This window comes from Streptomyces sichuanensis (assembly GCF_020328095.1).
Classification (GTDB): Bacteria; Actinomycetota; Actinomycetes; order Streptomycetales; family Streptomycetaceae; genus Streptomyces; species Streptomyces cinnamoneus.
Genome location: NZ_JAIXMK010000029.1, coordinates 1 through 55,212, shown reverse-complemented (window position 1 = coordinate 55,212; position 55,212 = coordinate 1). Strand labels below are relative to the sequence as shown.

Sequence of the window (55,212 nt, the reverse complement as noted above, 5' to 3'; positions counted from 1 at the left end):
GAGGCCACGGACAAGGAGATCCGGCAAGCGGCCGAAGCGGCTCAGATCCACGACTACATCGCCTCGTTGCCCGACGGCTACGACACGCTCGTCGGCGAGCGCGGCTACCGCTTCTCCGGCGGTGAGAAGCAGCGTCTGGCGATAGCCCGGACCATCCTGCGGGACCCGCCCGTCCTCATCCTGGACGAGGCGACCAGCGCTCTGGACACCCATACCGAGCACGCGGTCCAGCAGGCCATCGACGCCCTGTCCGCCGGACGGACGACCATCACCATCGCCCACCGGCTCTCCACGGTCCGCCACGCCGACCAGATCATCGTCCTCGACGGCGGTTGCATCGCCGAGCGCGGAACGCATCAGGAACTCCTCGCGGACAACGGGCGCTACGCCTCGCTGGTGCGGCGCGACACGCACCTCACGGCCAACGTCTGAGCGAGGCACCCTCGCCGGGCCGGGCGGTACGACCGCTCGGCCCGTCCCTCCCGGGTCCCGGTCACAGCGAACCGAGGTCGACGGCCTCGGCCATGACGCGGTACCCGGCGTCGTTGGGGTGCTTGTGGTCGCCGCTGTCGAAGGCCGCGGCGAGCACCTCCGGGTCGTCGGCAGAGGCCAGAACCGCGGCGAAGTCGGCCACCGCGTCGTACGCGTCGGAGGTGCGGATCCAGTCGTTGAGCGCGACGCGCTTGGCCTCGGCACGCGGAGTGTGGTACTCCGCTCCCTTGAACGGCAGCAGGGTCGCACCGATGACCTTGACGCCCCGCTCATGGGCACGCGCGATCAGCGCACGGTAGCCGTCCACCAGGTCGGCGACCGGGACGTCGGGAGCGGGCTTGTATGTCGGGAGGTCGACCTCGCTGAAGCCGATGTCGTTGAGACCGGCGAAGAGGATCACCGAACGGACGCCGGGCTTGTCGAGCACGTCACGTTCGAAGCGTGACACCGCCGCGTCGCCGTACCAGAGGGAGTCGTGGAGCATGAGATTCCCGCCGATCCCCGCGTTGACCACTCCCCATGGGAGGCCGTCGGCGGCGATCCGCCCGGCGAGTGCGTCCGGGTAACGCCGGTCGGCTCCCACGGTGGAGCCGAAGCCGTCGGTGATGGAATCGCCGAAGGCGACCACCGACTCATGACGCGCTGCCTCGTCACCTGTCAGCTCGACGTCGGAGAGGTAGTACCAGGAGTGCGTCCGCTCCCTGAAGGCTTCGCCGCCGGTGTCGGCCGTACGGTCGCCGTCGGCGAGGTGGCTGTCCGTGTACGCCTGCGCGTGGAAGGTCGAGGGTCCGGTCGGCTCGGCGAAGTACAGGGTGACGGTGAAGGAGTCGAACCGCTCCACGCGGAGCTCCACGCCGTCACTGGTGGCCTCACCGCCCGCCGGTATGACCACGGAGGGAGCTCCGTCGAACGTCAATTCCCGCAGCGTGCCCGGCCGGAGGGTGGCACCCCCGTCCGTCAGACCCGCACTGGCGGCGCTGACCGTGAGCGGCTTGTCGCCGAAACGATTCGAGAGCCGCACGCGTGCTTGCGTACCACTCGTCGTCACGCGTACGACCTGCCGCACGGACTGCCGGTCGAACCCGGCCTCGGACCAGTTCTCCTCGAAACCGCTGCTCGGCCGCTGCACCGGCGCCGACCATCCCGCCGACCACTGCTGTGCCTCGTTCATGTTGCCACCCGGCCCTTCCTGGTGTGTGGTGCGCTGTCAGGAAGAGCCTGTCGTCGGTCGCACCCGCCACCCAGACCTCCGTGCTGCGTAGGCAACGCCTGCGTACCACTGGCAGGGTCACCCTTGGGGCGGCCAGGGCTTCCGTGGGTTCTGTATGGTCAAGGGCTCGTGCGACGGCCTGCACGGTCAAGACGGCCCGAACTCCGCACGGATCGCCTCGGTGTGCTCGCCGAGCGCGGGTACGGCACCCATGGCAGCCTCACGACCGGCCACCTCCACCGGAGGGAGCAGGCCGCGCAGCGGACCGGCCGGCGAGCCGAAATCACGCCACCGCTCCCGGGCGGCCAACTGCGGGTGGTCGGCGAACTCGGCCACCGTCCGGAGGCGGGCATGCGCGATTCCCGCGCCGTCGAGCAGCGCGAGGACGCCGTCCGCTGTGTGGGAGGCAAAGCACTCCTCCATGACGGCCGTCAGTTCTTCGTCATGGGCGTGGCGCAGCGGATTGTCGGCGAAGCGCGGATCGCGAACCAAACCGGGCTCTCTGAGCACGAGTTCGCACAGATTGATCCACTCGCGATCGTTCTGCACGCTCAGGAACACCCGTGCGCCGTCGCCACAGCGATAGTGCCCGTAAGGCGAGATGGACGGATGGCGGGCGCCGCTGCGGGCAACCGGGGAACCACCGTAGGACTGGGCGAAGTAGGGGTGGCCCATCCACTCCGCCACGGCGTCGAAGAGCGAGACGGACAGGGCCGAGCCCTCCCCGGTGCGTTCCCGCTCGTACAGGGCCGTGAGGATGCCGGTGTAGGCGTACATGCCGCCGGCGATGTCGGCGACGGAAATGCCGGGCCGGGCCGGTGAGTCGGGGCTGCCCGTGATCGACACGAGCCCGGCCTCGCACTGGACCAGCAGGTCGTATGCCTTCTGGTCCCGGTACGGGCCGTCCGGTCCATACCCGGAGATGTCGCAGGTGATCAGGCGTGGATGGCGGGCGCGCAGACCGTCGGCGGCCAGGCCCAGTCGGGCGGCCGCGCCGGGGCCGAGGTTCTGGACGAACACGTCGGCACCGGCGAGGATCCGGTCGAGCAGTGAGCGGTCGGAGCCGTCCTTGAGGTCGAGGACCAGGCTCTCCTTGCCCCGGTTGACCCAGACGAAGTACGCCGACAGCCCCTTCACGCTGCGGTCGTAGTCCCGGGCGAAGTCGCCGCGTCCCGGACGTTCGACCTTGATGACGCGCGCGCCGAGGTCGGCGAGCTGGCGGGTGGCGAAGGGGGCGGCTACGGCCTGTTCGAGGGCGACGACGGTGATGCCGCGCAGTGGCAGTTCCAACTCGGCTCCTCCCGATTCCCCCCAGCAGTCTGATCATATGGCCGGGGTTGTGGACAGTCCGCAGCACGCCGAAATCTCCGCTCGTAGCCTGGCGTTCATGGAAGACGAGGGAGGGGACGTGATGGACACCGACGGCATGTGCGACCGCATCGAGAAGTCCGACGCGAACGTGGAGGCGTTCGTGAGCGAGCCCGGGCGCCGGGAGAGGCTACGGAGGGAAGGCGCTGCCGTCCTGCGGAGATGGCCCGACCCGGCGGACCGGCCGGAGCTCTTCGGCGTCCCCGTGGGCGTCAAGGACATCATTCACGTCGACGGGCTGCCCACACGCGCCGGATCAGCGCTCCCGCCCGAGGCGCTGGCCGGACGGCAGGCACCCTTGGTGGACCGGCTACGACGTGCGGGCGCACTGGTGGCGGGGAAGACGGCCACAGCCGAGTTCGCGGTCAGTGCGCCGGCGCCCACGCGCAACCCGCACCATCCGCAGCACACGCCGGGAGGTTCGAGCAGCGGATCGGCCGCGGCCGTCGCCGCGGGCATGGTCCCGCTGGCGGTCGGTACACAGACGATCGGCTCCGTGCTCCGCCCCGCGGCCTACTGCGGGGTGGTGGGGTTCAAGCCGACGTACGGCCGCGTTCCCACCCGGGGAGTGATCGCCAACGCTCCGACGTTCGACACGGTCGGACTCTTCGCCGCGCACGTGGGTGGGGTGATCCCGGCGGCGCGAGCCCTGTGCGACCACTGGCGGCCGGTGGTGCCCACCGTGGCAGGGCCGGTGCTGGGCGTTCCGGACGGGCCGTATCTCGAACGGGCCGCCCCTGAGGCCCGCAGTGCCTTCGGCGATCACGCGCGGCAGTTGGCGGACCGGGGCTGTACGGTGCGAAGGATCCCGTTCCCCGGCGACTTCGAGGACGTCGTCGCCCAGCAGTTCCTCATCAACCGCTACGAACTCGCCCAGGTACACGGCACCTGGTTCGCGCGCTACGGCGAGCTGTACCGCGACGAGACGGTACGTGCGATCAGAGCGGGCCAGAAGATCGACAAGGAGGCGTACGAGTCTGCGTTGCGGGCCCGGGAGATCTTCCGGGAGCGCGTCCGGGCCGCCATGGCGGACGCGTCCGTCGACGCCTGGCTCACCCCCGCCGCGACCGGCCCGGCCCCGCGCGGGCTGGGCAGCACGGGAAACCCCGTCATGTGCCTGCCGTGGAGCTTCGCCGGCATGCCCGCCGTGAGCGTGCCGGCCGGCTCGGCTGCGAACGGGTTGCCGCTCGGGCTTCAGTTGGTGGCGGCACCGAGCGCCGACGAGGATTTGCTTGCCATGGCGGGCTGGGTCGAGGCGATAGCACGTCCCGGCCAGGGCGGCGGCGTACGCGGCTAGCGGCCGTCCTCGATGAGCAGGACGACTTCCAGGGTGCGCGGGCCGTGCACTCCCTCGACCCGGTCCAGTTCGATGTCGCTGGTGGCCGACGGGCCCGAGATCCAGGTCAGGGGCCGGGCCGGCGACAGCCGCTCCAGGGCCTGCGGTACCGAGTCCACCACCTGGTCCGCGACCCGCACCACGCACACGTGGTGGTCGGGTACGAGCGTGATGCGACGGCGCCCCTGGTCCGGGCCGCCGTCCAGAACGACCGTGCCCGTCTCGGCGATCGCCAGCGCACAACCGGTGACCACACTGTCCACGGCATCCAGGGCACCGGCCGTCAGAGAGGGGGAGTCGACGACCGGCTCGACCGCCGTATCCGTCAGCCAGCCGCTCGGCAGGCCCGGCGGGACGGCGACGCTGCGGGCACCGCGCCGGGCGAGCAGCTCGGCGAGCAGAGCGGGCAGCCCCGCCGCGTCCGTCCGGTGGACGGTGGCCCGGTAGTCGCTGAGGTTGTCGGCGAGCAGGTCGACGGACTCGGCGGGGGTGCGGCTGCCGTGGGTGTGCAGGTAGTCGCGAGGAACGGGGTGGTCGGACGGGCGTTCGTACGACGGCACGTCGGCCAGGGCGCGCCGGATCCGGCCCAGGATCCGCTCCTTGGAGGGATTCGACGCGCGGGTGCCGGGGCCGGGGGCGGCGGTCACGCGTCACCGCCACGGGTTCGCGCCCACCAGTCGCGGAACGACTCGGGTGGGACGTCGGGCAGGTCACGGGTGTCCGACCAGGCGCGGCCGGGGCCCGGTAGCTGCCGGGGCAGCATGCGACGGGCACGGGCGGCCAGGCGCTGTCCGCGGCGCAGGGCGGCGGGATGGTCGAGCACCCAACCGGTGGTGCGCATCATGGCGCGCTCCACGGTGTGGCCCTTCGCCGGCTTGATGACGGTACGGGTGCCGCGGACCGTCGCCTCGCCGCCCTGCACCACCCGCTCGCGCAAGTGGACCAGCACGTCCGGGATGTCGATGGCGACGGGACACACCTCGTAGCAGGCGCCGCACAAGGAGGAGGCGAACGGCAGGGATTCCTCAAGGGGGGAGCTGAGTCCCCGTAGCTGAGGGGTGAGGATGGCGCCGATGGGGCCGGGATAGGGGGAGCCGTAGGCGTGGCCGCCGGCGCGCTCGTAGACGGGGCAGACGTTGAGGCAGGCCGAGCAGCGGATGCAGCGCAGTGCCTGCCGGCCGACCTGGTCGGCGAGCGTGTCGGTGCGGCCGTTGTCCAGCAGCACCAGATGGAAGGCGCGGGGACCGTCGTCGGCGGTGGTGCCGGTCCACGTCGACGTGTACGGGTTCATGCGTTCGGCAGTCGAGGAACGGGGAAGAAGTTGAAGGTAGATCTCCAGATCACGCCAGGTCGGCACGGTCTTCTCGATGCCGACCACGGAAATCAGCGTGTCCGGCAGCGTGAGGCACATCCGGCCGTTGCCCTCGGACTCGACGACCACCAGGGTGCCCGTCTCCGCGACCATGAAGTTGGCACCGGAGACGGCGACCTTGGCCCGCAGGAACTTCTCGCGGAGGTGGAGCCGTGCCGCCTCGGCGAGATCGGCCGGGCGGTCGGTGAGCCCGTCCGGCGCGGGCCGGCCCCAGTCGGCCATGCGCTCGCGGAAGATGTCGCGGATCTCGCTGCGGCCGCGGTGGATGGCCGGGACCAGGATGTGGGACGGGAGATCGTCGCCCAACTGCACGATCAGTTCGGCGAGGTCGGTCTCGTACGCACGGATGCCCGCACGCTCCAGCGCGTCGTTGAGCCCGGTCTCCTGGGTCACCATGGACTTGACCTTGACGACCTCGCTCTCCCCGGTGGCCTGGACGAGCTCGGTGACGATGCGGTTCGCCTCCGCCGCGTCCGCCGCCCAGTGGACCGTGCCGCCGGCGCGGGTGACGTTCTCCTCCAGTTGCAGCAGGTAGTGGTCGAGGTGCCGCAGCGTCCGGTCCTTGACCGCGGCTCCGGCGGCCCGCAGCCGGTCCCAGTCGTCCAGCTCGGTGACGGCCTCGGCCCGCTTGGCACGGATGGTGTGCGTCGCGTTCCGCAGATTGGCGCGCAGTGTGGTGTCGCCGGCCGAGACGGCGGCGGCGCGGGGAAAAGCGGGCATGCCCACGTACGTCCGGCTCACAGGACCCTTCCCTCGGTGCTGGCCAGGATCTCCGCGATGTGCACCGGGCGCACACCGGAGTCTTCGCGGCTGAGGGTGCCGCCGATGTGCATCAGGCAGGAGTTGTCCACCGTGCACACTGCTCGCGCACCGGTGTCCCTGATGGCCCGTGTCTTGTCGGCGCCCATCGCGGCGGAGACGGCCGGGTTCTTGACGGCGAAAGTGCCGCCGAAGCCGCAACATTCCTCCGCTCCCGCCAGTTCCCGCAACTCCAGACCCCTGACGTGCTCCAACAGGCGCCGTGGACGGTCACCCAGCCCCAGCATGCGCAGCCCGTGACAGGTGGGGTGGTACGTCACGGTGTGCGGGAAGTACGCGCCGACGTCGGTGACTCCCAGGACGTCCACCAGGAACTCGGTCAGTTCGTACGTCCGGGGGGCGGCGCTCGCCGCCGCCTCCGACAGGCGCTCCACTTCCGCACGCGACCGGCCTTCGGCGGCCGCGCGGGCAGCGATCCTCGGATAGCCGTCGCGCACCATGGCGGCGCACGACGCCGACGGAGTGACGATGTACTCGTGGCCCCGGAAAGCGGCGGCGTACCGGAGCGCCAGCGCCTCGGCGCGGTGCCGGTAGCCGGTGTTGGACAGGGGCTGGCCGCAGCAGCTCTGTGCCGCCGGGAAGTCGACCTCCACACCCAGCCGTTCCAGCAGCGAGACGACCGCCCGGCCGGTGCGCGGATAGAGCGTGTCGTTGACGCAGGTCACGAACAGCCCTACGCGCATGACGTCCGACATCCCCTCGCGGCCGATGATCATCTGCCGCCTCATCCTGCCGCACCAGGAGACGACTGTGAAGGACACGGTCACCTTCAGCCCCACGATCCTCGTGGAGTTCAGCCGCCGGGGCGGACGACGGCCGGCAGCGTACGCCTCAGCTGTTCCCGGCCTTTTCGAGTTCCCGCGAGATCTCGGCGTTCACGGCAGCCTGCTGGCCGGCGAGGAAGAAGTGACCGCCGGGGAACACCTCCAGCCGGAACGCGCCCCGGGTGTGCCGCTCCCAGGCCGCCGCTTCGTCGAGCGTGGTGCGCGGGTCGTCGGCACCGGTCAGAACGGTGACGGGGCACTGCACGGCCCGGTCCTCCGGCTCGCAGTGATAGGTCTCGATGGCCCGGTAGTCGCCGCGGATGGCGGGCAGCGCCATCCTGAGGATCTCGTCGTCGCCGAGGACGCCCGGGTCCGTGCCGTTGAGCAGCCGAAGCTCGGCGATGATGCCGTCGTCGTCGCGCTGGTGCACCGTCTCGGGGCGGGTCGAGGAGGGCGCCCGGCGGCCCGAGGCGATGACGGCCCGGGGCGCGTCGACGCCCTTCTGCTCCAGCCGCCACGCCGTTTCGAAGGCCAGCACCGCGCCCATGCTGTGGCCGAAGAACACCGTGGGCTTGTCGTCCAGCGTCAGCAGCTGCTCCGTGACGCGGTCGGCCAGCGTGCCGAGGTCGGTGAGGCACGGCTCGCGGCGACGGTCCTGCCGCCCCGGGTACTGCAGGGCGATCACGTCGGCGCGGGCGGAGAACGTGGCCGACACCGGGTGGAAGAAGCTGGCCGATCCACCGGCGTGCGGGAAGCAGACGAGCCGCACGTCCCTGTCGGCGGCCGGGTGGTAGCGCCGCAGCCACAGGGCCGCGGAGTGGTCGGTGGACTGGCCCGTGATGGTCATGAGCTTCGGTCCTTTCAGCACGAGGGAGCACGTTCCGGGGACACCAGTGCATCGCATGGAGAACGCGCAATTCCCTAGAGTTGTGAGGACCACGCGCGAGGGGCCGGTCCGCGCGGACCGTGAGGAGGGCGGCCGGGAATTCCGTGGGCCTCCTTCCGGCCCGTCGCCTTGCCGCCGCCCGCGTACGGCGGGTATGCGGTGGAGCATGGCTGACACCTTCACCACACGCGTCATCGACGTAAGGACCGGTTCCCACGAGACCGTGCACGACCTCACCGACGCCTGCGCGGAATTCCTGCGCGGCGCCGCCCACGGGCGCGACGGCCTGCTCAATGTTTTTACGCCCCACGCAACGGCCGGCCTGGCGGTCATCGAGACCGGCTCGGGGAGCGACGACGACCTTCTCGCCGCCCTGCACGACCTGCTGCCGGCCGACGACCGCTGGCGCCACCGCCACGGCAGCCCCGGCCACGGCCGCGACCACGTGCTTCCCGCGCTGATTCCGCCGCACGCCACTCTGCCGGTCATCGGCGGCCGGCTGGAGCTGGGGACGTGGCAGTCCGTCGTTCTCGTCGACACCAACGTGGACAATCCCGACCGGAAGGTGCGGTTGTCGTTCCTCGGGTGAGAGCCGGAGGGGACGGAGACCGGCATCGGGCGGGGTGGGCTTCGGTGGCCCGCCCCGTCCGCTCCCTCAGGCCCCCCGCTGCGCCGCCCGCCCGACTTCCTCCACCAGCGGCATCATCCGGTACGGCACCCGCTCGCGCAGCACCATCTCCGTGCGGGTGCGCACCACCCCCGGCAGCTGGACGAGCAGCTGGATCACGTCCTCCAGGTGCGCCGCGTCCCGGGCGACGACGCGCGTCATCAGATCGCCGCCCCCAGTGATCGAGAACGCCTCGATGATCTCCGGCACGTCGGCCAGGGCGTTGGCGACCGTGTCCAGCCGGCCCTGCGTGACCTCTATGTGGACGAAGGCCAGCACCGGATGACCCAGCGCGGCGGCGGACAGCCGTGGCCCCGTGCCGGTGATCACGCCGTCCCGCTCCAGCCGGTCGAGACGGGCCTGGAGCGTGCCGCGGGCGATGCCCAGCAGTCGTGCGTACTCCCGCACGCTCGTCCGGGGCTGCTCCAGCAGCAACCGCAGGATCCTGGCGTCCAGTGCGTCCACGGCCATGGGCCATCGGCTCCCTTCTGGTCGGTGTTCCGGGCCTCGCACTGTACCAATGGCTCACTCAAACAGAGAGGTCTTGAGCCATTGAGCTCCAGATGTTTTCCTCTTTGCATCAATGGCGTTGCGCTGGGCTGCGCCGGACGGCAAGGAAGCCGCATCCGGACCCCCGCAGCGCCTTTCCTATGCATGCGCACCCCTGCGCGCCTCCGGCGTGCACGGAGGCGCGCGCGGGCAGAAGGGGGCGGCCGCTCTGAAGAGGATGTTCGTGGCTCCGGATCCGGGCCGGTACCGGCTCCGTACCGGCGCGCGCGCCGTGCTCGGCGTGGGCGCGGCGATCACGGTCGCCGAGCTGGCCGGCCTGCCGCTGCCCGCCGTCATCCTGGGCGGCCTGGCGGCGCTGCTGGCCCTCTTCACCGTCGGTGACCCGACCGTACGGCGTCAGGCGGTCACCACCGCCCTGCTCCCGGTCGTCGGCTTCCCCGTCCTGGCGCTGGCCACGGCCCTGCACGGCATGCCGCTGGTGCGCGACGCGGCCTTCCTGGCCGTGGTCTTCTGCGGCGTGTACGCGCGCCGCTGGGGCGCGCGCGGACAGGCGCTGGGGATCTTCGGCTTCATGCAGTTCTTCGCGGCGCAGTTCCTGCACGCCGTCCCCGCCCAGCTGCCCGGGCTGTACGCGGCCGTCGCCATGGCCCTCGTCGCCTCCGGCCTCGTCCGCTTCGGGCTGTGGTGCATCGAGCGCCGCACCCCGCCGCCCGCCGCGCCGGCCCCGGCGGCCGCGCGCGGCCTGGCCCGCCCGACCACCCGGCAGGCGTTCCAGGCCACCTTCGCCTGTGCCGTCGCCCTCGGCGTCGGCCAGATCGTCTCCGACGAGCGCTGGTACTGGGCCGTCGGCACCGCATGGTGGATCTTCGTCAACACCGCCTCGCGCGGCGAGACCCTGGTCCGTGGCTTCCGGCGCGTCATCGGCACGATGGCCGGCATCGCCGTCGGGCTGCTCGTCGCCGTGCCCCTGCACGGCGCGCCCGCCCCCACCGCCGCCCTCGTCGCCGTCTGCGTCTTCGGCATCTTCTACACGGCCGCGCCCTCGTACAGCTGGATGATGTTCTTCGTGACCGTCATGGCGGGTCTCCTCTACGGCCTCCTCGGCGTGCTCCACCCCGGCCTGCTGGCGCTGCGCTTCGAGCAGACCCTGGTGGGCGCCGCCGGTGCTGCCCTGGCCGTCGCCCTCGTCCTGCCCGTCACCACGCACGCCGCCACCGACGCCTGGATCCAGCGGGCCCTGCTGTGCATGCGGCGCTGCACGGCCGCGTCCGCCCGGCGGCTGGCGGGCGACGACGACGCCGACCCCACCCCGCACGTCGCCGAGCTCGAACTGCTCCTCGGCAGGGTCCGCGTCTCGGTGGCGCCCCTGCTCCACCCGCTCAGCCCGCTGCGGGCCCGCAAGGAGCGGGCCCGGCAGGTCATGGCGCACCTCGACGACTGCGCACGGCAGGCCCGCGGCCTGGCCGAGGTGGCGGCCGACCCCGACGCCTCGCACGACGCGCGGCTGACCGCCGCCTGCCGTCGGGTCGAGGCCGCGCTGCTGGCCCTGGCCGCCTCGGAGGAGCCTCCGGTCGCCGGCGACCTCGCCGCCGGCCCGCACCACCACCCGGGCGCGGAGCGCGCCCTCGCCCACCTGCACGACCTGGAGGCGGCACTCGCCTCGCTGGCCAGGCCGCTGCAGGACGAGCCGCGCGGCGTCTTCGCGAAGGTCTGAGACGGGCCGCGGCCGGGTCACCCCCGGGCCCGGACAGGAGCCCGGGCACGGGCGTGGCTGTCCGGGGCCAGGGCCTCACGCACCGTTGTCAGTGCCTCCGTGTAGCGTCATCCGCACACAGTGTTCCGGTGGGGGAGAGGCGGCGGTCATGGCGCACAAGGGACAGGGCGGGCAGCGGAGGCTGCACGCCTACATCGGTTCGTTCACGGAGGCGGGCGGCCGGGGGCTCACGGTCGCGCGGGTCGACGGCGACACGGGCGCGCTGACGCCGGTGTACGCCACGGATGCCGTTGCGAACCCCTCGTACCTCGCCCTCTCGCCCGGTGGCGACGTGCTCTACGCCGTGAGCGAGAGCGACGAGGGCGCGGCCGCCGCCTTCTCGCTGGCCGACCCCGCGCGTCCGGAGCCGCTCGGCGTGCCGGTCGCCGTGCGCGGCGACGGCCCCACGCACCTGGCCGTCGCCGGATCCTGGCTGCTCACCGCCAACTACGGCTCCGGCAGCGTCAGCGCGCTCCCCGTGCGTACCGGAGGAGGGCTGGGCGCGCCGTCGGCGGTGCTCGCGCACCGCGGCAGCGGGCCGGTGACGGAGCGCCAGGCGGGGCCGCACGCCCACTCCGTCGTGCCCGACCCGTCCGGGCGCTGGGTGCTCTCCGCCGACCTGGGCACCGACTCGGTGTGGAGCTACGTGCTCGACCCGCTCACCGGTGTCCCCAGACCGCACCACGAGACGCCGCTACAGCCTGGCAGTGGCCCCCGGCACCTCGTCTTCCACCCGGGCGGCGAGCGGGTCTACGTCCTCAACGAGCTGGAGCCGACGGTCACCGCGTGCCGGTGGGACGCGGCGAAGGGGCTCCTGGAGCCGGTGGGCACGGTTCGTGTCCTGCCCGTCGGCGTGGAAGCCGTGACGTATCCGTCGGCGCCCGTCGTCTCCGCCGACGGCCGGTTCCTGTGGGCGGCGGTCCGCGGCCACGACAGCATCGCCACGCTCGCCCTCGACGCCACCGGCGACCGCCTCGAACTGCGCGCCACCGTCGACTGCGGCGGCCACTGGCCCCGGGACCTGTCCGCCCACCCGGACGGTCGTCTGCTCTACGCCGCCAACGAGCGGTCGGGGGACGTCACCTGGTTCACCGTCGACCCCGACACGGGCATACCGACGCGCAGTGGCTCCGTCGCCGTGCCGGCGGCGTCCTGCGTGCTCTTCGCCTGAAGCCGGGAAGAACACCCACGTCGCCCCGGAAAGCGCCGGAGGGGCTTCCGGCGGTGGAAGCCCCTCTCGTGCGGTGTGCGGCGGTGCGTCAGCGGACCGGCGCGCCCTGCGGTGCCGGCTGGACGGCGATGCCGAGTGCGGCGGCGTACTTGGCCAGGGCGAGCTTGCCGATCGCGGGGTAGTCGCCCAGGGGCTCGGCGGCCGCGCAGCCGGCCTCCTTCGCGGCCATGGCGGTCAGCGTCTCGTCGACCTCGGGGCCGATGAGGCACGGGGCGAGCGCCAGGCTCTGGGAGCCGGAGCCGCGCAGCTGGTCGGCGGCACGGGCGATGGCGCCCTCCTCGTCCAGCGCGGCGGCCAGCACGGGCACCGCGAGGCGGGCGGAGAGCAGCATGCCGGTGATGCCGGCGGCCTGCACCGCCTCCTCGCCGCCCACCGTCGCCAGGACGATGCCGTCGGCGGCCGTTGCGACCGTGAACAGTCGGGCGCGGTCGGCGCGGGCCAGGCCGGCCTCGGAGAGTCGTACGTGCAGCGCCTCGGCGAGCAGCGGGTGCGGGCCGAGCGTGTCGGTGAGCTCGCTCGCGGAGCCGCTGTTCATGACGGCCTGGCGTATCCGCCGGAGCACGGCGCTGTCGGGACCGGCCAGCAGCGGCACCACGACGGCGTCGGGCGCCTGCGCCCAGGCGTCGGTCGCGGTCTCGCCGCTCTCCGGGTCACGGGCCTCGCTCGCGCGTGCGGCGCGCCGGGAGGCGATGCGGGCGAGGACGGCGTCCAGGGCGGGGAAGTCCTCGGTGTCCCCGTCGGCGTCCACGTAGCCGACGTGGGCGTCCAGGCCCGGAAGCTCGGAGCGGGCGATGCTCAGGGACTCCTCGGCGAGGCGTCGCGTGGCGACGCCGGGCGTCCCGGGTACGGCGAGCACCAGCGGGGGCGCACCCGCCGGAGCGGCCGCCGGCTCCGGCCGCCGGTGCCGTCCGGGCTGGCGGGGACGCGGCATTCGTACAGGCAGGCCGTGTGCGGGCCCAGTGGGGGAGCTCATGGCGCCGCATGTTAGCCGTTCATAGGACTCGTACGTTCGGGTGGGGGTATCTGATCAAGGTCTGTCCGGATTTATTCAGGGGTTCTTCCGGGGGAGGGCGGAAGTGATCAGCAAACGACGCGGAGGAGCGTCCCGTCGGCCGGAAGCGTCAGGCTGTCGGTCGCCAGAGCTGCTGCGACGTGCAGCGCTCCCGCCAGGGGGTCGCCCGCTGCGGGGACGGTCCGCACCTCGGGAAGTTGCTTCTGCAATTCCTTATGCAACGGTCCGAGCAGGGGCTTGCCCACCCGGAGGAGGCCGCCGGTCAGCGCCGCCTCGCGGGCCCGGTGCGGCTGAGGCGGAGGGCATGCCGCCGCGGCGGCCTCGGCGATGTGCCGGGCCGCTGCCTGCAGGATGCCCGCCGCGACGGGGTCGTCGGCGGCGCACCGGCCGACCTCGGGGGCGAAGGAGGCCAGGACGGCGGGCCGGTCGGGGCGTGGGTAGAGCTTGCCCGGCAGCTGCGGCGCCGGGCCGAACACGGCTTCCAGGCGGGCCAGCAGTGCGTGGGAGCCGCCGGAGCGCCCGTCGTACGCGCGCAACGCCGCGTCGAGGCCCGCCCGTCCGATCCAGGCGCCGCTGCCGCAGTCGCCCAGGAGGTGCCCCCAGCCGTCCGCGCGCCGCCAGCCGCCCTCCGGCGTCAGGTCCGCCCCGAGCGCGACCAGACCCGTGCCGGCGGCGATGACCACGCCCGGCCGTTGCCCGAGGGCGCCCGCGTAGGCCGTCACCGCATCGGAGGCCAGTGCGAGCCGGTGCGCCCCGAGCTCCTCGCGGAGCGCGTCGGGCAGGACGGCACGCAGGTCGTCGCCGAGGGTGGCCATGCCGGAGGCGCCCACGCAGACGGCCTCGCACCGCTGCGACCCGCTCTTGCGCAGCAACTCGTGGGCGGCGGGCAGCACGCGGTCGAGGAGACCGTGCGCGTCGATACCCCTGCCGCCGGTGCCGACGGGCACCGGCGAGGACCACGCCAGGGCCTCGCCCGCTCCGTCGGCTCGGCCCAGGGCGATCCTCAGGCCCGAGCCGCCCGAGTCGACCGCCAGTATCCGTCCGGACGGGGAGCCCACGGCGTCCGTCACCCGGCCCCGCGGGCGCCGACCGGGCCGACCCGGCCCGCGCGTCGGCCGGCGGGGACCGCGGCCGTGCTCATGCGAAGCGACATGGCGCGACCTTACCGCCGGGCCGTGCCCCGCGTCAGGGGAGCTGCCAGTCCACCGGCGCCGAACCCTGCCGTGCCAGCAGGTCGTTGGCCCGGCTGAACGGCCGCGAGCCGAAGAAACCGCGGTCCGCCGACATGGGCGAGGGGTGGGCGGACTCCACGCACGGGATGCCGCCCAGCAGCGGGCGCAGGTTCCGGGCGTCCCGCCCCCACAGCACGGCGACCATCGGCTTGCCGCGTTCGACCAGTGCGCGGATCGCCTGCTCGGTGACCTCTTCCCACCCCTTGCCGCGGTGTGCGGCGGGCTTGCGGGGGGCGGTGGTCAGCGCCCTGTTGAGCAGGAGCACGCCCTGCCGGGTCCACGGCGTCAGGTCGCCGTTGGAGGGCCGGGGCAGCCCGAGGTCGGTGTGCAGCTCCCGGTATATGTTCTCCAGGCTCCCCGGCAGCGGGCGCACTTCGGGCGCCACGGAGAAGCTCAGGCCCACCGCGTGCCCGGGGGTGGGGTAGGGGTCCTGACCGACGATCAGCACTCTTACGTCGTCGAACGGTTGCTGGAACGCCCGCAGGACGTTCGCGCCCGAGGGCAGGTACGTACGGCCCGCGGCGATCTCGGCGCGCAGGAAGTCGCCCATCGCGGCGATCCGCCCGGCCACCGGCTCCAGCGCCTTGGCCCAGCCCGGTTCGACGATCTCGTTCAAGGGTCTAGCCACGGAGCGTCACTCTACTGGCTCAGCCCGTGCCCGTACGAACGCGCCGGTGAGGCCCCCGCCGGGCAGCCGGCGCCGGCCGGCCCGCGGCCCCGCCGGACCAGGGCCCACCGCGCCCCGCGCCCCGCCGTGTCAGACCGCCCAGCCGTACTGGTCCGGCGTGCGGGCCTCGGCGTCGAGCGCGAGCGCGGCGCGGCGGGCCCAGTAGGGGTCGCGCAGCAGTTCGCGGCCGAGCAGGACCGCGTCCGCCTCGCCGTTCGCCACGATCTTCTCGGCCTGTCCGGGCTCGGTGATCAGGCCCACCGCCGCCACGGGCAGCCCGGCCTCGTCCTTGACGCGCCGGGCGAACGGGACCTGGTAGCCCGGTGAAACGGGGATGCGGGCACCGGGGGCCATGCCGCCGGTGGAGACGTCGAGGAGGTCGACGCCGTGGGCCTTCAGTTCCCGCGCGAGGCGCACGGTGTCGTCGCCGGTCCAGCCCTCGCGGTCGTCCTCGGGGTTCTCCGTCAGCCAGTCGGTGGCCGAGACGCGGAAGAACACCGGCAGTTCCCCGGGCCACTCCGCGCGGACGGCGTCCACGACCTCCAGCGCGAGGCGGATGCGGTTCTCGAACGAGCCGCCGTACTCGTCGGTGCGGTGGTTGCTGTGGGGCGAGAGGAATTCATGGATGAGGTAGCCGTGGGCGCCGTGCACCTCGACGACCTCGAAGCCGGCCTGTCGTGCGCGCCGCGCGGCGGCACCGAAATGGGCGACTATCTCCTTGATCTGCGCGACCGTCAGCTCACGGGGCACCGGGTGGCCGTCCTTGAACGGCAGCGGGCTCGGGCCGACCGGCTGCCAGCCCTCCTCCGGGCCGACGGGCTCGCCGCCGCGCCAGGGCCGGTCGGTGGCGGCCTTGCGGCCGGCGTGCGCGATCTGGATGCCGGGCACCGTGCCCTGCTTCTTGAGGAACGCGGTGATGCCGCGCAACGCCTCCACCTGTGCGTCGTTCCAGATGCCCAGGTCGGCCGGGCTGATCCGGCCCTCGGGGCTGACCGCGGTCGCCTCGACCAGGATCAGGCCGGTGCCGCCGGCGGCCCGGGCGGTGTAGTGCGAGAAGTGCCAGTCGTTGGCCACTCCCGCCCCAGGTCCGGACACCTCGGCGGAGTACTGGCACATCGGCGCCATCCAGACGCGGTTGGGCAGGGTGAGGGACCGCAGGGTGTACGGCTGGAACAGGTGGCTCACGACAGGCTCCGTTCGAGATCTTTCGAGATCGAGGCGTGCTCGGCTTCGTCCTGCTCGTACGATAACCCTCGTAGTACGACGCCTGTCAAACTACGAGAGGTGTCGAACTACGATGATCTTCGTACAATGGACGTCCCGAAGCACTCCCCGGCCTTCGACGAAGCCCGAGCCGCCGACGGAAGCCGACGAAGGAGCCGTCATGACGACGCGGACGAGCCGCGCCCTCGACCACCCCGCGCGCGAGGAGATCCGCCTCGAAGGCGTGCTGCACGCCCTCTCCGACCCCATGCGGCTGCTGATCGTGCGTGCCCTGGCCGCCGAGGCGGAGGCGGCGCAGTCCTGCTCGGTCTTCGACCTCCCCGTCAGCAAGTCGACCCTCACGCACCACTTCCGGGTGCTCCGCGAGAACGGCGTGATCAACCAGATCTACCGCGGAACGGCCAAGATGAACTCGCTGCGCCGCGACGACCTCGACGCGCTCTTCCCCGGTCTGCTCGACAGCGTCCTCACCGCCTACGCCCGCCAGAGCGCTCGCATCTGCGACGACATGGACCGGCACGGCGACGGCTGAGGGCAGGGCCGGCCTGGCGAAGGACCGGCGGCAGACCGCCCCGGCGCAGGCCGAGGAGCGGTGGCGGCCGTCGGGGCGGGCGTCAGCCGGTGCGGCGGGCCGCCGTGAGCAGACCGTTCCAGTCGGGGATCTTCACCGTCCCCCGCCCCAGCCGTCGCCCGAGCGCGGCCTCCGCCGCCTCGATCCCCAGCCAGCCAGGCCACTGCACCGGATCCTGCCCCGCCCGGCGCAGCGCCTCCAGGGGGTCCCGCGGCAGCCGCCGGGCCCCCAGGGCGCCGGCATCGGCGAGCAAGGAGGCCACCGTCTCCTTGGCGCACGAGCGATTGGTGCCGATCACGCCCGTCGGCCCGCGCTTGATCCAGCCCGCGACGTACTCGCCCGGCGAGGGAACCCCCTCGCGCAGCACCCGCCCCCGGTCGTTGGGGACCGTCCCGCGCTCCGCGTCGAACGGCAGCCCCGCGATCGGCACTCCCCGGTACCCCACCGACCGCAGCACCAACTGCGCCTCGATCTCCTCGAACCGCCCCGTGCCCCGCACGCCGCCGCACCCGTCCGGCACGGTCCGTTCGAAACGCACCGCCCGCACGGCGTCGTCTCCGAGCAGCGCGACGGGCCGCAGGAAGAACCTCAACCGGATCCGCCGCCCGGACGCGCGCGGGGGCCGCGCGGCCCAGTCCTGCAGCACCTCCACATTGCGCCGGACGGCCCCGGGCAGGGCCGAGGGGTCCGCCCACGCCGGGTCCAGGGCCGCCTCCTCCTGCCGTACGAGCGCCTGGGCGCCCGGCAGCGCCCCCAGCTCGCGCAACTCCTTCGTGGTGAACTTCGCCTGCGCGGGACCGCGCCGGCCCACCATGTGGATGTCCGTCACCCGGCTGTCCGCCAGCGCGGCCAGCGCCGCGTCGGGCACGTCGGTGGGCCGCAGCTCCTCCGCGCCGCGCGCTAGGACCCGGGCCACGTCGACCGCCACGTTGCCCACCCCGATGACGACGGCGGACCGTGCCCCGAGGACGAAGCCGCCCGGCGCCGCATCCGGGTGGGCGCTGTACCAGGAGACGAACTCGGTGGCCGAGAAGCTCCCCGGAAGGTCCTCGCCCGGGATGCCCAGCCGCCGGTCGGCCGCCGCGCCCACGCAGTAGACGACGGCGTGGTAGAGGTCCAGCAACCGCTTCGGGTGAAGCCCTTCGCCCACCCGTACGTTGCCGAGGAAGGTCACGTCCGGGTGTTCCAGAGCCTCGCGAAGGTTGTTCTGCAGCGACTTGATCTTCTCGTGGTCCGGCGCCACCCCGTAGCGCACCAGCCCGTACGGGCACGGCAGCCGGTCCAGCACGTCCACCCGCACGCCGGGGACGGCCTGCTGCTGCACCAGGGCCTGTGCGGTGTAGACACCGCTCGGCCCGGATCCGATGACTGCGACTCGAAGCACGGGGGGCTCCTTCCGCGAGGGCGTCCAGGATCCCACCGGGGAGCGGGTTCCGGGAGGTGTGGCGTCCGATTGCGCGCAAACGGCGGACGGCAAACGGCGGACGGCCGGCGGCGGACCGCCTGCAGGCCGGGGCCGGGGGCCGGGCGGCGGCCTACAGTCCGGGCGGCGGAGGTTCGTCGCCGGGCGGGAAGCCGAGCTCCCACGCCAGCCCGTAGCGCTGGAAGAGCTCCGCCCGCAGCCGCTCGGCCGGCATCGGCGCTCCCGGCAGCAGGATCGCCACGACCGCGCCCATCAACTGGGCCCGCAGCAGCCGGTAGTCGCCCTCGGGGTCGGCGGAGCCGTAGGACGCCACCGTCCCGCGCAGCAGGGCCGCCAGGCGCTGCTGCTCAGGGCACTGGATGAAGCCCTCCGCCGTCAGGATCCCGGCCATGTGCGTGCGCATGAGCCGGGGCCGCCGGTGCGCGAGCCCCAGGATCGCGTCGATCCCACGGGCCAGCAGCTCCCGTCCGTCCCGCGTGCGCGGCTCGCGCTCCAGCCGGGACGCCAGCTCCACGTGCATCAGCCGGTGCACCGCGGCCTGCAACAACTGCCGCTTGCCGGGGAAGTAGTACGAGACCAGACCGCGTGCCGCTCCGGCCCGGTTCGCGATGTCCGCCAGCGTCGTCGCCTCGTAGCCGCGCTCGTCCACCAGCTCGACGGTCGCCTGCAACAGCCGCTCGCGGGAACGGCGGCGCAACTCCTCGTTGACCGCCGCGCTGCGCGGTGACATGCGATTAATCTCCTGCGTTGACTGGCTGCGAGCCAATATACTCAGGGGGTGACCGGTTGTCCTGCCCTGTGCAGGGCTTTATTCCGGTATGTCCGCTGATGTCGGGCGGCGCGGGGGACCGCCCGACATCAGCGGATTTTTCGCGCCGGGCCGTTCGCCCGCCCGCTCACGCCTGCTCCTCCGGCGAAAGCCCCGCGGAACCGCTCTGCTCAGCCCGCGAGTTCGCCCGCGTGCGGAGCGAGGACGCCCGCCCCGACGAGGGCGAAGAGCAGCAGCCCCAGCAGGATGCGGTAGATCACGAACGGCATGAAGCTCTTGCTGGAAATGAAGCGCATGAACCATGCGATGACGGCATATCCGACGACGAAGGCGATGACGGTGGCGAAGGCCGTCTGCGGCCACGCCGGGTGGCCCTTCCCCGCGTCCTTGAGCTCGAAGAGGCCGGAGGCGAGGACGGCCGGGACGGCCAGCAGGAAGGAGTAACGGGCCGCCGCCTCACGGGTGTAGCCGATCAGGAGGCCCCCGCTGATGGTCGCGCCCGACCGCGAGACGCCGGGGATCAGCGCCATGGCCTGGCACATGCCGAAGATCAGCCCGTCCCTCGTGTCGAGGCGCGTGAGGTCCTTGCGCTGCGCGGCCGCGCGGTGCCGGCCGCCCGTCTCGTCGCGCGCCGCCAGTCGGTCGGCGATGCCGAGGACGACGCCCATGACCACCAAGGTCGTCGCGATCAGCCGCAGATCGCGGAACGGGCCCTCGATCGCGTCCTTGAGGGCCAGGCCGAGCACGCCGATCGGGATCGACCCGACGATCACCAACCAGCCCATCGTGGCGTCGTGGTCCCCGCGTATCCGCCGGTCCCACAACGACCTGAACCACGCGCCGACGATGCGTGCGATGTCCTTGCGGAAGTAGATGAGGACGGCGGCCTCGGTGCCGATCTGCGTGATCGCGGTGAACGCCGCGCCGGGGTCCTGCCAGTGGGCGAAGGCGGCGGTCAGCCGCAGGTGCGCACTGGAGGAGACCGGGAGGAACTCCGTCAGCCCCTGGACGAGACCCAGCACGAAGGATTCGAACCAGCTCATGAAGTCTGCGCCATCCAAGTCATGGTGTCGGCCGGCCGGCATCCCGTCCGTGCGGTGACATGCGTGTGGTCAGGCAGATCATGACGCGGTGCACGGCCGTGCGGGCCCGGCGTGTCCGTACATGTCCGTACGCGACGCCGAGGCATTGGCCGACAATTCACTCACCGTATGGGTCCCCGTCGGGGACGGTTCACGAGCCGGCGCGGCCGCCCGGCCGTCGCAGCTGCGACCTGCGGCGCCAGGCCACCACCACGGCCGCCAGGCCGGTGAGCGCGATGAAGGCCGTCGCGGCGAGGAAGACGGGCGAGGTGGGTGACGCCGCGTGGCTTCCCGCGACCACGTACGCCGCGGTGTTGGGTATGCTGCCCAGCCCCGTCGCCAGGAGGAAGGGCACCCATCCCATCCGCGACACCGCGGCGCAGTAGTTCGCGGCGGCGAACGGCACTCCGGGGAAGAGCCGCAGCGCCAGCATCGAGCGGAACCCGTGCCGGCTCAGCTGCCGGTCGGCGGCCTTCAGCCACCGCCCCCGCAGCAACGGCCGCAGGGCGTCCTGCCCCAGCAACCGGCCCAGGCCGAAGGCCATGCCCGCGCCCAGCACCGTGCCCGCGACGGCCGACGCCGTCCCGAGCGGGGCGCCGAACAGCGCCCCCGCCGCGACGTTGAGCACCGGCCGCGGCACGAACGCCGCCGTGCACAGGCCGTACGCGACGGCGAACAACACCACCGCCGTACCCCCGGACACATGGGGAGGCCAGCCACCGGCGAGCAACCGCTCCGGACGGCAGAGCGCCACGGCCGCCACCGCCCCGCCGAGCAGCGCGACGAGCAGCCCCAGCCGGGCCCACGGCGAGAGCAACGCGCGCAGGCAGCGCTCGGCGGGACCGGGGGACGGCGCGGCGGTATCGAGCATCGAAGGAGCGTAACCGACACCGCCGTAAGGCCGATGTGATGTCACGGAGACGGTACGGAACCAGAAGCGAACGGTCACTTTTCCGTCGCCCGCCGGCCGTCGTGCGCGTCCGGCGGACGCGGAACGCCTGCTGCGCGAAAACCATTCGACGCACCCGGTGACGTGGGCGAGCATCGAAGCATGTGCCGGGGCAGCCACTCGGAGAGGTCGTAGAGGGAGTCATGCCCCAGCAGGCGTACGTACGCACGAAACCCCACGTCAACATCGGTACGCTCGGCCACCACCGCCACGGCAAGACCACCTTGACCGCCGCCGTCACCGACGTCCTCGCCCGCCGCGGCACCGCCCGCAGCGTCCCCGTCCACCTCCTCGACCGGGCACCGGAGGAAGCGGCCCTGGGCGGCTCCGTCCACGTCGCGCACGTCGTCTACGAGACGGACACCCGTCACTACGCGCACGCCGACCTGCCCGGCCACCCCCGCTTCACCGGGAACGCGCTCACGGGTGCCGCCGGGCTCGACGGCGCGATCCTCGTCGTCTCCGCGCTCGACGGGGTCATGCCGCAGACCGCCGAGCACCTCCTGCTCGCCCGCCACACCGGCATCGCACACGTCGTCGTGGCGCTCACCGGGGCCGATACCGGCCACCCCGACATCACCGGCCTCGTCGAGACCGACGTGCGCCGGCTGCTCACGACCCACGGCTACGACGGACACCGCACCCCCGTCGTGCGCACCTCCGCTCCCGGCGCCCTGCACGGCGATCCCCGCTGGACCGCATCGGTCGAGGCGCTGCTGGACGCCGTGGACACCTACATCCCCACCCCCGTGCGCTACACGGAAGCCCCCTTCCGGCTGTCCGTCGAGCGCGTCCTCACCGTGCCCCGCCGCGGCACGGCCGTCACCGGCGTCGTCGAGCGCGGCACCGTCCGTCCGCACGACTGCCTCGAACTGCCCGCGGGATTCGGACTCACCCACGTCACCGGGCTGGAGACCTTCGGCCACAGCATGGAGGTCGCGGAGGCCGGCGACCGTGTGGCGCTGCTGCTGCGCGGCGTGCAGCATCAGCAGGTGCGCCGTGGGGACGTGCTCGCCGCGCCGGGCAGCGTCACGCCGCACCGGCACTTCACCGCCCGGGCACGCCTGCTGACCGCGGCCGAGGGCGGCCGGCGCACACCCGTCCGTACCGGCTTCCGGGCCCAGTTCCACCTGCGCACCGCCGACGCGACCGGGGACGTCGACCTCGGCCTGCGCGGCATCGCCGGCCCGGGCGGCACCCTCGCCCTCACGGTCGCCCTGGACCGTCCGCTCCCGCTGCGGGCCGGCCTGCCCTTCGCGATCCGTGAAGGCCGTCGCACCGTCGGCGTCGGCACGGTGAGCGATGTCCCGGACGGAGCGGCCCGGGACATCGGCACAATGGAGGGGTGGACGAACCCATACCCGTGACCCGTGACGTCGACTGGGGCACCGCCAAGCTCATGCCCGACGTGGACCGGGCGCGGGCCTGGCTGCTGACCGTCGACGGCGCGCCCCAGTCGTACGTCGACCTCGACGACCCCACCGACCTCGAATTCGAGTACGCGCGCCGCATCGCGCACGTCCTGGACACGATCGCCGAGCCCGGCCGTCCCCTGGACCTGCTGCACCTGGGCGGCGGCGCCCTCACCCTGCCCCGCTACGCGGCGGCCACCCGTCCCGGTTCCCGGCAGCGGGTCGTGGAGGCGGACCGCGGCCTCATCGACCTCGTCGGCGAGTACCTGCCGGTGCCGGACGGCTCCGGCATCGAGGTGCGGGCGGGGGACGCCCGGGCGGCACTGGAGGAGGCGCCCGACGCCAGCGCCGACGTCATCGTCGCGGACGTCTTCGGCGGTTCGCGGGTGCCGGCGCACCTGACCTCCGTCGAGTACGCCCGTACCGCCGCGCGCGTGCTGCGCGCGGACGGCCACTACGCCGCCAACCTCGCCGACGGCGCGCCGTTCGACTTCCTGCGCTCCCAGGTGGCCACGTTCGCAGCCGTCTTCGAGCACCTGTGCCTGATCGCCGAACCCTCGATGCTCCGGGGGCGCCGCTTCGGCAACGCCGTTCTCGTGGCCGCGCACACCGAGCTGCCGCTGGCCGCCCTGGCCCGCCGCGCCGCGGCCGACGCCTTCCCGGCCCGGGTCGAGCACGGGGCGGCGCTGGACCGCTTCGCCGCCGGAGCGGTCCCCGTCGGCGACGTGCGGGCGGTGGCCTCGCCCGAGCCGCCGGGCGGCGCGTTCAGCGTGGGGTGACGGGCCGGCCGGCGGGCGGCGGTCGTCAGGAGGACTCAGGGACTCAGGAGGACTTGAGCGGGCGGAGCGTGCTCATGATCTTCTTGATGGTGTCGTCCGGGACCTCGCTGTCGATGCCCGTGGCGGCGTAGAGCACCCACGTCGCCAGGTCGCCGTTGACGTCCTTGTACGTGACCGTGAAGACCTTGCCGTCCGTCATGCACTTCTCGGTCTTGTTCACGCCGGTGACGGTGGCCGAGGCCGTGTAGCCGGTGATGCCGTGGTCGCTCTTGAAGGGCTGGGCCTTGTTCTCCTTGTACTTGCCGGTGTTCTTCGTGTCGAACGCCGCGTAGGCCCAGTTGACCGCCTCGATCTCGGCGGCGCTCGCCTCGCTCTTGGCTCCCTGGGCGCCCTTGGTCCCGGCCGCGCCCCGCTTGTCGTCCTTGGCGCACTCGCCCTTCTTGTACGTGGCGATGGAGGTCATCGAGACGAGGCCCTTGCCCTTGTCGTCCACGAAGCCGTGGGACATGTTGGGCGGCTCGACCTCCCACTCCGGGGGCACGTCGAAGGCATTGTGCCGCTTGGAGCTGGAGACGGTCTTCCAGCCCTCGATCACCGGCTTGACCTCGCCGCCGGCGCGCGGGTTGTCCTCGGGGGCCTCGGCGGACGGCGACACCGGCGCCGAGGCGGACGGCTTGGCGTCCTTCGCCTTCGCCGCGGGCTCCTGCTCCCCTCCGTCGTCGTCCTTGAGCACCACCACGCCCGTGACCACGGCGGCGGCGACCACCGCCACCGCCGCGGTCACGGCGATCACCGCGGTGCGCTTGCTGCGGCCGCCGCCGGGCGGCTGCGGGCCGGCGGGTGCGGCCTGGGCGGGCCACTGCGGGGCCCCGGGCGGCGGCGTGGGCTGCCCGGGCTGCGGGCCGGCGGGCTGCGCGTAGGGGTTGGGCTGCTGGTAGCCCGGCTGCTGCTGGTACGGGTTGGGTTGCTGCGGGTACCCCGGCTGCCCGTACGGGTTGTGCTGCGGGTCCTGCGGTGTCTGCTCGCCCCCGGGAGGCTGCTGTCCTGGCCACATGGCCGATAACCATAGAGGGCGATGGTGACACTTGTGGTCCGTGGGCCTTCCCGGCCGTGCTACTGGCTGGTAACTTTCGGGCATGTCACAGACCCAGCCCTCGATCGGCGAGGCCATGGCCGCGACCGTGCCCATGGCCCGTACCCTCAACCTCGTCTTCGAGGAGACCACCGCTGAGCGCGCCGTGGTCCGCCTGCCCGACCAGCCCGACTACCACAACCACGTCGGGGGCCCGCACGCCGGCGCCATGTTCACCCTGGCCGAGTCCGCGAGCGGCGCCATCGTCCTCGCCGCCTTCGGCGACCAGCTCTCGCGCGCCGTGCCGCTGGCCGTCCGCGCCGAGATCGGCTACAAGAAGCTCGCCATGGGCCCCGTCACCGCGACCGCCGAGCTCGGCCGCCCGGCCGCCGACGTCGTCGCCGAGCTGGACGCGGGGGAGCGCCCCGAGTTCCCGGTGCGCGTCTCGATCACGCGCGAGGACGGCGCCGAGACCGGCGAGATGACGATCTGGTGGACGCTGCGGCCCAATTCGTAGCCTCTGACCTGGGAAGGCGTTGATCTGCCGCTTTCCCGGGGCGCATTGAGGTCACACCGCATTCCGTTTCCGCACCGTCTTGGCGACGGCGGCGATGCCCGCCGGCAGGATGTCCGTGGCGGCCCGGCCGCGATCCCCCGCACCGGCGCAGCCGCGGACATCCAGCGCACCGAGGCCATGGACGCCTGCACGGGCCGCTTCACCGCCGGCCGGCGCCGTCACACGCCAGTGGAGGTGCAGCAGGCGGTGCCGTCGGCGGCGGGCGTCTTGCTGAGGGTGTCGGCGTCGGCCTTGACGACGTAGACCTCCCACGGTTCGCGGCCGGGGCCGTGGACCCAGACCTTGTCCTGGAGGGCGTAGCAGCAGGAGGTGTCGTTCTCCTCGAAGGTGGCCAGGCCGGACTCCTTGAGGCGCTCGGTGGCGGCGGTGACCTGGTCGGTGCTCTCGACTTCGACGCCGAGGTGGTCGAGGCGGGTGTCCTGACCGGGCCCGCCTTCGATGAGGACGAGCTTGAGCGGGGGCTCGGCGATGGCGAAGTTCGCGTAGCCGGGCCGACGCTTGGCGGGTTCGACGCCGAAGAGCTTGGAGCAGAAGGCCACCGACGCTTCGAGGTCGGCGACGTCGAGGGCCAGCTGGACGCGGGACATGACGATCTCCTCGATCCTCTTGTATCGATTAACTTCGATACAAGGTTGCGCCTTGAATCGATGGACGTCAACATAGAAGCATGTCGAATCAAGAGTTCGTCGTGCTCGGGCAGGACGGCCCCGACGGCTGCTGCCCCGGGCTGCTGACCGCGCCGCTGTCCGAGGACCAGGCCGTCGAGCTGGCGAAGGTCTTCAAGGCGCTCGGCGACCCGGTGCGGCTGCGACTCCTGTCGATGATCGCTTCCCGGGCAGGCGGTGAGGTGTGCGTCTGCGACCTCACCCCGGCGTTCGACCTGTCGCAGCCGACCATCTCCCACCACCTCAAGCTGCTGCGCGAGGCCGGGCTGATCGCCTCCGAGCGGCGCGGGACGTGGGTGTACTACCGGCTGCTGCCGGAGATGACCGACCGGCTCGCCGGCATCCTCACCCGCCCCGCGGGGCAGCCCCTGCCCGAGCCCGCCGAGGCGCCCTCGTGACCCGCACCGCCGCCCCGGTGGCGGCCCGGCTCTCCTTCCTCGACCGCTACCTCGCCGTGTGGATTCTCGCGGCGATGGGCGCCGGCCTCGGCCTGGGCCGACTCGTCCCCGGGCTGGGGGACGCGCTGGCGAAGGTCACCGTCACCGGGGTCTCGCTGCCGATCGCGCTCGGCCTGTTGGTGATGATGTACCCGGTGCTGGCCAGGGTCCGCTACGACCGCCTCGACACCGTCACCCGCGACCGCCGCCTCCTGATCCCGTCGCTGGTCATCAACTGGATCGTCGGCCCGGCCGTGATGTTCGCGCTGGCGTGGCTGTTCCTGCCGGATCTGCCCGAGTACCGCACGGGCCTGATCATCGTCGGCCTGGCCCGGTGCATCGCCATGGTGATCATCTGGAACGACCTGGCCTGTGGCGACCGCGAAGCCGCCGCCGTCCTGGTCGCGCTCAACAGCGTCTTCCAGGTGATCGCGTTCTCCGCCCTCGGCTGGTTCTACCTCTCCGTCCTGCCCGGCCGGCTCGGCCTGGAGACCACCGGCCTGAACGTATCCGTCTGGGAGATCGCCCGCAGCGTGCTCATCTTCCTCGGCCTACCGCTCGCCGCCGGCTACCTCACCCGCCGGCTCGGGGAGAAGGCCAAGGGCCGCGCCTGGTACGAGGAGAAGCTGATCCCGCGCATCGGCCCGTTCGCTCTCCACGGCCTGCTCTTCACGATCGTCGTGCTGTTCGCGCTCCAGGGCGACGCGATCACCTCCCGCCCGCTCGACGTCGTGCGGATCGCGCTGCCGCTGCTGGTCTACTTCGCCGTGATGTGGGCCGGGTCCATGGTCCTCGGCCGTACGGTCGGCCTGGACCACCCGCGCACGACGACGCTGGCGTTCACCGCAGCGGGCAACAACTTCGAGCTGGCCATCGCGGTCGCCATCGCCACCTTCGGCGCCTCCTCCGGCCAGGCCCTCGCCGGAGTCGTCGGACCCCTCATCGAAGTCCCCGTCCTCATCGGCCTGGTGTACGTCGCCCTGGCCGCCCGCCGCCACTTCCCCCGCCCCGCCACCGGCCGCCCGGCCGCCGCCCCGGAAGGTTCCGCCCGTGTCTGAGCCCAAGCCGTCCGTGCTGTTCGTCTGCGTCCACAACGCCGGGCGCTCCCAGATGGCCGCGGCGTGGCTGACCCACCTGGCAGGCGACCGCGTCGAGGTCCGCTCCGCAGGCTCCGCCCCGGCCGACAACGTCAACCCGGCGGTCGTCGAGGCCATGCGCGAGGTCGGCATCGACATCTCTGCCGAGACCCCGAAGGTCCTCACCGTCGATGCCGTCCAGGCGTCCGACGTGTGTATCACCATGGGCTGCGGCGACGTCTGCCCGGTCTTCCCCGGCAAGAAGTACCTGGACTGGAAGCTGGAGGACCCGGCCGGTCAGGGCGTTGAAGCCGTCCGTCCCATCCGCGACCAGATCAAGGTCCTGGTCGAGGACCTGATCGCCGGGCTCGGGGCCGATTCGCGCGGATAGACGCGGTGGTCAGGCGCCGTCGAACGCTGCGTCCTGGACCTCGACGCACTGCCCTGGGAGCCACAGCGGTGACTGCACCGACCCACCCGGCAACGGCGTTGGCCCCGACGAGACCCTCCTCAGCCAGCGCCTCGCCCGCGCGCCCCGCGTCCGGCACATCAGCTGCCGCCACCTCCCCACCGGCTCCCGCCAGGCCGCCACCCGCACAGCCGCGTCCCAGGAACAGGCCCTCACCCGCGCCGGCCCGTCCCGGGCCCACCACCGCACCGTCCGCGGCCTGGACGTCACCCTCTACCGACGCTGACCCACCGGCCGAGGGCTGAGCCTGTCCTCCCGTCCGGCCCCCGGCCGTGTTCCCGTCGTACGGCCGGGCCCGTCGCTCCGCCGCCCGTCGTGGACGGGCGGCGGCACGGGGGCCTGCGTGACGGTGCGCTCAGCGCAGGGCGGGCGCGGCGCCGGCCTCGATGCCCAGGCCCATGCCCCGCAGCGCGCCGGCGACCAGGTCGGCACCGTCCTCGTGCCAGTTCACCGAGGCGTGGCCGGGGGACGACGGTCCCGACCGGACGAGCGCGGCGCGCTCCTCGGGACCGGACGCGATCCATCGACACCGATGGGGCGCCATGCGGCTTCGCCGTGGCGAAGCCGCACGCTGCTGCGGGCGCTTCAGGCCGCACCGTCAGCCCTGCGGTCAGTTGTCAGACGCGCTCCAGGCGCCATTTCTGCGCGTTGGTGTCGTTGAACGTGTACTGCTGCACGTTCGCGCTGTTGTCCATCGACATGCCGGCGACGTCCACGGTCTTGCCGCTGAGGACGCTGCTGATCACGAAGACGCCGTCGCCGACCGGGGTGACCCACCAGCGCTGGTTGGTGCCGCCGTTACCCGTCCACTGCTGGATGTTGGCGGTGTCCTGGAGACCGGCCTTGTCGACGTCGAGGAACATCCCGCCGGCCTTGGAGACGATCTCGTACTCGCCGGTGACGTCCCACGGGGACTGGCGGCCGGCGCGCCGTACGGCCTTGAACGTCCACTGCTGGTTCGCTCCGCCGTGGCGGGTGTACTGGCCGACGTTCGCCCCGGCCTCCTTCTCGTTGCCGAGGATGTCCAGCACCTTGCCGCTGGCGACGTTGGTGAGGATGTAGGTGCCCTCCTCTACGGGCAGCTTGTTCTTCTGCACCTGTGCGGTGTCCGTGCCGTGCGGGAAGATGCGTATGGAGGCCGTCCGGGTCTTCAAGGCCGGGCCCAGGGTGGTGCGGGAGGCACCCACGATGGCGCCGAGGTCGTCGATCTCCCGCGTGTCCTTGTCCGCGATGGACGCGAGCTCGTCGCGCGGGCCCACCTGGGCGGCGAAGCCCTTGAAGTCCGCCTCGACGTGCAGGGCGAGGCTCTGCTCGGTGTGGTCCACCACCGACAGGACACGGCCTTCGAAACCGAACGCCCGCACGTCGCCCAGCGACTGGTCGGCCAGCAGGACGCGGCCACGCTCCTTGGTGTTGAAGTCCTCGTGCTCGTACAGCGCGTACCAGCCCTTCGGGCACACCTCGACGCCGCTGCCCTCGAAGATCTTGACCGTCACCCTGGTTCCGTCCTTCTCTGATCACAACTCCCGCGCACCGCGGGCCACGTGATCACCCTAGGATCCCGACCACATCACCAACAGTGATCAAATTGAGTCACTGACCCGAGTCGACACACGTCCATCGGCCACGCGGCTGCGGCCCTGCCGGTACGGCGTGTCCTGGCACGAGTCCGTCGGCGGCGCCCACGTCACCCAGGTGGAGGATTCCTCTGAGCGCTGTGTGTCCGGCACGTTCCTCCGATGGCACGCGGTTCTTCACAGGACCCGTCGGGAGGCGGGGCGCGCGAAGGTGTGTGACGGTGAGGCCATGAAGGTGGGAATCATCGGTACCGGCCGTCTGGGCAAGGCGCTGGCCGGGCATTTCACCCGGGCCGGGCATCAGGTGAAGGTCGCGAACTCCCGTGGCCCGGACAGCCTGGCTCCGCTCGTCGGTGAGCTCGGCGAGAACGCGTCGGCCGGGACGCCGCAGGAGGCCGCCGACTTCGGCGACGTCGTCGTCCTGGCCGTCCAGTGGGACCAGAAGGAGAGCGCGGTGGCCTCGGTCTCCTCCTGGCGGGGGCGCACCGTCCTCGTCCCGGTCAACCCGCTGCGGGAGACGGCGAAGGGTCTGGAGCACGCGGACACCGGGGGCCGCGCGCCCACCGAGGTCATCGCCTCGCTCCTCCCGGGCGCCCTCGTGGTCAAGGGCTTCAACACCTACCCGGCCCAGGTCCTCGCCGAGGATCCCGCCGTCGACGGCGGGCGCCGCCTCGTCCTGCTCGCCGGGGACGACGCCGCCGCCAAACGGAAGGTGGCCGACCTGGCCGGCAGCGCCGGCTTCCAGGCCGTCGACACCGGCACCCTCGCCGAAGGCGGACCCCTCTTCGACAGCGGCGGACCGCTCGGCGGCCCCCGCAAAGACCTGCTCGCCCTCTGACCCGCCCGAGGGACGAGAAGACGCGGCACCCATCCCGGGCCTCGGCCCCATCGGCATCTGGAGCAGCTGCCTCGTCCCCATGGCGCCGCAGGAGGTCACTTTGCGGTCACAGTGCAGGAGGGAGCAGCGGGGGCAGGAGGGTGTCTTTGCCCCACTGGGGCCGCATATGTGCAGGTCGGATGGGTGGGTCGGCGAGGCGCTTCCCAGGGTCCGGAGGGCCGTCGTGTGGACCCTGCGGCCGAACAAGTAGTCGCGCCGGGTCAACCGGCGGGCCCTTTTACGAGTCCTTACCTCCAGTAGGCTTCCCCGGCGTGCGCCGCGCGGCGCACGCCGGGACAGCAGGTCGTCAACCGGGGAGGAACCGGCGTTGCACATCCAGGAGTGGCTCGAAACAGTACCGGCGATCGCCGTCTACCTCCTGGTGGGCGGGGTCATCGGACTGGAGAGCCTGGGCATCCCGCTTCCCGGTGAGATCGTCCTCGTCAGCGCCACCCTGCTGGCCGCGACCCAGGACCACATCAACCCCTACGTCCTGGGCGCGTGCGCCGTCGCGGGCGCGATCATCGGCGACTCGATCGGCTACCTGATCGGCCGCAAGGGCGGCAAGCCGCTGCTCGCGTGGCTGGGCCGCAAGTTCCCCAAGCACTTCGGCCCGCACCACGTCGCAACCGCCGAGCGTTCCTTCCAGAAGTGGGGCATGTGGGCCGTCTTCGTCGGCCGCTTCATCGCCCTGCTCCGCATCTTCGCCGGCCCGCTGGCGGGCGTGCTGAAGATGCCGTACTGGAAGTTCCTGATCGCCAACGTCCTCGGCGGCATCGTCTGGGCGGGCGGCACGGTCGCCGTCATCTACTCCGTCGGCAAGGTCGCCGAGGAGTGGCTGAAGAAGTTCTCCTGGCTCGGCCTGCTCGCGGCCGTGCTCTTCGGCCTGGGCTCCTTCGTCGTCATGCGGATCAAGGCCAAGAAGGCCGCGGCCGGGCAGACCGCCGGGCAGCAGGCGACCGAGGCCGAGCCCGCGCCCGTCGCGGCCGCGGAGTGACGGCCGTGACGGAACGGGCGCTGATCCGCGGCGTGTGCGGGAAGCAGCCGGAGATCGACCCGGCCGCGTTCGCCGCGCCGACGTCGGTGGTCGTCGGCGAGGTGACCCTCGGCGCGGAGGCGAGCGTCTGGTACCACGCCGTGCTGCGCGCCGACTGCGGGCCGGTCACCCTCGGCGCCGGCAGCAACATCCAGGACAACTGCACCGTCCACGTCGATCCGGGATTCCCGGTCAGCGTCGGCGAGCGGGTGACCGTCGGGCACAACGCGGTGCTGCACGGCTGCACCGTCGAGGACGACGTGCTGATCGGCATGGGTGCGACCGTCCTCAACGGCGCCCGGATCGGTGCGGGGTCCCTGGTCGCCGCCCAGGCGCTCGTGCCGCAGGGCATGCAGGTGCCGCCCGGCTCCCTGGTGGCCGGCGTCCCCGCCAAGGTCCGGCGGGAGCTGACCGAGGAGGAGCGCGAACACATCCGGGTCAACGCCGCGATGTACGTCGAGCTGGCGAAGGCGCACCGCCAGGCGGCGGAGGACCACGCCCCGTAGCAACCCCTGCGGCGTCCCGCGCGGGACGCCGCAGGCCCTCACGTGCCCGGCGCCGCCGGGTGAGCCGGGGTCGGCCGGTCGCCCCACCCGGACCGGGCGATCAGGTCGTACCACCCGGGCAGCGCGCCCGGCGGCAGGTGGTGGCGCAGGAGCTGGCCGGGGAAGCCGAGCGGGCCGGCCTTGGCGGGATCGGCCAGCGCCTGCCGGACGATGATGTCGCTGATCGCGTAGGCGAGGTCCGCACGGGGGAAGGCGGCGTGCACGCGCTCGGCGAACCCCTCCGGCAGGGACTCCTTGCCCAGCCCCAGGACGTCCACGGTGATGCCCTCGTGCGCCAGAGCGACCTCCGGGCTCTTGCGGGAGGCGATGCCCTCCGACGTGTGCAGGGCGATCGCGTCCCACACGACCGCCACGGCCTGCTCCTGCACCCCCCGGCCGCGCAGGAAGCCGGCGGCCAGGTCCGCGCCGTCCACCTCGAACCGCTGATGTCCGTTGCCCTGCTCGGACAGCCCCAGGTCGTGCAGGACACAGCCCAGGAACACCAGCTCGTCGTCGAAGTCCGTCCCGGCCTTCATGCCGCGACGGTCGGCGAGCGCCCGGGCGAAGAGATAGCTGCGCACGCTGTGGCGGAAGACGACCGCGGGCTCCGCCTCCTCGGCGTACCGCAGGGCGCGGGCGGCCAGGTCCGTCCGGGGCAGGTCGAACTCGTCGTAGACAGCAGGCAGGGCGACAACCACCGCAGGCACTCCTCATGTGACCGGAAGGAACGCCCTCGATCCTGCGGCCCTCCGCGCCACCCCGCGAGTGGCCACAATGCCGGCCTGCGCTAAATTCTGGCCATGGGTCTCGTGGTGGCCGTCCTCGCGCTCGACGGCGTCGTCCCCTTCGAGCTGGCCATCCCCGGCCAGGTCTTCGGCACTGCCAACCTCGCGGCCGGCACTCCGCACTACGCCCTGCGGATCTGCGCTCCCGGCCGCGGCGCGACCACCTCGCCCGAGCACGGCGCCTTCCGGATGCACACCCCCTACGACCTCGACGGCCTCGCCGGCGCCGACACCGTCGTCATCCCCGCCCACGCCGGCTTCCTGGACCCGCCGCCCCCTCCGGTCGTCGAGGCGCTGCAGCGGGCGGCGGCGCGCGGGGCGCGCCTGGCCTCGGTGTGCGTCGGCGCCTTCACCCTGGCCGCCACCGGCCTGCTGGACGGCCACCGCGCCACCACCCACTGGCAGTTCGCCGACGAACTCGCCCGCCGTCACCCCCGCGTCGAGGTCGACCCCGCCGTCCTCTTCGTCGACCACGGAAGTCTGATCACATCGGCGGGGGTGGCGGCGGGGCTCGACCTGTGCCTGCACCTGGTGCGCCGCGACCTCGGCGCGGACCTCGCGGCCGCCACGGCCCGCCGGACGGTCATGCCCCTGCAGCGCGACGGCGGCCAGGCCCAGTACATCGAACGTCCCGAAGTCCCCACCGACCTCAGCGCCCTCCAGCCCGTCCTGCGCTGGATGGAGAGCCATCTCCACCGGCCCCTCACCCTCGCCGAGATCGCCGGCCACGCGGGGGTCAGCGTCCGGACGCTCAACCGCCGGTTCCGCGACCAGACCGGCACCACCCCGCTGCAATGGCTCCTGCGCGCCCGCATCCACCGTGCCCAGCAACTGCTGGAGACCACCGATCTGCCCGTTCCGCACGTCGCCGACCGCTCCGGCTTCGGCTCGGCCCCCGCCCTGCGCCACCACTTCGGCCGCCACACCAGAACGTCCCCGCACGCCTACCGCGCCGCCTTCCGGCAACGACACCTCGACGAGCACGGCACCCTACGGGGCGAGTAGCGGCAGTTCCCGGAAGGTGTGGTGCTGCCAGAGCAGGCGGGACGTCTCCTCCGGGTAGGGGGCGACGGACGGGTGGGTGTCGAAGAGCCGGGTCAGGCGCTGCCGGCGGTCGTACGGCGGCCAGCCCGGGTCGCCGTGGGCCGCGAAGGCCGTCCATGCGGCGCGGAGGTGCGCGGACAGCGTCTCCGCCTCCGGTGAGGGGTCTTCGCCGATCAGCAGGGCCGGCTGTCCGCTGCGCAGGTTGCCGAGGACGAGCGGCACGTCGAGACCGTGGCAGGCGCCGAGGACACCGCCCATGCCCGGGGCGGGCCAGGTCAGCTCGTAGACGTGGGCGCGTCCGCCGGCGGCGGTCTGCGCCTCGGCGAGGTGGAGGGTCGGCATGCGGAACAACCAGTCGGAGTTGACCAGCTCGTACAGCTCGTCCGGGCCCGCGGACGGGAAGGCGTCGCGGTAGGCGCGTGCACCGCCCCCGCCCGGGGCGTAGACGTCCAGGGCGGTGGCCGCCTGCTCCGCCGTCACCCGGCCGAGCAGCCCGGACACCGCGGTGAGCAGCCTTTCCTCGTCACGCGTGTGACCGACGAGGAGTTCGACGTCCCGCCCGGCGCCGTCGGCCAGGGCCTGCCAGGGAGTGACCGGCAGGACGTCGCCGTCGACGACGGGCGACACCAGGACCGGCCGGTGCGCGACCTGGCCCCAGCGTTCCGCCCACCGGGACGCCTCGGCGGCGACCGCGTCCCCGGCGGCGGACAGCCGTGCCGGGTCCACGGCCGACAGGTCGGCCGCCGTGGGGCGCAGGCCCAGCCGGGCGGCGCAGGCGGCGGCGATGTCGGCGGCCAGCGCGGTCGAGAAGACGGTGCCCTGTGCGCTCTGTGCGACGGCCCGGTGGAAGAGCCCCGCCGCACGCGGCATCGCCAGCAGCGCGGCGACCGAACCACCGCCCGCCGACTGGCCGAAGACCGTGACCCGCTCCGGATCGCCGCCGAAGCCCCGGACGTTGTCGCGCACCCATTCCAGGGCGGCGACCTGGTCGAGCAGGCCGCGGTTGGCGGGCGCCCCCTCGATCTGCGCGAACCCCTCGATGCCCACACGGTAGTTGAACGTCACGACGACGGCGCCGCCGTCCCGCGCCAGGCGCCCGCCGTCGTATTCGGGCAGGCCGGACATGCCGATCACGTAGGCGCCGCCATGGATCCACACCAGTACGGGGAGCCCCGCACCCGGCTCCGGCGCGGGCGACCAGACGTTCACCGTCAGCCAGTCGTCGCCCACCGCGTCCCGGGCCAGGGCGTCCATGCCGAGCGCGCCGCCCTGCGGGGGCGGCGGGCCGTACGACACGGCCTCCCGCACGCCGTCCCACCTCCGTGCCGGCCGCGGCGCGGCGAAGCGGAGCGCGCCGACCGGCGGCGCGGCGAACGGGACGCCCCGGAAGACCCCGAGGCCGGCCTCCCACCGGCCGCGCACCACCCCGGCCGCCGTACGGACCTCGGGCTCCGGCGCGGACGGCTGGGATGCGGACGGCTGGGACGCGGCACCAGGAACCACGGTTTCCTCCCGGACGGCTTGAGCGCGACGCGGACGACTCCCCGGGCGGTACGGCCCGGCACCGGAAGCATGGCCGTCGGCGCACGAGGCGGGCCACCCGTTTTACGGGCCGCCCGGTGACGAGCGGCCCGCGGCACGTCCGAGTCGTCGCCGCGCCGGGCGCGGCGACGTCAGCCCGTGGCCAGCAGGACCGTTCCGACCAGCGCCAGTCCCGCGCCCGCCGCCTGCACCGTGCGCAGCCGCTCGCGCAGCACGCCGCGGGCGGCCAGCGCGGTGACCACGGGATAGAGGGAGGCGAGGACGGCGGCGACGGTGACCGGGCCGTTGTTGGCGGCGATCGAGTAGGTGCCGTTGGCGGCCACGTCGGCGAGTCCGACGAAGGCGAGGGCGGGCAGCGCCGAGCGGATCGCGCTCCACCCCTCCTCCGGCAGCGCGGGGTTGCCGCGGCGCACGGAGGCGTAGAGGGCGCCCGCGCCGACCACGACGTTGCACAGGCGCTGTACGAAGAGGGCGAGGAAGAGCCCGGTGAGGTTGTGCGACGCCTCGGAGATCAGGGCCATCACGGAGCCGAAGCCGAAGGCGGCGACGAGCGTGAGGAGCAGCGTCTGCCGCTGTACGGGCGCACCGCCCCGGCTCGGCCCGCTGGCGAGGACGACGCCCGCCACGGCCACGGCTATGCCCGCGAACTGCAGGATCCCGGGCCGTTCGCCCAGCACGAGCCCCACGCCCAGCGGCACCGCCACGCCCCCGAGGGCACCCAGCGGCGAGACCACGCCCATGGGGCCCAGGGCCAGGGCCTTGTAGAAGGCGAGCATCGCCGCCGGGCCGACGACGCCGGCCGCCACCGCGTACCAGAGCTCGGGGCCGGCCTCGGACCAGCCGCCGGTGCCGATCACGATCGTGCCCAGGGCGAGGACGGCCAGCAGCTGCGAGACGAGGACCACGGTCAGGGCGGGCATGCGCCGGGTGAGCAGCCCGCCGCCGAAGTCGGCCAGCCCCCACATGAGGCTGGTGGCCAGGGCGAAGACCGGTGTCATGGGGGAGACCTCGCAGTACAGTGTGATGAACGGTGGCGTCCACGACACCGTAGTACATGATGCTCGACTTGTAAGAATAATATTTTGGACGGGACGGATCGGACCGACGTGACGGACCTCGACCAGCTCACGCAATCGCTCGCCCGCAACCTCAAGCGCTGGCGCAGTGAGCGCCACTTCACCCTCGACGCCCTGGCGGCACGCTCCGGCGTCAGCCGCGGCATGATCATCCAGATCGAGCAGGCCCGGACGAACCCCAGCGTCGGCACCACGGTGAAGCTCGCCGACGCCCTCGGCGTCAGCATCACCACCCTGCTCGACTACGAGCAGGGCGCCCGCGTGCGGCTCGTACCCGAGGAGCAGGCGGTGCGCATGTGGTCCACCGAGGCGGGCAGCCACACCACGCTGCTCGTCGGCGCCGACGCCCGCGGCCCGCTGGAGCTGTGGGACTGGCGCCTCGTGCCCGGCGACAGCAGCGTCTCGGACCCCCACCCGCCCGGCACGGTCGAGATGCTGACCGTACGGTCGGGCCGCCTCACGCTCGTCGTCGACGGCGAGGAGCACGAGGTCGCCGCCGGCACCTCGGCCACCTTCGAGGCCGACGCCGCACACACCTACCGCAACGACGGCACCGAGCCCGTCGAGATCACGATGGTGGTGGCCGTCCCGCCCGCGGGCTGACAGCCGCCGCCCCCTGAACGCACCGGGCCCGCCGGGAGACGTCGAGCGACGCTCTCCCGGCGGGCCTCCGTGCGTGGTGGCCCCCCGTGCGCCGGTGAAGACGGTGCTTCCTGAGGCAGTGCTTCCGGAGGCGGTGCTCCTGAAAGCGGAGTGAAACCGTAGTGAAAGCGGACGCTCCTAATGTCTTTCTCACCGGGAACCGACTGGATGGGGAAACGGGCCATGAAAAGTGCCAAGGAACCGACGATCTACCAGGACGTGGAGATCATCCGCCGCATCCAGGAGCTCATGGTTCTGTGCTCCTTGCTGCCGCCCGACGGCAAGCTGCGTGAAGCGCTGGAGTTCGCTCTTTCGCTCCACGAGGAGCCGGTACTGGCCCGGATCACTCCCCTCACCAATCTCCATCCCTTCGCGACGAAAGCCTGGCTGGAGTCCCTGTGGCTCGGCGAAGGCGTTTCCAGCGAGGAGAAGGAGCTGGTCGCCTGGCAGAACAACAGCGACAACATGGGGCCGGCCATTCGTGAACTCAAGAATGCCGAACAGCAGTCCGGCATCAGGCTGGTCGCTCAGCTGACGTCCTGACACCCGCCTGGGTGCCGGGATTCACCTCAACATCGGAGGTAAGCCATGACCGCTTCCATTCTTCAGCAGTCCGTCGTGGACGCCGACTTCCGCGCGGCGCTGCTTGAGAACCCCGCCGCCTTCGGCGCTTCCGCCGCGGCCCTGCCCACGCCCGTCGAGGCCCAGGACCAGGCGTCCCTCGACTTCTGGACCAAGGACATCGCCGCCACGGAAGCCTTCGCCTGCCGCCAGAGCTGCAGCTTCGGCCCGTTCACCTTCGTGTGCGACGGCAACACCAAGTAAGTGGCTGCTGCCTCTAGGCGGTAATGCTCGCCCGGTGCGATGACGCGGTGGGCCGGTGACCTGCCGGCCCACCGCGTTGCGCCGCGCGGCGGCGCCCCTGCCACGAGGGTCACGAGGCTCCTTCGACTTCGACCGCAGGAGAAATTCGCATATGGGTATGGGTAATGCGTATCCGCTGGACATCGCAGCACGGGCGGCCAATCTGACCGAACGGTTACGGGTCGTGGCCGCGGCGGGCGGCGAGGCGGCCGTGCGGGACACCACGGTCGAACTCGACGCCTTCGACCGCTGGAAGACCGACACACTGGCCGGAAAACTGGCCGACAAATTCCACCAGGAATCGCTGCACCGCGGCCGTCCGCCCCAGCACACGAAGGACGAACTCGCCGGCGTACTCTCCGCCTACCGCCGTCTGGAACTCGCCCTGGACACCGCGGACGACGACGTCCGGGCACTTCTCGGCGAGCTGCAGAGCGCCTGGTTGCCCACCTATCGCGCGGCCCTCGACGCCCACGACGCCGCCCGCGACGGCGAACGCACCGACGCGCAGGCGGGCGAGGAGCCGGGCTGGCGCGCGTTCGACGTGTACTACGGCCGGCTGGCCAAGGCGTGCGAGCCGTTCCTGCGCGAACTGGGCCGCGGCCTGGACGCCGCGCGCGGCACCGCACAGGGCGAGAACACCGCTCTCTCCCCGCAGCTGGCCGAGGACATCCAGCGCCACCTGCTCGACCGCTTCGAGCTGAGCGTGGCCTGGGCCGTGGAGGCCGACGCCAACGTGCACTGCACCCAGGCCGGGATCGACAAGGCCGAGGCCACGCGCGAGGACTACCTCGCCTACCTCGACACCACGTTCTCCGACAGCGCCGCCTACCACCGCTTCTACCTGAAGTTCCCCGTGCTCGGCCGCTGGCTCGCCCACACCACCGCCCTGCTCACCGCGTTCGGCCGCGACCTCTTCGACAGCCTGGCCGCCGACGCGCAGGCCATCGGCACCGAATTCTTCGGGCAGCCGATCACCGCGTTCACCTCCCTGCGGCTGGGCGACTCCGACCCCCACGCGGGCGCGCGCACCGTCGCCCGCGTCTCCGTCGTGCTCGCCGACGGGCGCACCGGCGAGTTCTTCTACAAGCCGCGCAGCGTCCGGTCCGAGGCGGCGCTCCAGGACGTCCTCGCCAGGCTGGCGGACGACGGGGTCGTCGACTTCGCGACCCGGCCCGTCCTGCCCCGGGACGGCTACGGCTACGAGGCGCTGATCCCCGCCGGACGCAACCGCGTCGAGACCCCGGAGGAAGTCACCCGGATCTACCGCGAACTGGGCGGCTACCTGGCGCTGTTCTACGTCCTGGGCGGCAGCGACCTCCACTTCGAGAACGTCATCGTCGCCGACGGACACGCCTTCGTCTGCGACGCCGAGACCGTCCTCGGCGTCCACCCCCAGGGACGCGCACAGTCGGAGGGCACCCTCCTCGACTCCGTCTTCAAGACCGGACTCCTCGAATGGCCGCGCGCCGCGAGCCCGGGCGAGGAGGCCGCCGCCGAGATGCGCATCAGCGGCTACGCGGGCGGCGAGGGCTACGACGTCCCCGTCCCGGTGGCCCGCCGCACCGGCGAGGGGCTCAGCTTCGCGGCCTCCGTCGTGCACAAGACCGGCGTCCACGTCGAGACCAGCGCCTCCAACCGCGTCTACCTCGGCGAGGAGCTCGTGCGTCCCGAGGACCACGTCGAGTCGATCATGGAGGGCTTCAACCGCGTCTACGACTGGTTCGCCGAGGACCCCGACGCGTCCGTCGACTACCTGATGGAGACGTTCAGCTGGGTCACCGCCCGCTTCATCAACTGGGGCACCCAGATCTACGCCCAGCTGCTGAGCGCCGCCCGCCACCCGCGCTGCCTCACCGAACCCCTCGAAGTGGACCTGCTCGCCAACACCGTCCGCACCTTCCCCCGCACCTGGGACGCCGACGGCGTCCTGGCCGGACGGGAAGTGGCCGCCATGTGGCAGATGGACGTGCCGCTGTTCACCGCCGCCGCCCACGCCCGGCAGCTCGTCCACGGACACAGCGACCCGCTGCCCGCGCGGCTGGACAGCTCCCCGATCGACCACGCGGCCGCACGCATCCGGCGGCTGTCGGAGCGCAACCGCGAACAGCAGAGCCAGTACATCGCCGCCAGCCTCTCGACCGGCGAGATCAGCAGCCCCGCCTTCGTCGCCACCTCCCTGGACTACGCGGCCAGGATCGGCAGCCGTCTGTGCGACGAGCTGCGGGCCCCCGCCGCCTCCGCCCCCTGGACCTCCTACCAGCTGTCCGGCGAATCCCTCGCCGAGGTGGACATCGAGGCCGACCTCTACCAGGGCTCCGCCGGCGTCGTCCTCTTCCTCGCCTACCTCGACCAGCTTGTGCCCCGCCCCGAATACCGCAAGGCCGCCCGGCAGGCCCTCGACCACGTCCTCGTCCACTGGGACCGCGACCGGCTCGGGGCCTTCGCCGGACTCGGCGGCGTCGTCTACCTCCTCACCCACCTGCACCGCCTGTGGGGCGACGAGGAGCTCCTCGACCTGGCCGTGCGGCTCAGCGACGAGCTGCCCGCACGCATCGACGAGGACCGGCACTTCGACATCCTGCACGGCGCGGCCGGCCTCATCCCCGTCCTGCTCGGCCTCGCCCGGGAGACCGGCGGCCACGGCATCGAGCACGCCCACCGCTGCGCCGAACACCTGCTGCGCCACGCCGAGGACGACGGCACCACCCTCAGCTGGCCCCCCTCCGCGGCCGACGAGACGTACGGCAACCTCACCGGCTTCTCGCACGGCTCCGGCGGCATCGGCTGGGCGCTCATCCAGCTCGGCCGGCACACCGGCAGGCCGGACTACATCGAGGCCGGCCGCAAGGCGTTCGCCTACGAGGACCGGCACGTCGACGAGCAGGAGAAGGACTGGTACGACCTGCGGATCAACAACGGATCCGCGGTCAAGGGCGCCCGTCACTTCTCCAACGCCTGGTGCAACGGCGCCGCAGGCATCGGCCTCGCCCGCATCAGCAGCTGGGCCGCGCTCGACCGCAGCGACGAACAACTGCTGCGCGACGCCCAGCAGGCACTGTCGGCGACCCTCCGGAACTTCCCCCGCCTGAAGAACCACACCCTGTGCCACGGCACCTCCGGCAACGCCGAACTCCTCCTGCGCTTCGCCCGGCTGAGCGACGAACCCGCCTTCCAACTGGAGGCCAACGTCCAGGTCCAGGCGCTGTGGCGGAGCCTCGACGAGGCCGGCGGCGGTGCCGGCGGGGGCAGCGCCGACTTCTTCCCGGGACTGATGATCGGCATCTCCGGGTTCGGCATGCACTTCCTGCGACTGGCGGACCCGGACCGCGTCCCGTCCGTGCTGCTCCTCGACCCGCCGTCGCACCACGAACAGTAAGGAGTGGCTCCACCATGGCCCTGAAGACCTGCGAGGAATTCCTGCGCGACGCCCTCGACCCGGCCCGGTTCGGGCGCGAGATGAAGGCGGTCACGGAGGTACCGGAGATTGTCGAGCTCGGCCGCCGCCACGGCTACGGCTTCACCGCGGAGGAGTTCCTGACGAAGGCCATGACCTTCGACGGCACCGCCGCCGGCGGCACGGCGACGGACGGGCAACAGGCCCCCCTGCGGACCCCGCCCGCCGAAGCCCCCGCACACGAGGCACCGGCCCGGGCCACCGCCACCAGCTTCGCCCACTACGAGTACCGCCTGGACGAACTCCCGGAGTTCGCCTCCGTCGTGGCCGAGCTGCCCCGGCTCAAGGTCATGCCGCCCTCCGCCCGCCTCGACCGGTTCGCCGGGCACTTCCGCGAGGAGGACGCCCGGACCGTCTCCCAGTCCCCCGCCGACCCCGCCTACCAGGCGTGGCACCGCGACCTCGCCGCACGCGGCTGGCAGGACGAGCCCGCCGCGCCGGGCGCCCCGCGCCGCGACTTCCACCTCGTCAACCTGGACGAACACGTCGACTACCCGGGCTACGAGGACTACTTCGCGGCCAAGACGCGGGTCGTGGCCGCCCTGGAGAACCTCTTCGGCGGCGAGGTGCGCGCCTCGGGCTCCATGTGGTACCCGCCGTCGAGCTACCGGCTCTGGCACACCAACGCGGACCAGCCGGGATGGCGCATGTACCTGGTGGACGTGGACCGGCCCTTCGCCGACCCCGGCCAGACCTCCTTCTTCCGCTATCTCCACCCGCGCACCCGCGAGATCGTCACCCTCACGGAGAGCCCGCGCATCGTGCGCTTCTTCAAGGTGGAGCAGGACCCGGAGAAGCTCTTCTGGCACTGCATCGCCAACCCCACGGACCGGCACCGCTGGAGCTTCGGCTACGTCGTGCCGGAGACCTGGATGGACGCCCTCCGCCACCACGGCTGACCCGGCACCCGTCGTTCGCGCACCGCGCGGCACCAAGGAGGAGCGATGTTCGGAGCAGGACCGCGGACGGCACGGGGGCCCGCGGCGGAGGCGGACGGCGACGCCGCCCACCGGACCGGCCGGCCGGCACAGGCCGCCGGGGCCGCGGGCGGCCCGGCGGCCGGGTCCGGCCCGCCGGCCGTCCTGGCGCGGGGGCTGGGCAAGTCGTACGCGGGCGTGGAAGCGGTGCGCGGCATCGACCTGACCGTCGCCCAGGGCGAGACCTTCGGCTTCCTCGGCCCCAACGGGGCGGGCAAGACCACGACGATCTCGATGCTGACCACCCTCGCCACGCCCACCACGGGCCGGATCGAGATCGCGGGCCACGACACCCGCACCGCACCCCAGCAGGTGCGCCGCACCCTCGGGCTGGTCTTCCAGGAGACCACGCTCGACCCGGAACTGACGGCCGTGGAGAACCTGCGCTTCCACGCCGACCTGTACGCACTGCCGCGGGCCGGCCTGGCCGGGCGCATCGCCGAGATGCTGGATCTCGTCGGGCTCGCCGCCCGCGGCGACAGCCTCGTGCGCACCTTCTCCGGCGGCATGCAGCGCCGCCTGGAGATCGCCCGCGGCCTGCTGCACCGGCCGCGCCTGCTCTTCCTCGACGAGCCGACCATCGGGCTCGACCCGCAGACCCGCGCCCAGGTCTGGACGCACCTGGCGGAGGTCCGCGAGCGCGAGGCCACGACCATCTTCCTCACCACGCACTACCTCGACGAGGCCGAGCAGTGCGACCGCATCGCCATCATCGACGACGGCCGGATCGTCGCCCAGGGCAGCCCGGCCGAACTGAAGTCCGTCATCGGCGCGGACCGGGTGGACCTGCGCACCGGCGACGACATGGCCGCGGCCGCCCTGCTGCACGAGCGCTTCGGCCTGACGGCGGTCCGGGGCCCGGGCGGCCTGAGCGTCAAGGTCGCGGAAGGCGCCCGGCTCGTCCCGGCGCTGTGCGCCGCCCTCGACGTGGCCGTCTACGAGGTGACGGTCACCCGCCCCAGCCTCGACGACGTCTTCCTCCACCACACGGGACGCGGCATCCGCGACGACGTCCTGCCCGGCGCGGCGGGCACGGCAGGCACGGCCGAACCGTCGGACTCAGGAGAGCGCACATGACGCACGCCACGGTCGCCCTGCCCGCGGCCGACCGCCATGCCCCCGGCCGGCTCGCCGCCGAATGGCGCGCGGGCAGCATGGTGTGGCGGCGCGAGATGATCCACTTCCTGCGCTCGCGCGCCGGGATCGCCGTGTCCCTGCTGCAGCCGCTGCTGTTCCTCTACGTGCTGGGCATCGGCCTGTCCCGGATGTTCAGCGGCGCCGGCTCGTCGGACGACTACATGATCTTCCTCTTTCCCGGTGTGCTGGTGATGGCGGCCCAGGCCCCCGCGATCTCGGTGGGAGCCTCGATCGTCTGGGACCGGCAGAGCGGCTTCCTGCGCGAAATGCTGGTGGCCCCCGTCCGCCGCAGCACCCTGCTCATCGGCAAGTGCCTGGGCGGCGCCACCGTCGCCGCCTGCCAGGGCGCGGTCGTCCTGGCAAGCGCGGGCCTGGTGGGCGTGCCGTACCGCGTCGACCTCTTCGCCGCCCTGCTGGCCGAACTCCTGCTCGCCTCCCTGGCGATGACGGTCCTCGGCGCGGTGATCGCCGTGCGGATCCAGCGGATCCAGACGTTCCATACGGCGCTGACCGTCCTGACGGCACCGATGGTCTTCCTGTCGGGGCTGATGTTCCCCGTCAGCGCCATGCCGGCCTGGATGGCGGCGCTCACCCTGGTCAACCCCCTGACCTACGCCGTGGACGCCATGCGTCAGACGATCACGGCCTTCCACCCCGCGCCCGCGGCCGGGGCGTCGGGCGCGCCCTTCTTCGACCCGGTCTCCTGGGGCGGCTGGGACGTGCCGCCGGGTCTGTCGGTGGTGCTGGTGGCCGTGTTCTCGGCCCTGGCCCTGGCGGCGGCCTCCCGGCGCTTCTCCCGCACCGACTGAACGGGCGTTCGCGGACCGACTGAAAACACTGTCGTTCCCACGCGTCCAACCGTGGATCATCACTCACGTCCCTAGCGCCCGGATCACGTCTAAGGAGCATCACCATGCGTAGCACCAGACGTCTTTCGTTACGTCGTCGTTCCGCCCTGCTGATGGGTGCCGCCTCCCTCGCGGCGCCGGCGCTGCTCACGGTCCAGGCCGGCGAGGCGCAGGCGTTCGGCACGATCAACTCGCTGGGCCAGCGCGCCGAGCACGAGCGCATCACCCGGGCGGCGCTGGCCTGCGCCGCCGGCACGGCGTCCGACGGTTCGTGTTTCGAGGCCCGGTCGATCGATCAAGTCGCCGGTCACACGGGGACGTTCGGGGCCGTCGGGTCGCCGGACTCGGACGAGATCTTCACCCCCGAGGCGCACTGCGACGACGCCGACTACCTCACGGCCTCCGGCTACCCGCGCACCCGCCAGCAGGCCAGCGACCAGCTCATCGCCTGCATATCCAAGCTGCAGGGACGTTTCAGCCAGGGTGTTGCCGCCGGCTCGGGCACCCTGAACGGGGACGGCACGGTCTCCCCGGGCAACAGCGACCTGTCCACGGACTGCACCTTCACCGGCGGCGTCCCCGGGCGCGGCAAGTGCAACGCCATCGAGGGCTTCGGCCGGGCCCTGCACGGCGTGCAGGACTTCTACTCGCACAGCAACTGGGCGGACAAGGCGGACCCCAACCAGGCCGTCGGCGTCAACAACCCGCCCGGCCTGAACATGTCGGGCCCCGCCCCGCTGCTCTCCCTCAAGAGCGGCCGCCCGCCGGCGGCCTCCTCGGTGCCGGCGCAGCTGTCCACGGGCTGCTTCTCGCTCAACCCCTGGGGCTGCTCGGGCCGGGTGACCCACACCACCCTCAACAAGGACACCGGCCTGATCGACCCGGCCACCGGCGCCACCAGTGACCCGACCACCAACCGCGGCCGGATCCCCGGCAACTTCGACCGCGCCGTCAAGGGTGCCATTGCCGACACCCGCCGTCAGTGGGCCGACTTCCGGTCCGCGCTGAACGAGCGCTACGGCGCCGAGCGCGGCCAGCGCATCGCCTGCGTCCTCACACACGACAACCCCGTGCGCGACTGCCGCTGATCCCTCGCGGCCCCGCGTCCCGCCGGCCCGGTGCTCCCGCCGGGCCGGCCGGCCCGCGCCGGGCGGGCCCTCGCCGGTCAGGCGTCGCCGTACGCCTCGCCGCCGAGCTCCAGCACCGCCGTCCCGGCGGTGGTGTCCGCCAGCCAGGCCCGGAACCCCTCGACGTCGGCCTCGGGCAGCCCGATCCCGATGCGCACGCCCTCGCCGTAGGTCACCTCGCGCACCTCGCGCCCGGTGGCCCGCAGGTCGTTCTGCAGCTTCCCGGCCCGCTGGTGGTCGACCGTGACCGTGGCCAGCCGGAAGCGCCTGCGGGTCACGGTGCCGAGCTCGTCGAGGGCCTCGCCGACCACCCCGCCGTAGGCCCGGATCAGACCGCCCGCGCCGAGCTTGACGCCGCCGAAGTAGCGGGTGACGACCGCCACGACGTAGCGCATGTCGCGCCGGAGGAGCATCTGCAGCATGGGCACGCCCGCGGTGCCCCCGGGCTCGCCGTCGTCGCTGGCCTTCTGGACCGAGCCGTCGGCGCCGAGGACGTACGCCCAGCAGTGGTGCCGCGCGGTCGGGTGCTCCTTGCGGACGCGCGCGAGGAACGCCTGCGCCTCCTCCTCGGTGGCGGCGGGCGCGAGCGCGCAGATGAAGCGCGACCTGCTGATCTCGATCTCGTGCACGCCTTCGCGCGCCACCGTGCGGTACTCCTCCTGCATCCCGTCAGCCTAAACGTCCCTCCGCCGCCGCCCCGACCCGGGAATGGTCCGGGGACCTAGATCGTTGAGCCGGCATGTACGCAGAACCGGGGATCATCCAGAAGATCATCGAGGGGACCGGCGACACCTGGGCGGTGGTCGGCCTCTCCGCCAACGAGCAGCGCGCCGCGTACGGCGTCGCCGAGGTGCTCCAGCGCCACGGCAAGCGCATCGTTCCCGTCCACCCCAGGGCCGAGACGGTCCACGGCGAGCAGGGCTACGCCTCCCTCGCCGACATCCCCTTCGACGTCGACGTCGTGGACGTCTTCGTCCGGTCCGAGCTCGCGGGCGCCGTCGCGGACGAGGCGGTGGGGATCGGCGCCAAGGCCGTCTGGTTCCAGCTGGGAGTGGTCGACGAGGCGGCCTACGACCGCACGCGCGAGGCGGGCCTGCTGATGGTCATGGACCGCTGCCCGGCGATCGAGCTCGGCAGGCCGCGGGGCGCGGTCTGAACACCCCTGCGGCTCACACCATCAGCCCCGCGTCGCGGGCGCACAGTGCCGCCTGCACCCTGTTGCCGACCTCCAGGGCGGCCAGGATGCGGCTGACGTGAGCCTTGACCGTGCTCTCCCGCATGCCCAGGCCGTCGGCGATCTCCGCATTGGAGGCGCCGGCGGCCAGGAGCCCGAGGACGTCCGACTCACGGGGGGTCAGCCGTGCCAGGCGCTGCTGCGCGGCCTGGACGTCGCGGGACGCCGTGCGGTGGTAGCGATCGACCAATCGACGGGCCGCCGCGGGGTGGAGCATGGCCTGGCCCGCCGCGACGACCTGTATCGCCCGGATGATCTCGGCCGGATCGGTGTCCTTGAGGAGGAAGCCCGAGGCGCCGGCCGCCAGCGCGTCGTACACGTACTGGTCGAGGTCGAACGTGGTCAGCATGACCACCTCCGGCGGGCTGGGCAGCGCGCGCAGCCGCTCGGTGGCCGCGATCCCGTCCATGCGCGGCATCCGGACGTCCATCAGGGCCACGTCCACGCGCAGGGCACCGGCCCGCCGGACGGCTTCGAGGCCGTCGCCCGCCTGTGCCACGACCTCTATGCCGGGGACGTCGTCGAGGATGTCGGCGAGGGCCAGCCGGACCAGGCTGTCGTCGTCGACGATCAATGTACGGATCATGCCGCTCCCGGCGCGAGGTGTTCTTCGACAGTGCTGACGGGGATGTCGGCGGCGATGTTCCAGCCACCGCCCCCCGAAGGTCCGTAGTCCAGCCGGCCGCCCAGCGCCGTGACGCGCTCGGCCAGTCCGACCAGGCCGTAGCCGCTGCTGACCGGCGGCTCCCCGGCGGCGGACGGCGGATCGCCGGCCCGGTTGTGCACCTCGACCGTGGAGGCCGGCGGGCCGTAGCGCACGACCACCCGCACGGGGGCCCCGGGAGCGTGCTTGCGGGCGTTGGTCAGCGCCTCCTGCACCAGCCGGTGAACGGCGAGGCGGTGACTGGCCGGGAGTGGCCCGGCAGCGCCCTCGACGACCGCGTCGATCTCCTGACCCGCCGCGCGCGCCTCGTCGAAGAGCGCGGGCAGCTCCCGCAGCCCCGGGACGCGCTGCCCCTGCAGCTCCGGGTGGTCGGGATCGCGCAGGACGCCCAGGACGTCCCGCAGATCGCCCAGGGCCTCGGTGGAGGTGGCGCGCAGCAGCGCCAGCCGGTCCGCCACGGGCTCGGGAAGGGTGGCGGACCGCCGCTGCAGGGCCCCGGCGTGCAGGGCCAGCAGGCTCAGCCGGTGGGCGAGCACGTCGTGCATCTCGGCGGCGATGCGGGCCCGTTCGCTCAGCCGCGCCTGCTTGGCGCGCAGTTCGCGCTCGACGCGCAGGTGCTCGACCTGCGCGGTCAGGCTCGCCTCCAGCCGCCTACGGCTGTCCGCCCACAGACCCAGCACCATGACGAGGGCGAACGGCAGCACGGGTCCGTACGCACGGGTGCTCCACAGCAACTGCTCCGGCTGCGCGAACCAGTTGCCGGCCAGCGCCACCGCGGCACACGCACAGCCCAGCGCGCGCCACCCGCGCGAGGCGAGGTAGAAGAGCATGACCAGCAGGGGAAGCAGGGCACCCACCACGACCGCCGCGCAGACCGTGACCACCACCGTGACCAACGGGACGCGGTAGCGCACCACCAGGGAGAGGCTGCCGACGGCGGCGACGGCCGTGTCCGGACCCCACAGCGTGGCGCCCGCCCCCACATAGGCGTTCTGCACGGCCAGCACGCCCACGGCGACGACCAGCAGCGCCTCCGCCCATCCCGGCCACCTTCGGTCGTCCGCACTCAGCACGGGTAAATCGTAGTCACCCAACGTTTTCGATCCCTCCGCCAGTCGGCCTACGCTACCCCCTACTTTCGTACTGATCGAGCGTCGCACAACGGCCGATGGTGCGCCCCGCGCTGCCCCCTAGTTTCATGGTCATGGATCTGACGCAAGCCAACTCCACGCCCGTACAGCCGCGTTCGGCGTCCGGGCTGGCCTTCCTCCGCGAGGCGACCCGCACCTTCCGCACCACCGGCGCCATCGCGCCGAGCAGCCGGCAGCTCGCCGAGCGGCTGGCCGCCCCCCTCGCCCCCGCGAGCAGACTGCGCCGGCCCGCCGCGGTGCTGGAGGTCGGCGCCGGCACGGGACCGGTGACCCGGGTCCTGGCGGGAGCCGTGGGCCCCGCCGACCGGCTCGACGTCGTCGAGATCAACCCCCGCTTCGTCGAGATCCTCAACGGCGCCCTGCGCACGGACCCCGCCATGTCGGCGGCCTCCGACCGCATCCGGATCATCCCCGAGTCGATCACCGAGATGCCCATCGACCACAGCTACGACGTCGTCGTCTCCTGCCTGCCCTTCACCAACTTCGAGCCGGAGACGGTCAAGTCGATCCTGGACCGCTACCTGTCGGTGCTCGTGCCGGGCGGACACCTGACGTTCTTCGGCTACCTCGGCACCCACGCCACCCGCTCGCTGCTCAGCAGCCGGAAGGAGGCCGCCCGCCACCGCGAAGTGACCGACCTGCTGCACGACTTCACCCGCCGCTACGCCAGCCGGCAGAGTGTCGTGTGGCGCAACATCCCGCCCGCCCGGGTGTGGCACGTGCGCGCCCCCGAGCACGCCACCCGGGTGGCGGACGCCGCCTGATGCCCACCGCGGACGAGCTGTTGCACGGAGTGCCGCCCACGGCCGCGTACGGCCTCGTGCTCGGCCTGGTGCTCCTCGAATCGGTGCTGCTGCTCGGTTCGTTCGTGCCCACGCTCAGCCTGATGCTGTGCGCCGGGGTCCTGGCACAGGAGGGGACGCTGCGGCTGCCCCTGGTGGTGCTGTGCGCCACGGCGGGGGTGGTGTCCGGTGACCTGCTCGCGCAGCGCACCGGGCGCCGCCTCGGTCCCGGCCTGCGGCGCTCCCGGCTGGGCAGGCGGGTGCCCGACGCGGCCTGGGAGCGCGCCTGGTCGGTGCTCCAGCGCCGCGGCGGCCCCGCGCTGCTGATCTGCCGCTTCGTCCCCGTCGTACGGACCTTCGCGCCGCACCTGGCGGGCGCCGCCGGCATGCCGTACCGGCGGCTGGCCCCGTACAGCCTGGTGGCGGGCCTGGTCTGGGCGGGCGGGGAGGCCGGTGCGGGCTACGCGCTGGGCGCCTCCTACGACCGGCTGACCGCCCTGAGCGGCGGGCTGCCGGCGGTCTGCGCGGCCGCCGGCGTCCTGCTGGCGGCCGCGGCGGTGGTGCTCGTGCACCGCCGCCGCGCGCGCCGCACGGCGGGCGGCTCAGGCCGAGCGGGCCAGCGACAGGCTGACGTCGGTGCGCAGGATCGCGACGTGCAGATGGCGCAGCTCGCGGCCGGGGTCCACCCCGAGCTCGTCGCGGAAGACGCCGCTGACCTCCGCGTACGCGGCCAGGGCCTCGCCCCGGCGGCCGCAGCGGTAGAGGGCGAGCATCAGCCGCTGCCACAGGCTCTCGCGCAGCGGGTACTTCGCGGTCAGCGTCCGCAGATCGCCGACGATCTCGTCGTGGCGTCCGAGGGCGAGGCAGGCGTCGTGGTAGCGCTCGATGGCCCGGATCCACTCCTCCATCAGCCCCGGCACCACGTCCCGGTGGAGCGCGTCCGAGCGCACGCCGCCGAGCGGCTGGCCGCGCCACAGGGCCAGCGCCTCGGTGAGGGCGGAGTGCTCCAGCGCGCGGTCGCCGAGGTCGGCGGCGAGCCGGGCGCGGGCCGCGGATTCACGGAAAAGGGTGAGATCCAGACAGCCGGTGGGGACCTCGATCAGGTAACCGCTGGGCGAGGTGTGCAGCAGTCCGGAGAGCCCCGCGCCGGCTGCGTCCAGGCTCTGTCGTAAGCGAGTGAGGAGGGTGTGCAGGGCGGGGCGCGGGCTGTGCGGCAGCTCGTCGCCCCACACCAGGTCCACGAGTTTCTCGACCGGGACGATCTCGCCCGGGTGCACGAGCAGGGCCGCAAGCAGGGACCGTTGCCTGCCGCTGGGTAGTGAAACGTTTTTCCTGCCCACCGTGACGCTCAGTGGTCCGAGAACCCGGAAGGATATTGCCCGGTTCATGAACTCTCCCCTTCGCTCATCGAGCCGCACCCTGAAGACGGCTGGGGACTGCCGTGCCCGCTGTCCACTCAAGCGGACGTCGCGGTCAGCAAGCGTACGGTGCGTACAGAGTTGGTTGTCAACTATGGCGTATGAATGTCAGGGTTGTCTGGCGTTATCCATACGCTCAAGCGGACAGAAACAGTCGACCGGGCAACAACTCCCGGGGGAGGGACGGGCCATGAGCGACAGCCGACCGGCACCGGACCGCAACGACCGGCCTCTTCTGCGCCAGTTCGACCAGCGGCTCAGTGAACTGATCGCCACCACCGCCGGGGCCGAGGGGAACAAGCGCCCCGGATACGCGCGCCTGGCCAAGGAGATCCGCGACACCACCGGCCGGGCCATCTCCGGCACCTACCTCTGGGAGCTGGCCACCGGAAAGAAGCGCAACGTCACGCTCGAACAGCTCGACGTCCTCGCGGAGTTCTTCGGGGTGCCCCCGGAGTACTTCCTCGACGACGAGACCGGCCGCCGCATCGACGACCGCCGAAGACTGGCCATCGCCCTGCGCGACGCCAAGGTGCGCAACCTCGCCCTGCGCGCGGACGGGCTCTCGCCCGACTGCCTGGACGCGCTGATCGCCATGGTGAACGAGGCGCGCAAGACCCAGAACCTGTCGTCCATCGACGATGACGACGACACCGCCACCACCCTTACTTCTTCAGGGTAGTCAACGACCCGACGCCGGTCCCGTGGGCCTGGAGGACCGATGCCACGCCGTACGTACGTCGCCTACCGCCGCTGCCTGAGAAAGGGTCAACGGGAACCCGAGATGCCGTACACGAGCGACGCCGCCCTCCGTCGACGCTGCCGGGCCCTGCTGGCCCGCATCAGCCTGCCCGAGCCGTTCTCCGTCGAGGCCCTGTGCCGGCACCTCGGCGAGCAGCGCGGCCGGCCCATCCACCTGCACCCCCTGCCGGAACAGGCCGCCCTGGCCGGGGCCTGTGGTCTGTGGCTCGCCACCGCCACCGACGACCACATCTTCCACGAGCGGCACACCGTGCGCCCGCACCAGGAGCACATCGTCCTCCACGAGATCGGCCACATGCTCTTCGACCACCACTCGCTGGCCCCGGCCGGCGGCCCGGCGGGCGCCCTGCTGGCCGACCTCGACCCCCGGCTCATCCGCCGTCTCCTCGCGCGCACCAACTACTCCACGCGCCAGGAACGGGAGGCGGAGATGCTCGCCAGCCTGATCCGCACCAGCGTCCGCGCCTGCACCGGGGAACGGCCGCCGGGCGCGCTGGGCCGGCTGCAGGCGGCGCTGGGCGTGGTCGGCTCCCATGACCGCTGACGCCCTCGACCCCGCCCTGTGGACCACCGGGCTCGTGTGCCTGTGGACCGCGGTGATCCTCCGATGTCCCTACGCCGTGCGCCACCCGGCACAGCGCGGACTGTGGCTGGCGGTGGCCACGGCGGCCCTGGCGATGACCCTCACCACCTCCCTCGGCTCCTTCTTCCCCGAATCGGCCCTCGGGCTCGCCGGCAACCTCACCGGCATGGTCTCCGCGGGCGCCGTCCTCGGCTTCGTCATCACGATCGTGGGCGGGCGCCGCCTGCACACCTGGGCCTGCGGCACGGTCGCCGCCGCGGCCCTCGCCCTGACCGTCCTCGGCATCACCTCCGGGGCCCACCTCTCCTACGGCACGATCACCGAGATCCCGCCCACCGCCACCGCCTACCGGCTGCTGCTGATCGGCACCCACCTGGCCGTGAACGCGGCCTGCGTCGCGGTGTGCTGGCGCTACGGGAGAGGGCCGAGCCGTTCCCCGCTCGCCCTCGGCCTGCGACTCTTCGGCATCGGCACCGTCCTGGCGGAGCTGTACTGGCTGCGCCTGTTCGCCGGCCTCTTCACCACCTCGGACGCGCTCCTGCAGTACCAGCCCACCCTCATGTCGCTGCACGGCATCCTCCGGGCGGCGGCCGTGCTCGTCCCGACGGCCGTCGCCGTCCGCCGGGCCGCCGCCGACGTCCGGACCATCTGGCGGCTCTGGCCGCTGTGGCGCGAGCTCGTGGACGCCGTCCCGCACGTCGCCCTCGGCCGCCCCCGGCCCCGCCTGCACGAGATCCTCTGGCCCCGGGCCCCCTGGAAGCTGCTCGCCTACCGCAAGGTCGTCGAGACCCGCGACGCCATCCTCGTCCTGCACGGCCACGCCGGCCCGGCCGTCACCGCGGCCGCCCGCGACACCGTCGCCGCCGCTGCCCTCCCGGCGGAGCGCACCGAGGCCACGCTGCTCGCCTGCGTCCTGCGCGAGGCCCGGCGGGCCCGGCTCGCCGGCCTCCCGCCGGCCGGCCCCCACCCGCCCGAACCCCTCGGGACCGGCCTCGGCAACGGCAGCCTGGACGACGAGCGGACCTTCCTCCTCCGCCTCGCCGAGTCGTACGCCACACCCCCCGCCCTGACCTTCGCCCCGCCCCGCAGCCTGCCCCGGGAGGAGGACCGGCGGGACGAGCGCAGGCAGTGCGCCTGACCCCGCGGCCCACCCGGCCGGGGCACGGCATCACGCGAACCGTGCCCCCGGCCCCCGGTCCGGGTGCGAAACTGTGATGACCGAGGGACGGTGAGCCGTCCGGAGCGGGTGAGGCAGGCGGGACGACCGCGGCCCGCGCCGGCCCGGCCGGGAACGACAGTGGAGGCACGGAGAACAATGCGGGTCGGAGCCGCCCTGTGAGACTTCTGCACACCTCGGACTGGCACCTGGGACGCTCCTTCCACCGCGTGAGCCTCCTCACGGCCCAGCGCGACTTCCTCGACCACCTCCTGCACACCGTGCGCGAGCAGTCCGTCGACGCCGTGCTCGTCGCAGGCGACGTCTACGACCGCGCCGTCCCGCCGCTCGCCGCCGTCGAGCTCTTCGACGAGGCCCTGCACCGCCTCGCCGGCCTCGGCGTGCCCACCGTCATGATCTCCGGCAACCACGACTCGCCCCGCCGCCTGGGCGTCGGCGCCGGACTCATCGACCGGGCCGGCATCCACCTGCGCACCGACCCGGACGGCTGCGGCACGCCCGTCCTCCTGAGCGACGACCACGGCGACGTCGCCTTCTACGGACTGCCCTACCTGGAGCCGGCCCTGGTCCGCGACCGGCTGGGCGCCGACGGGGCCGGCCACACCGCCGTGCTGGAGGCCGCCATGGAGCGGGTGCGGGCCGACCTCGCCGCCCGGCCCGCCGGGACGCGGTCCGTCGTCCTCGCCCACGCCTTCGTCACCGGCGGCACCACCAGCGACAGCGAGCGCGACATCACCGTCGGCGGCGTGGCCTCGGTGCCCGCCGACGTCTTCCGCGGCGTCGACTACACCGCCCTCGGCCACCTGCACGGCAGCCAGACGATCACCGACCGCATCCGCTACTCCGGCTCGCCCCTCGCCTACTCCTTCTCCGAGGCCGTCCACCGCAAGACCATGTGGATCGTCGACCTCGACGCCCGGGGCACGGTGAGCGCCGAACGCGTCGACTGCCCCGTCCCGCGCCCGCTCGCCCGCATCCGCGGCCGCCTCGACGACCTGCTGGCCGATCCCGGGCTCGACCGCCACGAGGACGCGTGGGTCGAGGCCACCCTCACCGACCCGGTGCGCCCCGAGGAACCCATGGCCCGCCTCGCCCGGCGCTTCCCGCACACCCTGAGCCTCGTCTTCGAGCCCGACCGGGCACCCGAGGACCCCCTCTCCTCCTACGCCCAGCGGCTCAGGGGCCGCACCGACCAGCAGATCGCCGAGGACTTCGTGGCCCACGTACGCGGCGGGCAGGGGCCCGACGCCGCCGAGAGCGCCGTCCTGACCGCGGCCCTCGACGCCGTGCGCCTCGACGACACCGTCGGCGAGGTGGCCCGATGAGGCTCCACCGGCTTGCGATCACCGCGTTCGGGCCCTTCGGCGGCACCCAGCACATCGACTTCGACGAGCTGTCCGCCGCCGGGCTCTTCCTGCTGCACGGCCCCACCGGCGCCGGCAAGACCTCCGTCCTCGACGCGGTCTGCTTCGCCCTCTACAACGGCGTCCCCGGCAGCCGCCAGGGCAGCGGCCTGAGCCTGCGCAGCGACCACGCCGACCCCGGCACGCCCACCGAGGTCGTCCTCGAATTCAGCGTCGCGGGCCGCCGCCTGGAGGTCACCCGGCGCCCCGAACAGCTCCGCCCCAAGAAGCGCGGCACCGGCTTCACCCGCGAGAAGCCCTTCAGCGCGCTGCGCGAGCGCCCCGCCGACGGCGGACCCTGGCAGCCGCTCAGCCGCTCGCACCAGGAGATAGGGGAGGAGGTCACCCAGCTGCTCGGCATGAGCCGCGAGCAGTTCTGCCAGGTCGTCCTCCTGCCGCAGGGCGACTTCGCCCGCTTCCTGCGCGCCGAGGACGCCGCCCGCGGCAAGCTCCTCGGCAAGCTCTTCGACACCGGCCGCTTCGCCGCGGTCGAGGACCGCCTGGCGGAGCTGCGGCGCGCGGCCGACGCCCAGGTGCGCACCGGCGACGAACGCCTCCTCGCGCTCGCCCACCGCATGCGCCAGGCCGCCGCCGACCCCTCGCTGCCGGAGGCCGGGGTGCCGGCACCGGCGACCGTGGCCGTCCCGGCGGCGGGCACCGGGGGCGCCACCCCGGCCGGG

At 72.9% G+C, this 55,212-nt stretch carries 57 protein-coding genes and 1 pseudogene (1 of these 58 only partly in view); 32 read left to right on the top strand and 26 right to left on the bottom strand.

What is annotated here, in order from left to right; translation table 11 throughout:
• A protein-coding gene (locus LE181_RS12105) for an ABC transporter ATP-binding protein (RefSeq protein ID WP_225661237.1) crosses the window boundary here: on the top strand, positions 1-432 show its 3' portion. The gene continues 1,365 nt to the left of window position 1, outside the view; the window shows 432 of its 1,797 coding nt (coding positions 1,366-1,797); its start codon lies beyond the left edge, outside the window; the stop codon is at positions 430-432.
• Between the two features lie 61 nt (positions 433-493).
• On the opposite strand, the gene LE181_RS12100 is transcribed toward LE181_RS12105, so the two are convergent.
• Together LE181_RS12100 and LE181_RS12095 are read right to left on the bottom strand one after the other, a co-directional pair.
• The gene (locus tag LE181_RS12100) at positions 494-1,663 is read right to left on the bottom strand and encodes an SGNH/GDSL hydrolase family protein (protein ID WP_225661236.1); all 1,170 of its coding nucleotides are present in this window, start codon (positions 1,661-1,663) and stop codon (positions 494-496) included.
• 186 nt (positions 1,664-1,849) lie between these two features.
• Positions 1,850-2,992 (bottom strand): CaiB/BaiF CoA transferase family protein, encoded by a 1,143-nt coding sequence (locus LE181_RS12095; RefSeq protein ID WP_225661235.1) that lies wholly within the window; start codon positions 2,990-2,992, stop codon positions 1,850-1,852.
• A gap of 97 nt (positions 2,993-3,089) precedes the next feature.
• Here LE181_RS12095 and LE181_RS12090 point away from each other — a divergent pair, with 97 nt between their 5' ends.
• Entirely contained in the window at positions 3,090-4,367 is a 1,278-nt protein-coding gene (locus LE181_RS12090; protein ID WP_225661234.1) for an amidase, read from the top strand.
• On the opposite strand, the gene LE181_RS12085 is transcribed toward LE181_RS12090, so the two are convergent.
• From LE181_RS12085 to LE181_RS12070, 4 genes are all read right to left on the bottom strand, one after another.
• The gene (locus LE181_RS12085) at positions 4,364-5,053 is read right to left on the bottom strand and encodes a LutC/YkgG family protein (protein WP_225661233.1); all 690 of its coding nucleotides are present in this window, start codon (positions 5,051-5,053) and stop codon (positions 4,364-4,366) included. The genes LE181_RS12090 and LE181_RS12085 overlap by 4 nt on opposite strands.
• The gene (locus LE181_RS12080; RefSeq protein ID WP_225661232.1) at positions 5,050-6,519 is read right to left on the bottom strand and encodes a lactate utilization protein B; all 1,470 of its coding nucleotides are present in this window, start codon (positions 6,517-6,519) and stop codon (positions 5,050-5,052) included. The genes LE181_RS12085 and LE181_RS12080 overlap by 4 nt, the downstream gene beginning before the upstream one ends.
• On the bottom strand, positions 6,516-7,280 hold the full coding sequence (locus tag LE181_RS12075; RefSeq protein WP_225661260.1) for a (Fe-S)-binding protein: 765 nt from the start codon (positions 7,278-7,280) through the stop codon (positions 6,516-6,518). Before LE181_RS12075 ends, LE181_RS12080 begins: the two co-directional genes overlap by 4 nt.
• Positions 7,281-7,428: 148 nt before the next feature.
• Positions 7,429-8,208 (bottom strand): thioesterase II family protein, encoded by a 780-nt coding sequence (locus tag LE181_RS12070; RefSeq protein WP_225661231.1) that lies wholly within the window; start codon positions 8,206-8,208, stop codon positions 7,429-7,431.
• A gap of 205 nt (positions 8,209-8,413) precedes the next feature.
• Between LE181_RS12070 and LE181_RS12065 the strand changes: the two genes are divergently transcribed.
• On the top strand, positions 8,414-8,836 hold the full coding sequence (locus tag LE181_RS12065) for a YjbQ family protein (protein ID WP_225661230.1): 423 nt from the start codon (positions 8,414-8,416) through the stop codon (positions 8,834-8,836).
• A gap of 66 nt (positions 8,837-8,902) precedes the next feature.
• On the opposite strand, the gene LE181_RS12060 is transcribed toward LE181_RS12065, so the two are convergent.
• Entirely contained in the window at positions 8,903-9,385 is a 483-nt protein-coding gene (locus tag LE181_RS12060; RefSeq protein WP_225661229.1) for an Lrp/AsnC family transcriptional regulator, read from the bottom strand.
• A 256-nt stretch (positions 9,386-9,641) separates the two neighbouring features.
• On the opposite strand from LE181_RS12060, the gene LE181_RS12055 reads away from it, so the two are divergent.
• Together LE181_RS12055 and LE181_RS12050 are read left to right on the top strand one after the other, a co-directional pair.
• Positions 9,642-11,138, top strand: coding sequence for an FUSC family protein (locus LE181_RS12055; protein WP_225661228.1), 1,497 nt, complete (start codon positions 9,642-9,644; stop codon positions 11,136-11,138).
• Between the two features lie 148 nt (positions 11,139-11,286).
• Positions 11,287-12,348 carry a lactonase family protein gene (locus LE181_RS12050; RefSeq protein ID WP_225661227.1) on the top strand — a complete coding sequence of 354 codons (1,062 nt, stop codon included), beginning with the start codon at positions 11,287-11,289 and terminating at the stop codon, positions 12,346-12,348.
• An 88-nt stretch (positions 12,349-12,436) separates the two neighbouring features.
• Here LE181_RS12050 and LE181_RS12045 read toward each other — a convergent pair whose 3' ends face one another.
• The 4 genes from LE181_RS12045 to LE181_RS12030 form a co-directional block, all read right to left on the bottom strand.
• Positions 12,437-13,381, bottom strand: coding sequence for a sirohydrochlorin chelatase family protein (locus tag LE181_RS12045; protein ID WP_225661226.1), 945 nt, complete (start codon positions 13,379-13,381; stop codon positions 12,437-12,439).
• Between the two features lie 107 nt (positions 13,382-13,488).
• Positions 13,489-14,490 (bottom strand): N-acetylglucosamine kinase, encoded by a 1,002-nt coding sequence (locus LE181_RS12040; RefSeq protein ID WP_225661225.1) that lies wholly within the window; start codon positions 14,488-14,490, stop codon positions 13,489-13,491.
• A 115-nt stretch (positions 14,491-14,605) separates the two neighbouring features.
• A complete protein-coding gene (locus LE181_RS12035) occupies positions 14,606-15,280 on the bottom strand; it encodes a uracil-DNA glycosylase (protein WP_308103124.1) in 675 nt (224 codons plus the stop codon).
• A gap of 129 nt (positions 15,281-15,409) precedes the next feature.
• Entirely contained in the window at positions 15,410-16,504 is a 1,095-nt protein-coding gene (locus tag LE181_RS12030) for an NADH:flavin oxidoreductase/NADH oxidase (RefSeq protein WP_225661224.1), read from the bottom strand.
• 199 nt (positions 16,505-16,703) lie between these two features.
• Between LE181_RS12030 and LE181_RS12025 the strand changes: the two genes are divergently transcribed.
• The gene (locus tag LE181_RS12025; protein WP_225661223.1) at positions 16,704-17,075 is read left to right on the top strand and encodes an ArsR/SmtB family transcription factor; all 372 of its coding nucleotides are present in this window, start codon (positions 16,704-16,706) and stop codon (positions 17,073-17,075) included.
• A gap of 82 nt (positions 17,076-17,157) precedes the next feature.
• On the opposite strand, the gene LE181_RS12020 is transcribed toward LE181_RS12025, so the two are convergent.
• The 4 genes from LE181_RS12020 to LE181_RS12005 form a co-directional block, all read right to left on the bottom strand.
• Complete coding sequence (locus LE181_RS12020; RefSeq protein WP_225661222.1) at positions 17,158-18,498, bottom strand: FAD-dependent oxidoreductase; 1,341 nt, start codon at positions 18,496-18,498, stop codon at positions 17,158-17,160.
• A 151-nt stretch (positions 18,499-18,649) separates the two neighbouring features.
• Positions 18,650-19,267, bottom strand: a complete 618-nt coding sequence (locus tag LE181_RS12015; protein WP_225661221.1) for a TetR/AcrR family transcriptional regulator — start codon at positions 19,265-19,267, stop codon at positions 18,650-18,652.
• Between the two features lie 209 nt (positions 19,268-19,476).
• Positions 19,477-20,349 (bottom strand): undecaprenyl-diphosphate phosphatase, encoded by an 873-nt coding sequence (locus LE181_RS12010; RefSeq protein WP_225661220.1) that lies wholly within the window; start codon positions 20,347-20,349, stop codon positions 19,477-19,479.
• Positions 20,350-20,539: 190 nt separating this feature from the next.
• Positions 20,540-21,259, bottom strand: a complete 720-nt coding sequence (locus LE181_RS12005) for a TVP38/TMEM64 family protein (protein WP_225661219.1) — start codon at positions 21,257-21,259, stop codon at positions 20,540-20,542.
• A gap of 221 nt (positions 21,260-21,480) precedes the next feature.
• Between LE181_RS12005 and LE181_RS12000 the strand changes: the two genes are divergently transcribed.
• Positions 21,481-22,704 carry a GTP-binding protein gene (locus LE181_RS12000; protein WP_225661218.1) on the top strand — a complete coding sequence of 408 codons (1,224 nt, stop codon included), beginning with the start codon at positions 21,481-21,483 and terminating at the stop codon, positions 22,702-22,704.
• The gene (locus tag LE181_RS11995; protein WP_225661217.1) at positions 22,683-23,528 is read left to right on the top strand and encodes a spermidine synthase; all 846 of its coding nucleotides are present in this window, start codon (positions 22,683-22,685) and stop codon (positions 23,526-23,528) included. Before LE181_RS12000 ends, LE181_RS11995 begins: the two co-directional genes overlap by 22 nt.
• 43 nt (positions 23,529-23,571) lie before the next feature.
• On the opposite strand, the gene LE181_RS11990 is transcribed toward LE181_RS11995, so the two are convergent.
• On the bottom strand, positions 23,572-24,582 hold the full coding sequence (locus tag LE181_RS11990; RefSeq protein ID WP_225661216.1) for a DUF8017 domain-containing protein: 1,011 nt from the start codon (positions 24,580-24,582) through the stop codon (positions 23,572-23,574).
• Between the two features lie 82 nt (positions 24,583-24,664).
• Here LE181_RS11990 and LE181_RS11985 point away from each other — a divergent pair, with 82 nt between their 5' ends.
• A complete protein-coding gene (locus tag LE181_RS11985; protein ID WP_225661215.1) occupies positions 24,665-25,117 on the top strand; it encodes a DUF4442 domain-containing protein in 453 nt (150 codons plus the stop codon).
• 218 nt (positions 25,118-25,335) lie between these two features.
• Here LE181_RS11985 and LE181_RS11980 read toward each other — a convergent pair whose 3' ends face one another.
• A complete protein-coding gene (locus LE181_RS11980; protein ID WP_225661214.1) occupies positions 25,336-25,764 on the bottom strand; it encodes an ArsI/CadI family heavy metal resistance metalloenzyme in 429 nt (142 codons plus the stop codon).
• A gap of 80 nt (positions 25,765-25,844) precedes the next feature.
• Here LE181_RS11980 and LE181_RS11975 point away from each other — a divergent pair, with 80 nt between their 5' ends.
• The 3 genes from LE181_RS11975 to LE181_RS11965 are packed head-to-tail and all read left to right on the top strand — an operon-like array spanning position 25,845 to position 27,746.
• Complete coding sequence (locus tag LE181_RS11975; protein WP_225661213.1) at positions 25,845-26,240, top strand: ArsR/SmtB family transcription factor; 396 nt, start codon at positions 25,845-25,847, stop codon at positions 26,238-26,240.
• Positions 26,237-27,337 carry an ACR3 family arsenite efflux transporter gene (gene arsB / locus LE181_RS11970; protein WP_308103123.1) on the top strand — a complete coding sequence of 367 codons (1,101 nt, stop codon included), beginning with the start codon at positions 26,237-26,239 and terminating at the stop codon, positions 27,335-27,337. The genes LE181_RS11975 and arsB overlap by 4 nt, the downstream gene beginning before the upstream one ends.
• On the top strand, positions 27,330-27,746 hold the full coding sequence (locus LE181_RS11965) for an arsenate reductase ArsC (RefSeq protein WP_225661212.1): 417 nt from the start codon (positions 27,330-27,332) through the stop codon (positions 27,744-27,746). The genes arsB and LE181_RS11965 overlap by 8 nt, the downstream gene beginning before the upstream one ends.
• Before the next feature lie 433 nt (positions 27,747-28,179).
• On the opposite strand, the gene LE181_RS11960 is transcribed toward LE181_RS11965, so the two are convergent.
• Positions 28,180-28,368 carry a hypothetical protein gene (locus LE181_RS11960; protein ID WP_225661263.1) on the bottom strand — a complete coding sequence of 63 codons (189 nt, stop codon included), beginning with the start codon at positions 28,366-28,368 and terminating at the stop codon, positions 28,180-28,182.
• A gap of 73 nt (positions 28,369-28,441) precedes the next feature.
• Positions 28,442-29,320, bottom strand: a complete 879-nt coding sequence (locus LE181_RS32450) for an RICIN domain-containing protein (RefSeq protein ID WP_225661211.1) — start codon at positions 29,318-29,320, stop codon at positions 28,442-28,444.
• A 310-nt stretch (positions 29,321-29,630) separates the two neighbouring features.
• Here LE181_RS32450 and LE181_RS11950 point away from each other — a divergent pair, with 310 nt between their 5' ends.
• The 3 genes from LE181_RS11950 (at position 29,631) to LE181_RS11940 (ending at position 31,820) form a co-directional block, all read left to right on the top strand.
• The gene (locus LE181_RS11950; protein WP_225661210.1) at positions 29,631-30,239 is read left to right on the top strand and encodes an NADPH-dependent F420 reductase; all 609 of its coding nucleotides are present in this window, start codon (positions 29,631-29,633) and stop codon (positions 30,237-30,239) included.
• Positions 30,240-30,606: 367 nt separating this feature from the next.
• A complete protein-coding gene (locus tag LE181_RS11945) occupies positions 30,607-31,275 on the top strand; it encodes a DedA family protein (RefSeq protein ID WP_225661209.1) in 669 nt (222 codons plus the stop codon).
• Positions 31,276-31,280: 5 nt separating this feature from the next.
• On the top strand, positions 31,281-31,820 hold the full coding sequence (locus LE181_RS11940; RefSeq protein WP_225661208.1) for a gamma carbonic anhydrase family protein: 540 nt from the start codon (positions 31,281-31,283) through the stop codon (positions 31,818-31,820).
• Positions 31,821-31,858: 38 nt separating this feature from the next.
• On the opposite strand, the gene LE181_RS11935 is transcribed toward LE181_RS11940, so the two are convergent.
• A complete protein-coding gene (locus LE181_RS11935) occupies positions 31,859-32,557 on the bottom strand; it encodes an HD domain-containing protein (RefSeq protein WP_225661207.1) in 699 nt (232 codons plus the stop codon).
• A gap of 102 nt (positions 32,558-32,659) precedes the next feature.
• Between LE181_RS11935 and LE181_RS11930 the strand changes: the two genes are divergently transcribed.
• Positions 32,660-33,649 (top strand): GlxA family transcriptional regulator, encoded by a 990-nt coding sequence (locus tag LE181_RS11930; protein WP_225661206.1) that lies wholly within the window; start codon positions 32,660-32,662, stop codon positions 33,647-33,649.
• Here LE181_RS11930 and LE181_RS11925 read toward each other — a convergent pair.
• On the bottom strand, positions 33,635-35,191 hold the full coding sequence (locus LE181_RS11925; protein ID WP_225661205.1) for a carboxylesterase/lipase family protein: 1,557 nt from the start codon (positions 35,189-35,191) through the stop codon (positions 33,635-33,637). The genes LE181_RS11930 and LE181_RS11925 overlap by 15 nt on opposite strands.
• A 170-nt stretch (positions 35,192-35,361) precedes the next feature.
• A complete protein-coding gene (locus LE181_RS11920; RefSeq protein ID WP_225661204.1) occupies positions 35,362-36,228 on the bottom strand; it encodes a DMT family transporter in 867 nt (288 codons plus the stop codon).
• A 108-nt stretch (positions 36,229-36,336) separates the two neighbouring features.
• Here LE181_RS11920 and LE181_RS11915 point away from each other — a divergent pair, with 108 nt between their 5' ends.
• From LE181_RS11915 to LE181_RS11880, 8 genes are all read left to right on the top strand, one after another.
• Entirely contained in the window at positions 36,337-36,909 is a 573-nt protein-coding gene (locus LE181_RS11915) for a helix-turn-helix domain-containing protein (protein WP_225661203.1), read from the top strand.
• Positions 36,910-37,131: 222 nt separating this feature from the next.
• Positions 37,132-37,491, top strand: coding sequence for a DurN family substrate-assisted peptide maturase (locus LE181_RS11910; protein WP_225661202.1), 360 nt, complete (start codon positions 37,132-37,134; stop codon positions 37,489-37,491).
• A 45-nt stretch (positions 37,492-37,536) separates the two neighbouring features.
• A complete protein-coding gene (locus tag LE181_RS11905) occupies positions 37,537-37,773 on the top strand; it encodes a cinnamycin family lantibiotic (protein WP_190107705.1) in 237 nt (78 codons plus the stop codon).
• Between the two features lie 151 nt (positions 37,774-37,924).
• On the top strand, positions 37,925-41,191 hold the full coding sequence (locus LE181_RS11900; RefSeq protein WP_225661201.1) for a type 2 lanthipeptide synthetase LanM family protein: 3,267 nt from the start codon (positions 37,925-37,927) through the stop codon (positions 41,189-41,191).
• Positions 41,192-41,205: 14 nt separating this feature from the next.
• Positions 41,206-42,168, top strand: a complete 963-nt coding sequence (locus tag LE181_RS11895; RefSeq protein WP_225661200.1) for a Nif11-like leader peptide family natural product precursor — start codon at positions 41,206-41,208, stop codon at positions 42,166-42,168.
• 45 nt (positions 42,169-42,213) lie between these two features.
• Positions 42,214-43,323, top strand: a complete 1,110-nt coding sequence (locus LE181_RS11890) for an ABC transporter ATP-binding protein (RefSeq protein ID WP_225661199.1) — start codon at positions 42,214-42,216, stop codon at positions 43,321-43,323.
• Positions 43,320-44,192 carry an ABC transporter permease gene (locus tag LE181_RS11885; RefSeq protein ID WP_225661198.1) on the top strand — a complete coding sequence of 291 codons (873 nt, stop codon included), beginning with the start codon at positions 43,320-43,322 and terminating at the stop codon, positions 44,190-44,192. The genes LE181_RS11890 and LE181_RS11885 overlap by 4 nt, the downstream gene beginning before the upstream one ends.
• Before the next feature lie 104 nt (positions 44,193-44,296).
• Entirely contained in the window at positions 44,297-45,319 is a 1,023-nt protein-coding gene (locus LE181_RS11880; protein WP_225661197.1) for a CinY protein, read from the top strand.
• A gap of 77 nt (positions 45,320-45,396) precedes the next feature.
• Here the strand turns inward: LE181_RS11880 and LE181_RS11875 are convergent, their stop codons facing one another.
• Entirely contained in the window at positions 45,397-46,023 is a 627-nt protein-coding gene (locus LE181_RS11875; RefSeq protein ID WP_225661196.1) for a YigZ family protein, read from the bottom strand.
• Between the two features lie 74 nt (positions 46,024-46,097).
• Here LE181_RS11875 and LE181_RS11870 point away from each other — a divergent pair, with 74 nt between their 5' ends.
• The gene (locus LE181_RS11870; protein WP_225661195.1) at positions 46,098-46,514 is read left to right on the top strand and encodes a CoA-binding protein; all 417 of its coding nucleotides are present in this window, start codon (positions 46,098-46,100) and stop codon (positions 46,512-46,514) included.
• 13 nt (positions 46,515-46,527) lie between these two features.
• Here LE181_RS11870 and LE181_RS11865 read toward each other — a convergent pair whose 3' ends face one another.
• Both LE181_RS11865 and LE181_RS11860 read right to left on the bottom strand, forming a co-directional pair.
• On the bottom strand, positions 46,528-47,178 hold the full coding sequence (locus LE181_RS11865; RefSeq protein ID WP_225661194.1) for a response regulator transcription factor: 651 nt from the start codon (positions 47,176-47,178) through the stop codon (positions 46,528-46,530).
• Positions 47,175-48,329 (bottom strand): sensor histidine kinase, encoded by a 1,155-nt coding sequence (locus LE181_RS11860; RefSeq protein ID WP_225661193.1) that lies wholly within the window; start codon positions 48,327-48,329, stop codon positions 47,175-47,177. Before LE181_RS11860 ends, LE181_RS11865 begins: the two co-directional genes overlap by 4 nt.
• 131 nt (positions 48,330-48,460) lie before the next feature.
• Here LE181_RS11860 and LE181_RS11855 point away from each other — a divergent pair, with 131 nt between their 5' ends.
• Complete coding sequence (locus LE181_RS11855) at positions 48,461-49,171, top strand: class I SAM-dependent methyltransferase (RefSeq protein WP_225661192.1); 711 nt, start codon at positions 48,461-48,463, stop codon at positions 49,169-49,171.
• Positions 49,171-49,641, top strand: a pseudogene (locus LE181_RS11850) (DedA family protein); the annotation flags it as partial. The gene LE181_RS11855 and the pseudogene LE181_RS11850, both read left to right, overlap by 1 nt.
• Positions 49,642-49,791: 150 nt before the next feature.
• Here the strand turns inward: LE181_RS11850 and LE181_RS11845 are convergent.
• A complete protein-coding gene (locus LE181_RS11845) occupies positions 49,792-50,577 on the bottom strand; it encodes an AfsR/SARP family transcriptional regulator (RefSeq protein WP_225661191.1) in 786 nt (261 codons plus the stop codon).
• A 220-nt stretch (positions 50,578-50,797) separates the two neighbouring features.
• Between LE181_RS11845 and LE181_RS11840 the strand changes: the two genes are divergently transcribed.
• From LE181_RS11840 to LE181_RS11820, 5 genes are all read left to right on the top strand, one after another.
• Entirely contained in the window at positions 50,798-51,289 is a 492-nt protein-coding gene (locus LE181_RS11840; RefSeq protein ID WP_225661190.1) for a hypothetical protein, read from the top strand.
• Positions 51,290-51,391: 102 nt separating this feature from the next.
• The gene (locus LE181_RS11835) at positions 51,392-51,913 is read left to right on the top strand and encodes a hypothetical protein (RefSeq protein WP_225661189.1); all 522 of its coding nucleotides are present in this window, start codon (positions 51,392-51,394) and stop codon (positions 51,911-51,913) included.
• On the top strand, positions 51,903-53,090 hold the full coding sequence (locus LE181_RS11830; RefSeq protein ID WP_225661188.1) for an MAB_1171c family putative transporter: 1,188 nt from the start codon (positions 51,903-51,905) through the stop codon (positions 53,088-53,090). The genes LE181_RS11835 and LE181_RS11830 overlap by 11 nt, the downstream gene beginning before the upstream one ends.
• A 197-nt stretch (positions 53,091-53,287) precedes the next feature.
• Positions 53,288-54,454: an exonuclease SbcCD subunit D gene (locus LE181_RS11825; RefSeq protein ID WP_225661187.1), complete on the top strand. Its 1,167-nt coding sequence runs from the start codon at positions 53,288-53,290 to the stop codon at positions 54,452-54,454.
• Positions 54,451-55,212, top strand: a 762-nt coding sequence (locus LE181_RS11820; protein WP_225661186.1) for an AAA family ATPase, incomplete at its 3' end; no start/stop codon positions are given. The genes LE181_RS11825 and LE181_RS11820, both read left to right, overlap by 4 nt.

Bases quoted from the DNA above. Each gene is read 5' to 3' on its own strand.
- LE181_RS12100 (WP_225661236.1), bottom strand. From the start codon at position 1,663: ATGAACGAGGCACAGCAGTGGTCGGCGGGATGGTCGGCGCCGGTGCAG.
- LE181_RS12090 (WP_225661234.1), top strand. From the start codon at position 3,090: ATGGAAGACGAGGGAGGGGACGTGATGGACACCGACGGCATGTGCGAC.
- LE181_RS12075 (WP_225661260.1), bottom strand. From the start codon at position 7,280: ATGCGCGTAGGGCTGTTCGTGACCTGCGTCAACGACACGCTCTATCCG.
- LE181_RS12070 (WP_225661231.1), bottom strand. From the start codon at position 8,208: ATGACCATCACGGGCCAGTCCACCGACCACTCCGCGGCCCTGTGGCTG.
- LE181_RS12065 (WP_225661230.1), top strand. From the start codon at position 8,414: ATGGCTGACACCTTCACCACACGCGTCATCGACGTAAGGACCGGTTCC.
- LE181_RS12060 (WP_225661229.1), bottom strand. From the start codon at position 9,385: ATGGCCGTGGACGCACTGGACGCCAGGATCCTGCGGTTGCTGCTGGAG.
- LE181_RS12055 (WP_225661228.1), top strand. From the start codon at position 9,642: ATGTTCGTGGCTCCGGATCCGGGCCGGTACCGGCTCCGTACCGGCGCG.
- LE181_RS12050 (WP_225661227.1), top strand. From the start codon at position 11,287: ATGGCGCACAAGGGACAGGGCGGGCAGCGGAGGCTGCACGCCTACATC.
- LE181_RS12045 (WP_225661226.1), bottom strand. From the start codon at position 13,381: ATGAGCTCCCCCACTGGGCCCGCACACGGCCTGCCTGTACGAATGCCG.
- LE181_RS12025 (WP_225661223.1), top strand. From the start codon at position 16,704: ATGACGACGCGGACGAGCCGCGCCCTCGACCACCCCGCGCGCGAGGAG.
- LE181_RS12015 (WP_225661221.1), bottom strand. From the start codon at position 19,267: ATGTCACCGCGCAGCGCGGCGGTCAACGAGGAGTTGCGCCGCCGTTCC.
- LE181_RS12010 (WP_225661220.1), bottom strand. From the start codon at position 20,349: ATGAGCTGGTTCGAATCCTTCGTGCTGGGTCTCGTCCAGGGGCTGACG.
- LE181_RS12005 (WP_225661219.1), bottom strand. From the start codon at position 21,259: ATGCTCGATACCGCCGCGCCGTCCCCCGGTCCCGCCGAGCGCTGCCTG.
- LE181_RS12000 (WP_225661218.1), top strand. From the start codon at position 21,481: ATGCCCCAGCAGGCGTACGTACGCACGAAACCCCACGTCAACATCGGT.
- LE181_RS11990 (WP_225661216.1), bottom strand. From the start codon at position 24,582: ATGTGGCCAGGACAGCAGCCTCCCGGGGGCGAGCAGACACCGCAGGAC.
- LE181_RS11985 (WP_225661215.1), top strand. From the start codon at position 24,665: ATGTCACAGACCCAGCCCTCGATCGGCGAGGCCATGGCCGCGACCGTG.
- LE181_RS11980 (WP_225661214.1), bottom strand. From the start codon at position 25,764: ATGTCCCGCGTCCAGCTGGCCCTCGACGTCGCCGACCTCGAAGCGTCG.
- LE181_RS11975 (WP_225661213.1), top strand. From the start codon at position 25,845: ATGTCGAATCAAGAGTTCGTCGTGCTCGGGCAGGACGGCCCCGACGGC.
- LE181_RS11960 (WP_225661263.1), bottom strand. From the start codon at position 28,368: ATGGCGCCCCATCGGTGTCGATGGATCGCGTCCGGTCCCGAGGAGCGC.
- LE181_RS11950 (WP_225661210.1), top strand. From the start codon at position 29,631: ATGAAGGTGGGAATCATCGGTACCGGCCGTCTGGGCAAGGCGCTGGCC.
- LE181_RS11930 (WP_225661206.1), top strand. From the start codon at position 32,660: ATGGGTCTCGTGGTGGCCGTCCTCGCGCTCGACGGCGTCGTCCCCTTC.
- LE181_RS11920 (WP_225661204.1), bottom strand. From the start codon at position 36,228: ATGACACCGGTCTTCGCCCTGGCCACCAGCCTCATGTGGGGGCTGGCC.
- LE181_RS11910 (WP_225661202.1), top strand. From the start codon at position 37,132: ATGAAAAGTGCCAAGGAACCGACGATCTACCAGGACGTGGAGATCATC.
- LE181_RS11905 (WP_190107705.1), top strand. From the start codon at position 37,537: ATGACCGCTTCCATTCTTCAGCAGTCCGTCGTGGACGCCGACTTCCGC.
- LE181_RS11900 (WP_225661201.1), top strand. From the start codon at position 37,925: ATGGGTATGGGTAATGCGTATCCGCTGGACATCGCAGCACGGGCGGCC.
- LE181_RS11895 (WP_225661200.1), top strand. From the start codon at position 41,206: ATGGCCCTGAAGACCTGCGAGGAATTCCTGCGCGACGCCCTCGACCCG.
- LE181_RS11890 (WP_225661199.1), top strand. From the start codon at position 42,214: ATGTTCGGAGCAGGACCGCGGACGGCACGGGGGCCCGCGGCGGAGGCG.
- LE181_RS11885 (WP_225661198.1), top strand. From the start codon at position 43,320: ATGACGCACGCCACGGTCGCCCTGCCCGCGGCCGACCGCCATGCCCCC.
- LE181_RS11880 (WP_225661197.1), top strand. From the start codon at position 44,297: ATGCGTAGCACCAGACGTCTTTCGTTACGTCGTCGTTCCGCCCTGCTG.
- LE181_RS11875 (WP_225661196.1), bottom strand. From the start codon at position 46,023: ATGCAGGAGGAGTACCGCACGGTGGCGCGCGAAGGCGTGCACGAGATC.
- LE181_RS11870 (WP_225661195.1), top strand. From the start codon at position 46,098: ATGTACGCAGAACCGGGGATCATCCAGAAGATCATCGAGGGGACCGGC.
- LE181_RS11865 (WP_225661194.1), bottom strand. From the start codon at position 47,178: ATGATCCGTACATTGATCGTCGACGACGACAGCCTGGTCCGGCTGGCC.
- LE181_RS11855 (WP_225661192.1), top strand. From the start codon at position 48,461: ATGGATCTGACGCAAGCCAACTCCACGCCCGTACAGCCGCGTTCGGCG.
- LE181_RS11845 (WP_225661191.1), bottom strand. From the start codon at position 50,577: ATGAACCGGGCAATATCCTTCCGGGTTCTCGGACCACTGAGCGTCACG.
- LE181_RS11840 (WP_225661190.1), top strand. From the start codon at position 50,798: ATGAGCGACAGCCGACCGGCACCGGACCGCAACGACCGGCCTCTTCTG.
- LE181_RS11835 (WP_225661189.1), top strand. From the start codon at position 51,392: ATGCCGTACACGAGCGACGCCGCCCTCCGTCGACGCTGCCGGGCCCTG.
- LE181_RS11830 (WP_225661188.1), top strand. From the start codon at position 51,903: ATGACCGCTGACGCCCTCGACCCCGCCCTGTGGACCACCGGGCTCGTG.